Consider the following 57,671-nt stretch of genomic DNA (forward strand, 5'->3'; position numbering starts at 1 on the left):
AGATCGGTCAAAATGAAGGTCGGGCAGATTGTGTTGACACGAATTTTCTCCGGGCCGAATTCCAGAGCCATGGCTTTGGTGAAGCCTTCGACAGCAAACTTCGAGGCGCAATAGACCGCACGCTCGCGCCCGCCGACATGGCCCATCTGGCTGGAGATATTGATCAGCGATCCTGACCGCCCGGCCTCCAACAACCCCCTTGCCACGGCCTGAGTCAGAAAATACGCACCCCGGACATTCACATCCATGACGGCATCAAAATCCTCTGGGCGCGTGTCCACAGCCTTGCTGTGACGCGCCAACCCGGCTGAGTTCAAAAGAACATCAAACGGGCCGCTTTGTGCCACTGCCTGCGCCGTCGCCTCGATATCCGACACATCCAACTCCAGCACATTGGCCTGCCAGCCACGCGCCCGCATTTCAGCGGCTATGTCTTGCAGCGCGCCGGTCCGGCGCGCTGCTAATGTCACCTCTGCCCCGTGTTCCGCCAGCGCCACGGCACAGGCCATGCCGATGCCAGAGGATGCCCCCGCAACCAAAGCGCGCTTGCCGCTTAAACTGAAACTGGGGGTGCTGGGGAATTGGGGCATATCAAACCTCGCCGACCGGGAATGGAATCTCGCCCTGTACGCGTACCTTGTTGAATTCACGCAGCCGGGCAAAGACATCTACGCCCAGTTGCCGGTAGGCGTCCAGCAGGTCGACCAAAACCCAGTTTTCACGGATCAGACCATTCTCCAAGCGCCAGAAATCAAGGCTGCGCATGGTGATCCGCTTGCCAGATGGCGCAATGCCCATCCAACCGTCATGGGTCACCGTCTGGATCATGTTCGGCCAGCCGGTCACGGCGGCGTATTCAGCATCCCCGAAGAAATGATAGGTGATGTCGTCCACATATTTGCCGCGATCCGGCATCCCGTTCAGGAATGGGATCTGATGCCAATTGCGGAACCCTGCAATGCCGCGCCCGGTGCCGATCCCTGCGGGGCCATACCAGTTCATGCGAGGATGCCAGAATTTTGGCATCTCCATCACCTCAGGGCCACCCTGGCTTGGGTGTTTCTTGAGGTGTTCCAGCATTTCAACGATATGGGCGCAGGACGCCTGAGATTTGGCCTCATCCCACGGGCCCGGCACAATTCCGTCTAAGGTGGCAGGGCCTGGAATACAGAACTCCAGACCCAAGGACGGCGCCATGGGCCAGGCTTTGGCCTGCATCATCACTTCGGGGATATCCCAGAGCGTCTGAATCTCGACCACTTGCCCATCCACGACGCGATAGAATTCGTGATACCGCATATGGGTCAGGTGCCCGGTTGGCGGAATGTCCAGCCACGGGGCGACCAAGGTGCCGTAGTAATGACCGCCGCACCCGATCCAGTCATCGCCATGTTCGGTTGTGCCGCCCATCACGATCCAATCCCGTCGTTCAAGGTCGGGCATGGCTTTCAGCAGGGGCGCATAGCAGGTGTCATAGAGTTCCTGCGGACCGGTCAGATCACCGAAGGGATGCGGCATATGGATGACGGCGTCGGCGGCGATCACGCCCTTCAGCGCCGCCTGAACACGGACGTCGTCAAAGTCATACATCGCGGCCCGAAGCGGCGCGATCAGTGCCTTGTTCGCCGAATGGATATCGCTCATTCCGCCGCCTCTCGATAAGGCGCACCTTCGCCATAGGGAACATTGATGCCGCCATAGCGACGCACCCGGATATTGCACTGCTCAGCATGGCCAACGAAACCTTCGAGCATACACAGGCGCGACCCGAACTCGCCGATCATCGTTGCGGCTTCATCCGTCAGAACCTTTTGATAACTGTGCGTTTTCAGGAATTTACCGACCCAAAGACCACCAGTATAACGCCCGGCTTTCTTGGTGGGCAGCGTGTGGTTGGTGCCGATCACCTTGTCACCATTGGCCACATTCGTTCGCGGCCCCAGGAACAGCGCGCCATAGCAGGTCATGTTCTCAAGGAACCAATCGTCGCGGTCGGTCATGATCTGCACATGCTCGGACGCGATGTCATCGGCCACTTTCAACATCTCTTCATACGTGTCGCAGACAATCACCTCACCATATTCATCCCAACTGACGCGGGCCGTGTCCGAGGTTGGCAGGATGCCCAGAATACGGTCGATCTCGGCCAAGGTGTCCTCGGCCAGTTTGCGCGAGTTGGTTAGCAGAACACAGGGGCTGTTATACCCATGCTCGGCCTGACCCAGCAGATCGGTGGCACAAAGCTCGGCATCTGCGGCAGTTTCATCTGCGATCACCATGGTCTCGGTCGGGCCCGCGAACAGGTCGATGCCGACACGGCCAAAGAGTTGCCGCTTGGCTTCCGCAACAAAAGCGTTGCCGGGACCGACCAGCATGTGCACGGGCTCGATCGTTTCCGTTCCGATGGCCATGGCGCCCACAGCCTGAATGCCGCCCATCACGTAGATCTCATGCGCGCCGCCCAAATGCATCGCCGCGATGACAGCGGCATTGGGCTTGCCCTGAAACGGCGGGGTGCAGGAGATGATGCGTGGGACACCGGCAACCTTGGCCGTCGCGACGGACATATGCGCCGACGCCACCATCGGGAACTTGCCGCCAGGAACGTAGCAGCCCACAGACTGAACCGGGATGTTCTTATGCCCCAGGATCACTCCGGGCAAAGTCTCCACTTCGATGTCCAGCATTGAATCGCGCTGAGACTGGGCGAAATTCATCACCTGCGCTTGCGCGAACTTGATATCCTCCAGTTCCCGTTCAGACAGTGATGCGATCAGATCGTCGATCTGTTGCTGGCTCAGGCGATAGCTTTCGGGTGAGTAGTTGTCGAATTTCTCCGACAATTCGCGCACAGCCGTATCCCCACGCGCTTCGATGTCTTTCAGGGTCGCCTCGACGACAGCGCGGGTCTTGGCATCATCTTCGGCCCTGTCGGCCTCGGGTTTGCCGCGTTTCAGATATTCGATTGCCATTATCCTGATCCTCAGTTTGCGGGCCGGGGCGGCGTTTTCTCGCCCCGGTCAAATGCTTCCCAGCCTTCGCCGTTGAAGACGTCCACGCCCAGCTGTGCGGCGACATGAGCGAAATCGACATTCACCCAATTGTCGACGATCTTGCCGTCGACAACTTTCCAGAAGTCCATGTAGCGGATTTCGACCCGCTTGCCGGTTGGGGCGATCCCCAGAAATTCGCCTGAATGGGTGGCTTCCTGGCGACCGAATGCGGCGGCCCATTCGCCCATGTAAAGGCGGGCCTCATCAATGCAGGTCTTGTCCGAAAACGCCGCCTGAAACGGGCGTTGCCAGTTGTCCTGAAACTGTTGCAGGCCGGTTTTGGTGCCACATCCCTGATTGCCCATCCAGCGGAAGCCCTGCGAGAAGAACTCGCCAATGTCGTCGATGCGATGATCGTTCAGCCCATCGACCATCCCTTCGATAACAGCGCGCGTTTCTTCGGTTTTGCTCATATCCGTGTCTTTGGTCAGCACGGCCTGTTCGGGGCGGGAGCCCTTCATGTGTCTCGTCCTTTTGTTGGTGCGTAAGGAATTTCCGTTTTTTCAGAGAGTGTTAATGCTCTGACAGAAAATCCCTCGGCATCCGGTTGAGCGCAGGGTGACGCGCAATGGCCTTATGTCGTGCAGACGCGCTCATCAGCCTTTTACCGCCCCGGCAGTCAGACCGCTGACAATCTGGCGCTGGAAGAACAGGATCAGCACAAACAACGGAGCCGTGGCCGATACCACAGCCGCAACCGCATACATCACCTTGCCCTCGACCTGGGTGGTGCCCATGAAGCTGTTGATGGCCGGAATGATGGTTTCATTCTCTTCGCTCAGCAGCATCACCGCGACGGTAAAGTCGTTATAGGCCAGCAGGAAACTGAACAGACCCGTGGTGATCACGCCGGGCCACATGACCGGAACGATCACATGCCGGAAGGCCTGGAACCGGGTGCAGCCATCGACCATGGCACTTTCGTCCATGTCTTTCGGGATGTTCTTGAAGAATGAATGCAGCATCCACAGCGTGAAAGGCTGATTGATCGCCACAAGCACAATGATGGTCGTTGGCAGAATGCCCCAGACGTTCCATTCGAAGAACCACAGCAGATAGCCTGAAACCAGCGTGATATGCGGCATGGCGCGGAATACCAACGCCGCCATCAGGATCCAGAACGCATAGCGGAAACCGGACCGGGCCAATGCGTAGCCGCCCAATGTTCCGAAGGTCAGCGAGATGACCACAGTGAAGAAGACAACGATGCCGGTGTTCTTGAAGTTGAACCAGAAATCTTCCTCGATCCACGCGCCGTAATAGCCTGCACCGGTAAAGGCGCTTCCGGTTTGCTCGATAGTGTTTGTGCCGCGCAGCGCGTTCATCCAGTCGGCTTTCGACAGGAAGTCAGCCTGAACCTTGAAACTGCCCCAGAAGGTCCAGAAGAAAGGGAACGCTGCGATGATCAGCCAGAACGCGACAAAGGTGTATGAGAACAGCTTTAGCGGGGTCATGCGGGATTGTGCTTTGGTCGCCATGTCGTGTCCTCAGTGAGATTTACGGGTGAAGTCGCGCCATGTGCGCACCAGCACCGGCATCATCAGAATGACCACGATGATGATGGTGATCAGCGAGGTCGCGCCAGCCGAGGCATAAAGCGGATTGCCGCTTTCGCGCAGGTCGTTGAAAATGATCCAGCTCAGCGAGCGCGCATGGGCCTCGGCCTTGAAGCTGACGATGGGTTCAAAGACACGCAGGTTGTCCATGATCATCATCAGGGTCACAAACGAAACCAGCGGCATCAGATGCGGCACAACCACATGGATCATGCTTTGCCATTTGCTGGCACCGTCGATCTGCGCCGCTTCCATCGTGTCTTCGGGCACCGTCTGAAGCCCGGCGTAGAAGGTGATGAAGCTGAATGGCAGGGTGTGCCAGACTCCATACACCATCAACATGATCCACATCAGCGGCGTGGATGCCTTCAGGCTGAGGGTTGGATCATTGAAAAGCCGTTGAATTGTTGCCCCGATCACCCCGTCACCGTCGACCATCCAGAACAGGATCAAGGAACCAACCAGTGGGGTTACGAGGAATGGCAAAAGGGAAATGAAGATCGCAAGGCCCTTCAACGCGCGTGGCAGGTTGTTGACCCCAACCGCAATTGCCAGACCCAGAACCAAGACCAGAGGCGTCACAATGAAAGTATAGGCCAGCGTAAAGGTCAGAGCGTTGTAAAATGGCAGGTTGTAGACCTTCGACCAGAACTCACCCAGGCTTTCAGAAGTTGCCCAGGCCTCCCCAATGTCGGCGAGTGCAAGATGTGACCGGTCGAAATACGTGCCCAGACCGTTGAAACGGCCCAGCGGTTGTTCTTCCCGCAGCTTCTCGGTCGCTTCCGTATCGACTGTTGTTGTCGGGTTACATCCAAACGGACCGCAACTTTCCGAGACGACCAGAACCTGCTCGTGTTCGACAAAAAGCGACTGGATAAACACCGACACGATCGGCAACGCGATGAACAAGATCATCGCTGACAGTGTCGGCAGAACAAACCAGAAGAAGGTGCGGTGTTTCATAACATGCGTCCCGATCTAAATTCGAGAAAGAGAGGGGGCCGTGACAGCCCCCTCAAGTCGGGGAGATTTACTGGAGGAAGCCAGCCTCTTTGGCCGACGTCCGGTAGGACGCTTCGACATCCGAAAGCGCTTGCTCAGCAGACTCGTCACCCTTCAGGAAGTCTGACAATTCCTTGCCAAGCGCGGCATGCAGAATGCCGATCTGCGGGATCATCGGATACGGTTTTGCACCGCCTTGCGCCGTCGCCGAAACACCAGCTGCGGCTGGTCCAGGCTGATAGCCATTCAGCAGCCAGACGGCATCATCGTTGTTTGCCGCCACCATCTCCGGTGTCAGCGCGCTGACCAATGCCGCAAAGGTTGCCTCGGCCTCTTCATCCGACACGTTCGAGGCAATCGAAATGCCATCCCACCACAGGGTCGCAGCAGGGATCGAACCGCCGCCAACAGTCGGTGCTGCAGACAGTACCGTGTTCGACGTCACCTCTTCCGAGGATCCTTCGTCGTCCAGAATTGGCGCACCGCGCGAGCCCCACATGACGCCCAAAGCTGCCTGACCGGCTTCCCACAGGCCTTGCGTCTCGTTGGACGCATGCGTCAGGTGATCGGGGTGCGCGTATTCTGCCAGCGCCTTCATGGTTGCCAGCGTGGCCAGACCTTGTTCGTTGTTGATTGCTGGCTCGGCTGTGCCCGGCTCAAAGAACTCGCCGCCATGCCCGAGGTAGATCATGTTGAACACCTCAGCGAGGTTCCAGCCGCCGTCACCGGCGCTCAGGTTCATCACGATCGGATGTTCCATGATACCGGCGGCGCGGATCATTTCGGCGGCTTCAAGGACTTCTTCGTAGGTTGCGGGAATACCGTCAAAACCTGCCTGCTCCAGAATGTCCGTACGCGAGAACAGGTGCTGCGAGTTGGCCATGAAGGCCACAGCCATGACGTTGCCATCGATGGTGATCAGAAGGTTGGGCGAGATATTTTCGCCATACTTTTCAACCAAATCGTTCAGCGGACGCACCAGACCGTCATTCATCAGCTGGGTCAGTGTCGAATTGGCCAGAATGACCGAGGTGTATTCAGACGGGTTCGGCGTCAGGGCCGCGTTCATGATTTGGCGCGCTTCGGTTGTGTGGTTGGTCGAAAACTCGGACGCCCCACCTGCACAGTTTTCCTCGGCTGTGCCTGCAACGGCATGGATGGCCGGAAAATCACTGGCCAGAATTCGGATGGATTGGCCTTCGGGACCGCAGTTCGCCGCATATGCAGCCGAACCCATCAATCCGACGAAAGTGGTTACGGTAGCTAGCTTTTTCAGAAACATCTCATCTCCCTGTTTCTCTGAAGTGTCGTGCGCGCCCCTGTCACGCACAAAGTTCTGGTCCCGAGGCTGATCCCCGGTGATTTACGGGGCTACTTTCAGATCCGTTCGCCGGTTTGGCCGTCAAACAGATGGCAAATCTCGACCGGCACCGAGATCGACACCATGTCGTCAATTTCAGCCCGGAAATTCTTGTCGGCCTTCACGGAAACCAGCGCGCCACCAACGCGAACCGAGATCATCGTCGCGTCGCCCAGCAGCTCTTGGGTATAGATCGGAGCATTGATTTGCCCCTGCCCGTTTTCCGCAAGCGTGGCATCTTCTGCGCGGAACCCCAGTGTCAGCGGGCCCTCGGGCGCTTGCACGCCGGGAATCTCCACGTTCTTCGTGACAAAAACTCCGTCGCGAACCTCGCCTTCCATCAGGTTCATCGCCGGGTTGCCGATGAAGCTGGCGACAAATGTGTTGGCAGGCGTGTCGTAAATCTCGGTCGGGCTGCCCACTTGCTGCACGACGCCCTTCTTCATAACGACCACACGATCAGCAAGCGTCATCGCCTCGATCTGGTCATGCGTTACGTATATTGTTGTCACGGCAAGCTCGTGGCTCAGGTTCTTGATCTGAGCGCGCGTGGAAACCCGCAGCTTGGCGTCGAGGTTCGACAGCGGCTCGTCCATCAGGAATACATTCGGCTCGCGCACGATTGCGCGCGCGAGGGCGACGCGCTGACGCTGACCACCGGACAGTTCCGCCGGTTTACGATGCAGAAAGTCATCCAGTTCAACCATAGCCGACGCGCGGCGCACCTTGTCGTCATGGGTCGACGGGTCAATGCCGCGTACTTTCAGCGGAAATCGGATGTTTTCGTAGACGTTCATATTCGGGTAGAGCGCGTAGGACTGGAACACCATCGCTACGTCGCGGTCCTTGGGCTCCATATCGTTGACGCGCACCCCGTCGACCAGAATGTCGCCTTCGCTGGCATCTTCCAAACCTGCGATCATCCGCATGGTCGTGGTCTTGCCGCAGCCCGAGGGCCCCAACAATACAAGGAATTCCTTGTCAGCTATGGTCAGATCGAAATTGTCGACGCCGACAAACGAACCCCATCGCTTGCCAACATTCCGCAATTGAATCTCGGCCATCAGCCCCTCCCGTCAGATTTTTTTGCATACGCTTGCAATTACGGTAGACTTAACTGCGGCATTTTGGCAAGATTTTTTTGCAATCGTATGCAGGGAGCGCCTTCACATGCCAGATTTTTCGGCGGAAAAACAAGTCATAAGAAACTTCTACGCCAAGCTGGACACTGCCGAACCGGGGACTGAAAGCAGCGTTTTGGCCGAGTTCTACGGCTCGAATCGCATATGGCGAGGCTTTCATCCCTTCGACGAAATTCACAACGCAGCAGAGGTCGCGCGCACCTTCTGGACCCCTTTGAAGGCCGCCCTTAAAAACCTGCAAAGACGGCAGGATATCTTTATGGCCGGGGCCAACGAGATTGATGAATTCTCATCGGTCTGGGTTGTCTCGATGGGGCATTTGATGGGGTTGTTCGACGCGCCCTGGCTGGGCATCCCACCGACCGGCAAACTGGCGTTTCTGCGGTATTGCGAATTCAACAGGGTCGAAAACGGGCAGATCACCGAGACAGCCATGTATTTCGACATACCGCATCTGATGCTGCAAGCTGGTTTGCGGCCCTTTCCACCGCAAACGGCAGCGCAGCTTGTTCAGCCCGGCCCCATGACCCATGACGGGTTGATTTTCGAACCGCAGCCTCCTGAAGAAGGGCAAAAGACCCTTGCCGCAATCAACGCGATGATCGCAGATCTCGGCCAATGGAACAGCGGTCTGAGCCTTGAGGATGAACTGCGGCGCACATGGCACGAAGACATGCTGTGGTGGGGACCGACCGGCATCGGCGCGACCTACACGATCAAGCGATATGCCAAGCAGCATGCCGGGCCATTCCGGGCCGGGTTCACGGACCGGTCAAAGACCAAACATATCTGCCGCATGGCCGAGGGGCATTACGGGGGGTTCTTCGGATGGCCCAATTTCACCGCACGGCCCACCGGCGGTTTCATGGGCATGCCCGCCACAGACAAGGCGGGTGAGTTCCGCGTCATCGACATCTACCGCCGCGCCGGGGACAAGCTGGCCGAAAACTGGATCTTCATCGATCTGCTGCATTTCTGGAAGCAGCAAGGCATCGATATTCTTGAACGCATGCAAGAGGTGCCGCGCACATGACCGGATGGATCGACGCCCATCACCATCTTTGGGATCTCGGGGCGGTTCACTACCCCTGGCTGATGGCCCGCGGGGTAAAGCGCTTTTTCGGGGATCCGACGCCAATTCAAAGAAACTACTTACTGGATGAATTCCGGTCCGACGCAAAAGCCAACGGCATTCGCGCCTCGGTTCACATTCAGGTCGGCGCTGAAGACGGCCTGGCCGAGGCCCGCTGGGTTCAATCTGTTGCCGATGCCAATCCCGATTGGCCAATGGCGCAGGTCGTTTTCTGTGATCTCACCGCACCGGATCTGCCCGACCAACTCGACGCGTTCCAACACCTAAACACAGTGCGCGGCGTGCGCCAGATCGTCGGGCGTGCACCGGGCGAGGATGCCCGGACCGGCACTAATGCCCTGTTGGACGACCCCCGCTTTCTCGTAGGATTGCAGGAGGCAGGGCGCCGCGGGCTGAGCTTTGATTTGCAACTCATCCCCGAGCTTTACGCAAAAACCGCCCACATCCTTGCGCAAGCCCCGGACACGCAGATAGCGCTATGCCACGCGGGCTCCCCTCATGACCGGAGCGCTGACGGTTTGGACCAATGGGCTGATGATCTGCGGGCATTGTCAGAGCTGCCCCACATAACATGCAAGTTGTCCGGTCTGGGCATGTTTGATCACAGTTGGTCAGTCCAGAGCATTCGTCCGATCATTGATATTTGCCTCGCGCAGTTCGGAATGAACCGAGTGATGTTCGGGTCGAACTTTCCGGTCGACAGCCTTTACAGTGACTATGCAACACTGATGAAAGCCTTCCGCGATCTGATCCCAGATCAGGCCAAGTCAGCAGTATTTCGCGAAACCGCGGAACGGTTTTATCGATTTGGTACTTCTTAGAGCGGTTAGCGGGTGCGTTGAAGATCTGGAAGCAGGTCAGAGCCAGCAGGCTTTGCGGCGGACATATTTCAAGTCTGTTCAGGTCAATCCCAACGACTAGGCTCAGCACCCAAACTACTGGATGCTGCAAAATGCAACAGAATCCAGCAGTGTCCGACCCTGTCAATCGAGGGCGATCCTTTGCGCTCGACTACAGCTGGGCGCGCGAGATTCTGTGTTACACTCAGGTCTTCAAGGCTTCGAAAATACAGATCACTTTCGAGCTTTGATCGTGCAGTATCGTGCCGGTCACCTACGGCTATTCGCCCCAAGCCGGACAAGCCGATACCCCAACGTTGTCGCTATTTTTTTAATTTCCAAACAACACGTTACCCGGAAATCAATGAATTAGTGACTCAAGAGTGTCTATTAGCTTAAACTTTATCCATTAACGGGTCGAGGTATTTCAATGAAATTGAATTCCAAAGAGCCTAGCTCTGAGAGTGGGTATCCTGAAACCAATATCATCATAATTTGTGCGCGCCTTCTTCAGGATCGATCTGAAAGAGGATCGCGCGATTTCTTACAATCAATGAGCGCGCTTCACTTGGGATCATTGATTGATCGGAAAAAATATAATCTGAAAATTCATTTGGAAGATTGGCATGGCCCATACAATTGCGCCGAGACTACTGGTGTGGATATCTGCGTTCTGACCGGACTCCAAACGGATTTTGACCGCATGCGGCAACTTGCATATTCCTTTCGAAGCGCCGGTGCAAAGGTGGTCGCCGGGGGTAGTTTGTGCACGCTGTTTCCAAGATTCGCCAGTCAATTTTTTGACACCGTCTGTGCAGGCGGGGTGGAAGCGTTCCGGGATTTTCTAACCGACTACGAAATCGGCGAAACGAATGAGATCTATTATTCGTCGTCGCATCAGATTCGAGATTATGAGATTGATCACGGTTTGCTTTCAGAGAATGGAATCGACCTGCCGCTTCATTTAATCGAGGCGTCACGTGGATGCAGCTTTCGTTGTGATTTCTGTGTTCTTCCGGCAGAAAATGCCCTGCACGCTAAATACAAATTGGAGCGGGTGGCCGCAACGATCGACGACGCAATCAAAAAAAGCCCGTCGGGCAGCGCTCGCGCCAAATACCCAATTATCTGGTTCATCGACAACAACTTTATCGACAACCGCGCCCACATGAAGGCAGTAGTCAACCTTCTTGCCCGCAACCCAAAAGTCAAAGCGTGGGGCGCAATGCTCACGCAAGATGCTTTGCGGGACCGGGATTTGATCAATCTTCTTGTTCAATCAAAATGCAAATACGTCTTTGTTGGAATTGAGTCGCTTGATGAGAATTTTCTGAAGAGCCACAGAAAAAAGCAAAACCTGTCACGCAGATCGAATGTCATCGACGACGTTATTTATGCCGAAAAGCAGGGTTTGTGTGTCGGATACGGGTATCTCTTTGACCCTGAGACAACATCTGTCGAGACAATGCGCCGACAATTGCGCCACATTGGCGATAGGCGCGATTTTCCGCTACCCTGTTATTGCAGTTTTGTGACGCCCTTACTCGGAACCGGATTTTTTTGGAAGTGCGCCCGCGAGAGGCGCCTTATGCCCAATGTCCGTCTGCGAGATCTGGATTGCGAGACTATCGTGGTAAACAACACGATTAGCTCCCATGATGAAATTACGGTTTTCGCTCGAGAACTGCTTGAGAGCCCCGGACGTCTGTTTGGCTGGGCAAATGTTGTTTCATCAACACTGTACCGGCTTTTCCGGACTCGCAGTCTTAATCCATATTTTTGGTTTATTGCTGTACGTTCCAACCTGCGCATGATGTCTTTTGCCTCTCGATATTCAGATGTGGCAGAGCGCAGTTTCATTGCCGGCCAAGATCGTCTGGATCCTCAATATGCCAATATACCGGACGGCATTACCGAGGCGGATCGAAGAAAGTATTTCGAGCCAATTATGATAACCGGCAACGACGGACAACTGGCAAGTTGGCTGATGGATGCTGCGCCCAAAGATGTATTGGAAACCGACGAGATGCACTTGATGGAGGCGCATTCATGCTGAAGGGTCAAAACTCGCAATCGTCAGGCGGCGAAAGACGTCAGATTACAGCTTTGTTTTGTGATCTCGTTGATTCCACCCAGTTGTCACAACATATCGACCCCGAGGACTTGCACAGCATTCTAGAAGGGTTTCGCGAGGAATGTATGAATGCGGCCCGGGCGGCGAACGGGAAAATCGGCGGCTTTTCCGGGGACGGTGTTCTTGTTTACTTCGGTTACCCAACCGCTCACGAGGATGCCCCTCGATTTGCAATTTCGACCGGGCTGGAGATTGTGCAACGCATATCAAAACTCAACGAACGGTTCTCTCTCGCGCTCGACAAACAGCTGCAGATACGTATCGGTATTCACACCGGAATAATGTTTGCGAACGATACGGGGGCTGACGAAGGGCCGGAGGCTGCAGAGATCGTTGGCGACGTTCCCAACGTAGCCTATCGCGTCCAAGGAATGGCAGAACCCAATTCGATTGTTATCAGCGCAAATACCCAACCACTGATCTCTGGTTATTTTGACCTTGAAACGATGGGGTCGGTCGAGCTTAAGGGTGTTTCTGTTCCGATAGAGCTGTTCCGCGTCGTTTCCAGCCGCGATGTGCCCAACAAGCTCTCCATCCGGCTTCATAAAGTTGTCAGCCCTCTTGTGAATCGTACAAGCGAGCTAAGAATTCTCGAGGAGACGTGGAAGAGTACGACCGAAGGTCAGGGTCGCTGTATTGTCCTGATAGGGGAAGGTGGGATAGGAAAATCCCGCCTGATCAGGGTGCTGCGCAAAAAGCTTTCAGCTCAGGGTAATGCCAATATTCTATCTCTTTATGGCTCAGCAGAACATAAGAATGAGGGGTTCTTTCCCATCTTCGATGGTATAGCGCGGCTATCGGCATTGAACATGCCGGACGCGACCCACAACACCCCTGCTCAACTACACGAATTACTAAGTGAGGCAGAATTCGATGGCTCAGATCTCGCGAATTCCCTATCGCAGTTCTTAACCAAAGAACCCAAGCAAACGAGCGAAACGAGAGATTCCTGGGAGCTTCGCCAAAAGCTGGTTTCTGATCTGATCCAGTTTATTCTGTCACTTGCGGAACAGAAGCCGTTGCTTGTCATTCTCGAAGACGCGCACTGGGTCGATCCTTCAACGATGGAACTGTTCGGCCGTTTGATCGCGGAGATTTCATCACGGCAAATTATGATAGCAATAAGTTCGCGTGAACCGATCGCTATGCTAGCCGGAACCCTCGCAGTTGAAGTCGCGTTGGACCCGCTTTCTCGCGATGATAGCAGAAGATTATGCCTGCAAGTGGCTGATGAAGAAACTTTGGTAACCGACGCGGTTGACGCGATTGTCGCTCGGGCCGATGGAAATCCATTGTTTATTGAAGAGGTCACTCGCGTATTTCTCGATGCCGCCGACAAGGAAAGTCATTACGATTCAGGTACCAGCGGATTCCGTGTTCCCGCGACACTGCGGGATTCTTTGATGGCCCGATTGGACAAGCTGGGTCCGGAAAAGGAGCTTGCGCAAGTTGCCGCCGTTTTTGGCCGCAGTTTCGACAGGGCGGGTCTGAGTGCAATACTCGGATGGGATGAACTTGAAATCGACCAGGCACTGGAATCCTTGCTTGCGGCGGGACTGATCTTCAGGGTTATTCGAGACCCGTCCTCTGATTATCGCTTCAAACATGCGTTGGTGCGAGATGTGGCCTATCTGTCCCTTCCGAAACCGCGGCGACGGGAATTGCACAAGGTTGCGCTGGACTTTCTCAGAAAGATGCCTTCCGACCGCAGTTCCTGTTCGCCGCTTGTACTTGCACAACACGCGTCCCGGGCGGGGCTTGCCAAGATCGCGGCGACCTACTGGCTGCAGGCGGCGCAGCTTTCGTTGAATGGATCATCCAATCTGGAGGCAATCGCAAACCTTCGTCATGCGCTGGAAGAAGCAGAAAAACTGCCTGAAGGGCAAGAACGGGATCAGTTGGAGTTGGCGGCGCAAACCGCGTTGCTAGGACCATTGTTCGCAACCAAGGGTTTTGTTGCGAGCGAGGTTGAAACCGCAAGTGATCGCGCGCTTGAACTGTGCCACAAACTTAACGACACACAGCGTTTGTTTCCGCTGCTATACGCGCGTTGGGTTTCACGGCAAACTGCCGGAGATGTCTATTCCGCACTGTCGCTGGCCCAAGAGTTTCTGTCGCGGGCCCGGCGCGAGTCGCACGACGACGCAATTCTCGTAGGGCTGCGCCTAAGCGGGTTCTCACTCTTCTTGTCAGGCCGCCCCGCCGAAGCGCGCGAGCACCTGGAAGCGGCCTTGCATCAATACCAAACTGAACGGCATCGTGATCTCGTCTACTTCTATGGCACCGATGTACGTGTGATGGCACTGTGCAGCCTGGCGCTGGTCTGTTGCGCCGAGTGCCGCGGTGGTGAAGCCAGCAGGCTGATCGAGCGTGCGTTAGTTGAAGCGAAGGAATTGAACCATGCGCACACGCTGGGCTATGCGTTGTCATTCGCGCATTTTGTAAAGCTGAACACCGCGCAGTTCGACGAAGCTGAAACGATCTCGGAAACGATCTTTGACTTTGCAAAAGAGCGCAACATGCCATTCTGGGAGGTGCTCGCTGACGAATGCCTAGGCATTGTCGGGATCATGCAAGGGTATGCTGCAGAAGCAGTCAACCGCTTGGAAAGAGGTTTGGCGATACATGCCGAGACCGGGGACAACTTCGCTGAGCCGTTCAAGCTGGTTTTCCTTGCGAAAGCGTATGCGATGCTGGGAAGGCAGGATGAGGCGCTAACGGCCTTGCAGAGCGCCGAAGAGGCAGTCGAAACCGGAGGAGAACTTTGGGCCCAACCAGAGGTCATTCGAGCCAAAGCCGATCTGCTCGCCGCAGGGCGGGCTGCTGATCCGGCTGCCATTGAGGCCTTGTATTGTTCATGCATAGAGCAAGCCCGCGAACAAGGGTTCAAGTCACATGAGTTACGCGGCGCCCTGTCGTTCGCGGAATTCTTGGGCGCAACCGGGCGGCCTCGTGAAGCCGCCCAGGCGCTTTTGCAAGCGGTAGAGGGGTTGGACCCAGCCGCTGACAGCAAGGAAGCCGAAATGGCGCGCGCGATTATCGAGGGCCTGTCGAGCTGATCATCCCTCGAATTTGGAGCAAGGGCCAACAAAGCAGCATTCCTTCTTGCTGCAACCAGCAGGACAACGGTGCCGAGGGGCCAAAAACTCCCGGCGGGACAAGACCGGAGTAAAAGATGGCCGACCAAACCAAGAAACTCTCACCAGGGACCGGTCGCAGGCTGTTCATGAAGGGCGTCGCAGCGCAACTTTTGCTCAGCGGTTGCACGGTCTGGCCGCCACGCGCTTCCACTAGGCAACTGCCGATTCGAGCAATCGACCCCCACTGCCATGTTTGGAACGCGTCCGACATGCCGGCTTGGGGTTTCGTCTACTATGTGCTGCTAGGTCACGATGAAGAATTCGGGCACCCCGTAGGGGTGAAGAAAAAGATTTATGACCCATTGGTGGCTTTCTACGTAAACCTCATTTTTGGAAAGGCCACCACTGCCAGAGAAGAGCTAGAATTGCTCAGCGATGAAGGGTTAGAGGCAACAGCAAGGGCTAAGTCGGACGAGGAGTTTGAAGATGATTTGGCAAAAACATTGGATTTCTTTCTCAACCGACCAACCGTGGCATCGCAGTTATATGGCGTCGACGCCCAACCCTTGCGCGATATGATCGTCAAGGATCTCAAACTGACGCCTGACGGTTCCGAGTATAACTCGAGGACAGCTGCGCGCCGCGCGATGCGAAGCCGTTCCGTTCTCTTTGCACCTTTAGTGTTTGTGCGACACATGCGCCAAAACCGGTCGTTTCTGATAAAAGAAATGAACCGGATCTATGGTGGCGAAGCACGTGTAGGATTGTTCACTCCGGCGCTTATCGACATGAAGGCCTGGCTGGCTGGGGAGCCAGGACAGGAGTGCAATCTACCTGTGCGCAGAAACACCTACAGGGGCGATGTGCGTGACGACCAGCGTTCAAAACTGATCGATCAGCTTATTCTTATGGATAAGTTGCAGCAAAAGCGATTTGACACGCCGTTTCACTGTATGGTCCCTTTTGATCCTTGGCGTCAGGCACGGGATAGACAAAAAGGACGCTCAGAACATTCGAAAGGGGATAATCACACTCGGGAAAGCGCGCAGCAGCTTTCTGCGTTGGGCATGGTGCAATGGGCTATTGATTGTCTCGGTTTTGTCGGCGTGAAGATTTATCCGGCAATGGGGTTCAAGCCATTGGAAAACGGTAAATTTGATCTATACCCGTGCCGCGCGATCAAAGAATTTCGACAGTTTCACAAAGAGTTAGATAAATCGCTCGAGGAGCTCTACAGGTGGTGCGTCAATGACGAAAATGACGTACCAATCTTGACCCATGCATGGAACAGTCAGGCTCCGGCCGATGGGCTGGGCAAACGGGCTAATCCAAAATACTGGCGGCCAGTACTCAAAAAGCATGAGTTTTCGAAACTTCGAATTTGTCTTGCGCACAATGTTGGACTTAAGCCGAATAAAAAAGGGGAGCTTCCAAAATGGACACATGAGTTTGGGAAGACAATGAATCTTCCTGATCGAGCTGTTTATGCCGATATCTCTGATTTAGGGGACATCCTGCTTTGGAAGAACAACTTAAGTAAATATGCCAGAGGTTTACGCGATTTCGTCGATGACTATGACGAAGACTGTAACCGGTTAATGTATGGCAGTGACTTCGCTGCTCTAAGCCGAACGCCACGCTACGCGCGGTATCCGGACAGAATGAACGCATTACTTGATGCCGCCGGATTTGACGAAGCGCAAAAGCACCGTTTCTTCCAGAAAAATGCGTTGGATTTTTTGGGTTTGCGCCCAGGCAGGAAAGCCTACGAACGCCTGCGTGAATACTATGCGCGACATGGCCTGAGCTTCGAGCGAATATCGAGCTTTAGTCAGTCAACTAAAACTTGACTGTCCAGCCGTGGATCTTTGTCGATGTCGAAAATGATTGGTCAAGCCTGTTTCCACAGTGTTTTCGTCGCGGCGTTTTGCCAGTTCGCTGGGATCTGGACCCATTGATTTGGTTGCCCTCGACGCGCCGAGATTATCAAAACTCTGAACTTCAGGAGGCGAGATGAGCAACTTGCTTTGGTTGACCGACGAGCAGATGGCTAGATTGAGTCTATACTTCCCAAGGGTCATGGCAAGCCATGCATGGATGAAAGGCACATGGTGCGGGGGTTATCTTCTTCAGTCGCAACGGCAGGAGATGGTCGGACGCTCCGCCCGCCACATACACTTCACGACCGCTGTGAGCGTTGAAAGTAAGTGGCAAACGCCATTGGTCAGAGCGCCGCTGAAAACAGGGTGTGTTTGCCCGGATCATGGAAGGGCTGACCGCCGAGCTTTCCGATCACAAGGCTATCATGATCGATGCAACCTATCTGAAGGCACATCGCACGGCTTCAAGCCTGCGGCAGGAATCCCGACAGGTCGGTGTCACCCTGATGGCGGTAAAGGCTGCACTCCGGACCAATTTCCGCCGATAGGAAAGGAAAGATACAGCGAACGGCGGCAATACGGACTGCAAACGCGGCATTTGGAGTGCAAGCCTAGGGTCCGAAATAGGCCACCAATTGCAAAATGGACTTGCCTCTACTCCCAGCGACAATCGACCCGGGTATTCACCTAGCTCGGCAGGTATTCCTCACTCCAAGACTCGGCGACATCGCGGGATTTGATCATCACTTCGATGGCCTCGCTCGAATAGCCAATTTCACCGAGGATCGTGCGGGTTGAAGTACCGAACTTCTCGGATGGCTCGACGGCAAAAACCTTTGCACGGGTTGGGCGCACCGCGTAGGGATCAAGCTGTGTGACTTCATGCCCGCTGGGGTGATCGGGATAAATCGAGAAAGAGTAGCTGCCGTTTTCGGTGCCCGGTGTGCCATCCGCCACGCGTGAATTCCTCGCCCGCAAGGCGTCAAGGTTTTCGCAGATTGCCACGCCGATATCGGCGGCGCGCAGCTTTTCCACCCAATCCGACGCAGGCAGGGATTGGAAAGCCGTCGCCAGATAGGCGGCGCGGTCTTCTTCTGGCAGATCAGGCAAATCCTCCAAGCCTTCGACTTTGCGGAACCTCGGTAGGTCGGCTTCGTAGGCGCTGAGCAGGACGTAGCGACCTGATGCGGTGCTATAGAACCGGGTCAATGCATCATAGCCATTTGCCTCGGGGCCTGATGGCTCGTCAAATAGCCCACGGCCCTTGTAATCAAAAGCAAAGGGGATCTGCAAAAGGCCGCTATTGGAACTGAGCGAGGTGCGCCCGCGCCCAATCCGACCGAAGCGGTATTTTTGATAAAGGGCTGCCGCTACGCCAAGCGCGCCACCAAATCCGCACATAACGTCGATCGTGCCCACATGGGCGTGCTCCTCTGGTCGGTCCATGGCACCACCAAAGCGCAGCATGATGCCGGTTGTCGCCTGAACCAGATCGTCATAGCCGATGTAATCGGTCCGCGTGCCCCGGCGGACACCGCTGAAACAATCGAGCTTGCAGAACAGCGCATCCGGGTTGAGCTTGCGCAGGCTGTCAGCATCAAGACCCATTTTCCTGATCTGATTGTCGGGTGCGTTCCAAACGATGACATCGACAGACTTCACAAGGTCTTCGAATACCCGGCGTCCGTGATGTGAGGTGATATCGGCCAGAACAGAGCGTTTGCCGCGCATCTGCGACATGCCATAGATGACGGTGTTCCAACTGTCATACATCGGCACCGATGGGTCGAGCTTGATCACCTCGGCCCCGAAGCGTGCCAGATAGCTGGCCGAATGCGGGCCCGCGATCACATTGCACAGGTCCAGAACACGCACGCCGGACAGCCAGCCTTCCCTGGCGGCTGTGTCAGAAGGGGCTGGGATCTCGGTGCGGTGTTTCTGCAATAGTTTCAGCGCTTCGTCGAAGTCGACCCATCGGCGGGGCTCGGGCTGCAATGCCTCTTCACCGCTTTCTTCCATCCAAACCACCGGGCCAGGTTGCGTCATGTCCCCGTAGATCGGGTCGTGAACGTCGATCATCAGCCCCGAGGTCTCGGCATATTCGTCGTGAATCCATTCCTGCAGCCAGCGCTGCGGCGCGCCGGGGATCAGCCCACGGCCGAACATTTTCTTCCACTCGTGCGATGTGCGGGTCATGAAGACCTCTTTCATCCGCGCGGCGATCTTGTCGGCCCAGAACTTCGGCATCGGATAGACACCCAGCGAGGTGTCGTGTTCCCATTCCGACCATGGTTTGTAGGTGTCTTCTTCTGACGTCAGCCCGTCCGCGACCAACTCGTCATAAATGCCGAGCACTTCCAGACAGCGGCGGGCGTGGTTCTTATGGCTGGGGCAGACCACATAGAACATGCGCCCGTCCTTGCACATGTAGCTTCGGAAGAACGGGTCCAGCAACTCCTGCAGATCTTCATATGTAACATTCATCGGCAGGCCTTCGATGCGCCGGCGTTCAATCTCGACCTCGCGCTGGGTCAGATAGCGCTCGGGCATGTTTTCAACCTTGATCGAGTTGTAACAGAGCCCCTCCATCACGGCGGCTGCCAAGGGAACTTCGATCTGGTCGCCAAGGCCAGTCACCTGACGGGACTGCAATGCCAATACCGTGGCAGATGCCGCGATCTGCGAGGCGTAAGCCGAGGCAAGCGGCAGCGGAGAAAATGACGGGTTCAGGCCCATCAGAACCCGCTTCAGCCCCATGTCAGTAAACACGCCCGAACTTGCCGCGACGATGCTTTCATAGGCACGCAACTCGCGCCGTTCTTCGTCGTTCGAGGCAAAACCGGGGATTGAGATCGTGATCAGCTCGGGCCTTTCGTCACGCATTGCCGCAAAGTCTATTCCAAGCGCGGCCAGTTTCCCGGGGCGGAAGTTCTCGACGATGATATCGGCCTCGGCGCAGAGCGTCTTGGCCCTGTCCAACCCCTCTGGTGTCTTGAGGTCCAGATTTACGATCACCTTGTTTCGGTTCAGAGCAGCATTAGCCGGGCTGTCCCACATCGGGCCGTCAGGTGGGTCGATATGAACCACGGTTGCGCCCAGATCGCCCAGCAACATCGCAACAGCAGGGCCCGCGATGTACTGACCGAAATCGACGACCTTCACGCCGGTTAGCGGAAGATTGGAAAACGAATTGCGCATGGTTCCTCCCGGAAACTCTTAATTCGCATATCGACAGGTCTTATTGGCCCGCCAGCATCCAGCCAGCGGCCTTTTCTGCGATCATGATCGTGGGTGAGTTGGTGTTGCCACTTGTGATCTCTGGCATGACAGAGGCATCGACCACGCGCAGGCCGGCCACGCCCTTCATGCGCAGATGCGGATCGAGAACGGCGGTTTCATCGTCCTCGCGGCCCATCTTGATCGTACCAACTGGGTGAAAGATCGTGCTGGCAATGTCGCCTGCCAACCGGGCCAGTTCCTCATCGGTTTGATATTGGATGCCCGGTTTGAATTCTTCTGGCTCGTAAGCTTCCATAGCGGGCTGAGCCATGATTTCGCGCACCTGCCGCAGGCTTTGGGCGGCCACTTTCCGATCTTCGTCTGTGTCCAGATAATTGGGCGTGATCTGGGGCGGCTGACGGAAATCCGAAGACGCGATGCGGACATGCCCACGGCTGGTCGGGTTCAGGTTGCAAACACTGACGGTGATAGCGGGGAAATCATGCAGGTCTTCACCAAACGCCTCAAGGCTCAGCGGTTGGACGTGGTATTCGAGGTTGGCGTGCGGGCGTGCCGGATCCGATCTGGTGAAAGCACCCAACTGGCTGGGCGACATGCTCATCGGGCCCGAGCGTTTCAGCACATATTCCAGACCGATCTTGGCCTTACCTACAAGGGAATTGGCCAAGGTGTTCAGCGTCTTGGTGCCCTTGACCTTGTAAACCGCACGGATTTGCAGGTGATCCTGCAGGTTTTCGCCCACATAGGGCGCATCCATCACCACATCTATCCCATGCTCTTTCAAAAGGGCCGCCGGACCAATCCCCGACAGTTGCAGGATCTGCGGTGAGTTCACGGCACCTGCCGACAGGACCACCTCTTTTGAGGTCGCGACCGCAATGGTTTGCCCTTTGTGGTGAACGACCGCTCCGGTGCAATGCAATCGACCGTCTTCGCCTTTTTCAAAGGTCAGCTTCTCGACCTGCGCCTCGGTCCATATTTTCAGGTTCTGACGCGACTTGGCGGGGCGCAGAAACGCCTTGGAGGTATTCCATCGCCACCCCGCGCGCTGGTTGACGTCGAAATAGCCCACCCCGGCATTGTCGCCTGCGTTGAAATCATCGGTCTTTGGAATGCCGTTTTCGACCGCAGCATCGGCAAAACTGTCCAGAACATCCCAGCGCAGACGCTGTTTTTCGACCCGCCATTCACCGCCATGTCCATGCAGGTCGGAAAACCGGCTGTTGTCGCCGGTGTGCGGGTCGGCGCCATCGTCCAGCTTGTAGTGGTTCTCATGAGCCTTAAAGTCGGCCAGCGAGTTTTCCCAACTCCAGGCATCTTCACCGGTAAGCTTGGCCCAATTGTCATAGTCGCGGGCCTGACCCCGCATATAGATCATCCCGTTGATCGACGAGCACCCGCCGAGCGTCTTGCCGCGCGGATAAAGCAGGCTACGTCCGTTCAAACCTTTGGCTGGCTGGGTCTTGTACATCCAGTCTGCGCGCGGGTTGCCAATGCAGTAGAGATAGCCAACCGGGATGTGTATCCACGGATAGGTATCGGGCTTGCCCGCCTCAAGCAGCAATACCCGGTTCTTCGGGTTAGCACTTAGCCTGTTGGCCATCAGGCACCCGGCCGATCCGCCACCAATCACGATATAGTCGAACCTGTTTGCGCCGTCAGACATGTTCGTCTTCCACCTGTTCTGTCGTTTCGTTGCCAACTGTGCCGCGGGCGGAGCGATGAACCGTCTTGGTTCGTGCTGACCTCAGGCAAGCCGGTTTTGATGATCTCTGAAGCGCGCTTACAGAAAAAGCTAATGACAATTCGCACAATGCCATATTAGTAAATTTTATATGGACCGGTTTTCGAATATTAACACCATTCTGGCCTTTGTGACGGTGGCCCGTGAAGGCAGCGTTTCACGCGCAGCCGAGGTGTTGAACCTGACCCAACCGGCCATCAGCCATCAGATCAAGCGTCTTGGTGAAGAAACGGGGCTTACGCTGTTTAACCGAACGCCAACCGGGTTGCAGATTACCCATGACGGGGCAGCGGTGTTAGCGAAGGCGCAAAAAGTCCTCGATGCAGTCAGTGACTTCCACCGCAGCGCCCGCCAGCGCGTCGGTCGCCTGAGTGGAAAACTGACAATCGGCACGATCGTCGACCCGGAGTTCATTCGGTTGGGCCGTCTGTTGGCACATCTGCGCGCCGAGCATCCGGGCATCGAAACCGAACTGGTACATGGGGTCAGCGGAGACATCCTGACATGGCTTAGACGGGGTCGGGTCGATGCCGGGTTCTACCTGTGTGGGCCCGATGACCTTTCCAGCATCGGGTCGGACGGAGGCGATCCGGTGCACGCCCTAAAGCTGGCCGATTTCACCTATCGCGTGATCGGGCCTGCTGGTTGGCAGAAGCAGGTGGAAAGCTCCGACTGGTCTTCGCTTGCAGCCCTGCCTTGGATTGGCACCCCCGAAGCCTCTGTCCACCATCGCCTTCTGGCCAAAGTATTCGAAAGTCAGGACAGCCGCCCGAACGTGGTCGCCTTGGTGGATCAAGAAGCTTCGATGCTTGAAATGGTAAGATCCGGCATTGGCCTGAGCCTCTGCCGCGACTCCATCGCGCTCCATCAAAAACAATCCTTCGGACTTGCTGTCTGCAATTCGGTCTCAGTTCCTGCTTGCCTGTGTTTCGTGGCGTTGGAACGGCACAAGGATAGCCCGATGATAGCTGAGACATTCGACCTGCTGCACCGGTCCTGGTGAACTGGTTTTCAGAAGCGGCACAATGACTGACGTTGAAGCTGTGGCGGTTATCGAACCGCCCTGATCAGATGAAAGACCTTTTAGTCGCAAAAAAGGCAACACCTCGCCAATTTCGCCTCACTTCCCATATCCAGTACATAGGCTGACTTTCTGTTCAGACGGCGAAGCCACCTGTTCTCGGTAGGCTACCGCGTAGCGAACGTGGGGAGGGGCGAGGCAGCGCTATTCTAGAATGGTGGTGTGGCAAGCAGGCGCAGCTTAGGACAAGGCGCAGTTTATTAGGGTCGCTCGAAAGGGAAGTCAGCGCCTTAACCACAAACAGAAGAACGTGGTACTGTTACACGCTGGGTCAGTCGCCCAGCGGCTGCGGGCCTGTCCGCCCATGATAGGCGGTGAGGGATGCCCGGATCCGCCGCAGGTTCTCTTTGGTCTCGTCCGTCATCTCTTGCGCCACGGTCATTGCCAGTGCATCGACGATGGCAAGATGGGCGTATCGGGACGCGGTTGGTTTGTAGATGTCGCTGTCTTCCGGCAGGTCGGTCAGCAGGGCGATTTTTGAGGCATTGGCCAGTCGCGTATTTGGCCGGGTGATGCAGATCGTTGTTGCCCCATAACCGTTGGCGACCTCGGCGGCGGCGACGATTGCGTCCGCTTCGCCGCTGGCTGAGACCAGAAAAAGCACATCCTCGGCCCGCAGAGACGCGGCGCGCATTTGCAGAACATAGCTGTCATTGGTGAAAAAGGACGGGATACCCAGCCGGAAAAACCGGTTGGACGCTTCCTGCGCGACGAAGGACGAACCGCCGCCAATTCCGGAAAACAGGATCTGGCGCTTGTCCAGACAGGCATCTCGGGCCGCTTCCAATGCGTTTGTATCGACCTGACGGCGCATGGTCTCCATGGTTGTGAACATGGCGCCAAGCACCTGATCGATGGCGGTATCCGCGTCCGATCCTGCGTTACCGGGGTTGCCAAACAGGTATTGCGCGCTGACGGCGATGTTCTGCGCCAGACGCAGCTTGAAATCCCTGAACCCCTCGCAGCCAAGGCTGCGGCAGAACCGGACGACCGTTGGCTTGCTGACCGCGCATTGCTCGGCCAGATCGCCAATCGCCATGGCGCTGATGTCGTTCAGGTGCTCTTTGACATAGTCCGCGACCTTCTGTTCCTGAACGGCCAGCTTGATCTGACCGCTGTGCAGGGCCGAAATCAGATCCACAGCGCCCGAGCGCCCTTTGTGGGGCGGGAATTCGTTCTGGCCGGAGAGTTGGTCGTCGTTCGGCACGGTTTGGCCTTTCTGCATTTTCATGAAACTTAGTTACACAATTTCTTGTGAGCAAACAAGAAATGCCGGAAGATCAGGGCGGATACGCCGATTATTCGTAACTAAGTAACATTTTCTCGTTGATTTGGCGTCGATTCCCACGCAAACTGAAACTCAGTTACAGATTCGCGATCTTGGGAGGGATGCGAATGTCCAACTGGTTTACCTACGCAAGCGCGCGGATAAACTCTGTCATCGAGGGGATCGTTGCAGCGCTGATGCTGGCCCTGGTTCTGGATGTCTGGCTGGGTGTCATCGACCGCTATTACTTTCACTGGCAATTGCCGTGGCCCGAGGTGTTGGCGCGGTACCTGATGATCTGGGCGGCGCTGCTGGCGGTGTCCTCGGGGATTGCGCGGCGCGATCACATCGGGCTTACGGCGTTTGTCATGGTGCTGCCGCGCCCGGTTCGGCGTGTCCTTCTGATCGTGATGGACATTCTGGCGCTGGCCCTGTTCCTGTATGTCGCCTGGTTCGGCATCAGCTTTGCCCAAAGCGGAGCGCCGAGGCAGGCCATGATCTTCGGCGCAAGCCTTGCCCCGTTCTATGCAGCCATTCCTGCGTCAGCGGCCCTGTCGGCGGTGCAACTGGTGCTGGTCCTGTTTCGGGATCTGGGCACTCAGATCGACGAACCACCTTTTCCCCATGAGGTGGAGGATATGTCGTGATCGTCGCCGTCACATTTGTCGCCCTAATCCTGTTTGGAATGCCCATCGGGTTCGCCATTGGCCTGGCCGGGGTCGTGGGCCTGATCGACATGGGCGGCACCCAGTTTCTGGCCATCGGGCCCAGCAAGGTCTTCAACGGGCTCAACATCTTTCCCTTTCTCGCCATGCCCTTTTTCATTCTGGCGGGCGAGATCATGAACGACATCGGGATCACCAGCCGCCTTGTGAAGCTGGCGCAGGTTCTAGTGGGTCGGTTTCGCGGCGGGCTGGCCCATACGAACATGCTGGCATCGGTGTTCTTCGCGGGTCTGACAGGTTCGGCCACGGCGGATGCGGCGGCCTTTGGCCGGACGCTGGTGCCTGCCATGGTGAAAGAGGGCTACAGGCGCGACTATGCCTGCGCCGTCACGGCAGCGGGGTCGATCATCGGCCCGACCATTCCGCCCTCGGGGCTGATGGTGGTCTATGGCTCGCTTATGGGTGTGTCGATTGCCGGTCTATTCGCTGCCGGGGTCTTGCCGGGTCTGGTCATCTGCCTTGTGTGCATGGCAGTTATCGCCATTGGCGGCAAGCGCGAGAACCTGCCCAAAGCCCTGCGCGGTGCCACCCCGCGCGAGGTCTGGGAGACGTTCGTATCTTCGCTGACCGCTCTGGCGATGCCGGTGATCATTCTGGGCGGCATATTGGGCGGTATTGTTACTCCAACCGAAGCTGCCTCGATCGCCGTCGCCTACGCGCTGTTCATCGGTATCTTTGTTTACCGGACGCTGACGTTCAAAGGCTTCTACCGGATGCTGGTGCGCACGGCGCGTATCACCGGTGTGATCTTTGTCATTATCGCCTTCGCGGGCATTCTGGGCTGGTGGTTGAGCTTTGAGCGCATCCCGCAACTGATCGCCGAAACCGTTCTGGGCCTGTCCGACAACCGGTATGCCGTCATCGCCATCATCATCGGGCTGTTGCTGATCGTCGGCATGGTGATGGATATCACCGCGATCCTGATCATCCTCGCCCCGGTTCTGGTGCCGCTGACACAGCAGGTCGGGCTCGAGCCGATCCATGCCGGGATCATTTTCGTGCTGGCCCTGAATATCTCGCTGATGACGCCACCTGTGGGGGCCTGCCTGTTCGTGTTGTCCTCGGTCACGGGTGAACGGCTGGAACGGATATCGCTGAAACTCTTCCCGTTTCTGATCGCGGAAATTGGCATCCTCTTTGTCTTTGCCTTCTGGGAAGACGCGGCCCTGTGGCTGCCCCGGATGTTGGGCTTTGCCCAGTGACGAACTCATCAAAACCAAACCAACAGGAGAAGTAACATGAAGAAACTGCTCACAACCGTCGCGATGACAGCGACCATGATGGCCAGCACGGCGCTGGCCGAAGGTGGTGTCATCAAGTTCGGCCATGACAACAAGACCGACCCGTTTGAAAACCCGGCACATGCCTGTACGGCGGTGTTTTCGAACCTCGTGACCTCGGGCACCAATGGCAGCGTGTCGGTTGAGGTGTTTGGGTCGAACCAGCTGGGATCGGCAGCCGAGCATGTGCAGCAGGTGCGCGACGGGATCATTCAGGCGACGCTGACCTCGACCGGTGCGTTGGCCAGTTACTACCCGCGCATCGATGTGCTGAACCTGCCGTTTGCCTTCAACGGCAATGCCGCGACTTATGAGGTGTTCGATGGCGAATTCGGCGAAGCTCTGGCCGCCGATATCGAGGCCGAACTGGGCGATGTTGTCGTGCTGGGTTTCCCGGATACCGGAGGTTTCTTTGCCGTCACCAACTCGCAACGGCCGATCGCGGACCTGAAGGATTTCGACGGCATCCGTATCCGCACCATGACCCTGCCGTCACACCAGAAGATCGTGCAGGCGCTGGGGGCCGAGGCTTATCCGCTGTCCTGGGGCGAGGTCTATTCCGGGCTTCAGACCGGCGTGATCGACGGACAAATGAACCCGGTTCCGATCATCTCTTTCGCCAACTTCGCCGAGGTGCAGCAATACCTGACACTGACCAACCACCTGTTCTCGCCCTATACTTTCATGATCAACCGCGCGTTCTTTGAAAGCCTGTCCGAGGCTGAACAGGCCACGATCCGCACCGCCGCCGAAAACTGCGTCACCGCCAGCCGTGGCCTGTCGCGCATCATCGAAGCGTCGGACCGCGGGCTTGCGGGGCTGATGGACCAGATTCAGGTGACCGCGCTGAATGACGAACAGCGCGCCGCGATGGCCGCAGCAACGCAGCCCGCGTTCGAGGCGCATGTTCAGGAAAATCTCGACGACAAGGCCAATGAACTGCTGACCAGCTTCAAGGCTGCGGTCGATGGCGCCAACAGCGCCTCGTATCTCGACTGATCCTCCCAGACTGCCGGAGACAACCGGCAGCACCTTATGTCGGGGGCCGCGATACGGCCTCCGACCTCACCAGCGAATTGGAATGAACATGCGCGTCTTTTGTGCGTCCGTTGCGACCGAAACAAATACGTTTTCTCCCCTGCGCACGGATTTCTCGGATTTTGAGCAGAGCTTTTACGCACCACCCGGCCAACACCCCGAGACGCCAACCCTGTGCAGTGCCGTGTTCCCGGCATTGCGGAAACGGGCGCAATCCGGTGGGCTGGAGCTGATCGAAGGCACCGCCAGCTGGGCCGAGCCCGGCGGTTTGCTGAACAAGGAAACATGGCAGCGGCTAAAGCAGGAAGTGCTGGATCAGGTCAAAGCCGCGCTGCCCTTGGACGGGGTCGTTCTGGGGCTGCATGGCGCGATGATCGCCGAAGGGTGTCTGGATTGCGAAGGTGTGCTGATCGAAGCCATTCGGGATATTGTCGGGCCGGATACGGTCATCGGAGCCAGTTTCGACCCGCACAGCCATCTCAGCCGGAAACGGGTCGACAATGCGGATGTCATCACCGTGTTCAAGGAATTTCCCCACACCGATTTTGTCGAAGCGGGCGAAACCTGCGTCGACCTGACCCTGCGCGCGATCAAGAGCGATATCCGGCCCGTCATTTCGGTTTACGATGTCCGGATGCTGGATGTCCTGCCGACCAGTCAGGAACCCATGCGCAGTTTCGTGGACCGGATCAAGCAGATGGAGACCGAAGGCGAGGTTCTGTCGGCCTCGGTCATTCATGGCTTCATGGCCGGGGACTCGCCGGATTTGGGGGCCAAGATCATCGTGCTGACCGACAATGACCCGTCCAAGGCAGATCGCATCGCCCGTAATCTGGGGGCAGAGCTGTTTTCCTTTCGGGGCCAGACCAAGCCAGACTACCTAACCCCTGCCGAGGCCTTGTCCAAAGCGGCACAGGCCCCACGCGGGCCCGTTGTTGTGGCCGATGTCTGGGACAACCCCGGCGGCGGCGTGGCAGGCGATTCAACCCTGATCCTCGAACAGGCCATCGCGCGCAATATGACCTCGATTGCATTTGGCACGATCTGGGACCCGATGGCCGTACGCCTGTGTCACGCTGCCGGGGAAGGCGCGGAATTTGACCTGCGCTTTGGCGGCAAAACCTCCGCTCTAGCGGGCAACCCAATCGACGCCACGGTCAAGGTCCTGCGCAACCAGCGTAACGCAGTGCAAAGCTTTGGCGCATCCGTTGTTCCGATGGGCGATTGTTCAGTCATTCAACTGGGCGGGATTCAGGTGGTTCTGAATTCGAACCGCAGTCAGGCATTTTCGCCCGATCTGTTCACCAATCTGGGTATCGACATCTCGCAAAAGAAGGTGCTGGTGGTGAAATCGACAAACCATTTCCGCGGCGCGTTTTCCGACGTCGCAAGTGAAATCATCTATGCCGCCGTCGAAGGCCCCTATCCGAACGATCCGACCAAGACGCCCTACAAAAATCTGACACGCGCGATCTGGCCGATTGTCGAAGACCCCCACAAGGAGGCCGCAGAATGATCTTTCCCGAAATCGACACTCCGGCGGTTCTGATCGATCTGGACATCGCCGAGGCCAATATCGACCGCTTTCAGGCCCATTGCGCGAAATACGGGCTGGCCGTGCGGCCCCATATCAAAACGCATAAGCTTCCCTTGCTGGCCAATCGGCAAATGCAGGCCGGGGCCATTGGCATCACCTGCCAGAAGGTCACCGAGGCCGAAGCGATGATTAGTGAGGGTGGCATTGACGACGTGCTGATCACCTACAACATCCTCGGTGACACGAAACTGTCCCGCCTGCGCGCGCTGGCTGAGAAGACGCGCCTAACCGTTGTGGCCGACAACACGGAAACGGTAGACGGGCTGTCGCGGTTTTTCGCGGATACCTCCAAGCCATTGGGCGTGCTGGTGGAATGCGACACGGGTGCCGCACGCTGCGGCGTGACCTCGCCCGCGCAGGCGTGTGAACTGGCGCGATACATCGGGGACAAGCCCGGCCTGAAGTTCCGAGGTCTCATGACCTATCCGCCGGTTGGGCAGGAAGGTGCGGTTCAGGACTGGCTCAGCACCGCAAAAACCCGGATCAAAGAGGCCGGGCTGACGGTCAGTGTGATCTCGAACGGCGGCTCTCCGGGCATGTGGCAGGCGCAGGATGTACCGATTGCGACCGAGTACCGGATCGGCACCTATGTCTACAATGACCGCTCGTTGCAGGCGCGGGGTATCTGCACATGGGATGAATGCGCCCTGAGCGTTCTGACCACGGTGATCTCGGTTCCTGCGCCTGACCGCGCCGTGATCGATGCCGGGTCCAAAGTTCTGACATCCGATCTGCTGGGGTTGGAGGGGCACGGATATGTTTTGGGCCGACCAGACATTCTGGTTCAGGGCCTGTCGGAAGAGCACGGCGTTTTGAAGGCCGACAAGATCAACCTCAAGGTCGGTGACCGGCTTCGGATCATCCCGAACCACGCCTGCGTGGTCACCAATATGGTGGATCAGGTCGAAACCGTTCGCGGCAACCGTGCACTTGGCCCTTTGCCGGTCGTCGCACGGGGGAAAGTGCAGTGATGCGTTGGGGACGGCGCGATGCGTGACCTGATCTGTCTGGGCGAGCCCCTGTTTGAACTGAACGCCCAACCGGACGGCACGTTCCAAAGCGGCTTTGGTGGCGATGTCTCGAACGTGGCGGTGGCAGCAGCCCGGCAGGGTACTAAAAGCGCACTCATCTCGCGGGTTGGGGCTGATCACTTTGGCGAGCAACTGAGGGGCTTATGGTCGCGCGAGGGGGTGGATCATACCCATGTGGCGCAGGTCCCCGATGGTGAGACCGGCATGTACTTTGTCTTCCATGACGAAGGCGGGCACCAGTTCGTCTATCGCCGAAAGGGTTCTGCCGCGAGCCGGATGACTCCGCGCGATGTGCCCAATGAAGCCATCGCAAATGCCGGGATGTTCTACACCTCCGGCATCAGTCTCGGGGTGAGCGACGACCTGCGCGCGACAACGCAGCACGCCATCCGCACCGCGCGCGCTGCTGGTGTACCGGTTGCCATCGATCCCAATCTGCGCACCGCCCTGTGGTCGCTGGAACAGGCCCGCGCGGTCACACATGACGCAATGCGAAACTGCCGGATCGCGTTACCCGGACTGGACGACGCACGACAATTGACGGGTCTTCACAGCCCTGCGGACATCATCGGCTTCTACCATGATCTGGGGGCTGAAATCGTGGCCCTCACGCTGGGGTCGGACGGCGTCGCACTGTCACAAGGCGACGGTATCCACAGCTTGCCCGGATTAAAGGTCGATGCCGTAGACGCCACCGGTGCTGGCGACTGTTTCAACGGCATTTTCCTGTCCTCCTACCTGCGCACTAGGAACGCACTGACATCCGCCGAGCTTGCCAACCGCGGGGCCGCACTGTCGACCACGGGCTTTGGCGCCGTCGCCCCCATCCCCTACCCAGATGAGTTAACAGAAGGAATAACCTGAATGTCTGAGAAAACAATCCAACGCTTGGGCGATGACAAAACCGGAGCAGGCGGCCAGCCACTACCCTTTGCGCCCGCAGTGCGTGCCGGAGATTTCGTGTTCATCTCGGGCCAGGTCGCGATGAAGGAAAACGGTGAAATCGAACCCGGAGGCATCGAGGCGCAAACCCGAAGAACCATGGAAAACCTGATCGCCGCGTTGGCACTTGCGGATTGTACGCTGGACGATATCGCCAAGGTCGGCGTCTGGCTGGACGATCCACGTGACTTCTGGACCTTCAACAAGGTCTACGCGAGCTATTTCCCCAATGGCGGCCCCGCCCGATCCACTGTCCGCTCGCAAATCATGGTCGACGCCAAAGTCGAGATCGACGCGGTTGTTTATAAGCCGGTTGGGTGAACTGTAGACGGGCCAGATTGCAGGAAGCCGACGTTCACAATACCTTCGCTACTTTGGCGTCAAACTTGAAGATGCACTTGCAATCGCAAAAGCGATTAAAATTTCGCCAAACATGGATGAGCATTGGCACAAGAAACTGGGCGCGTCTGACGCGCCCGGTTTCGTCACGTCGCGACGTGCGACACATCCTTGTCAGGCGAGTATATGTCCAAGATGTTCCAGTGCCCGGTCGTTGGCGTCGGGTTGTTGATCATTGGCACGTCGAGCACGGTTGGCTTGCCGCTGGCGATTGCTGCTTCCAACGCGGGCAACAACTCATCAGCGGCGCTCAGCCTATGCCCTTCCGCACCATAGGCCCTCGCAATCTCGGCATAGCCCGGTCCGTTGGCGGGTGCGGCAGCTGATCCGGGGAAGGTTGTGCCATAGGTCAGACCGTAATGCGCCTTTTGCAGACCTGCGATGGTGCCGAAGGCGTTGTTGTTCATCACCAGCCAGATGATGCCCAGATCAAGTTCGACCGCCGTCGCCAGCATCGAGGGGTTTTGGCCGAAACCACCATCGCCCACCAGGCTGATCACCACGCGATCGGGTGCTGCCAGTTTCGCGCCGATCGCGCCCGGAGGGCCGAAACCCATCGTTGCGAATCCGCCCGGTGTCAGGATCGAACCGGGGGTCAGGATATCGAATTGCTGGCCAACTCCGTTTTTGTTCCAGCCAACGTCCGTGGTGATGATGGCGTCCTCGGGCAGGGCCTTGCGCGTATCCGCCAGAATGCGCTCGGGCATCATCGGAAAGGCTGCTGAGGTCGCCATGTCCACGTTGCGCGCTTTGAACTCCGTTCGGAAGTCAGCGATCTTCTGTTCCAGCACGGGACGGTTGAAGCCGTCGGGATACATCTCGCGGGCAACGCGGGTCAGAACGCGCAGCGCGGCTTTGGCATCTGCGACCACGCCGATCTCGGTGGGATAATTCCGGCCGATCTCCTGCGGTTCGATGTCGATATGAATGACCTTTGAGCCGGGAATGTTGAACGTATAGCCGGGATACCAGCTGGAACAATCAGCCTCTTTGAACCTTGTTCCTACGGCAAAGATGTAATCCGCATTCAGGCAGGACTGGTTCACCAACTCGGTGCCCCAAAACCCGGTCATACCCAGCACCAGCGGATGGTCGTCCCGCAATGCGCCCTTGCCCATCAGGGAATGCGCGACGGGCAGGCCCATATGTTCAACAAACTCGCGCAACTCCTCGCTAGCCTGTGCCAACAGGATACCGCCGCCGACATAAGCGACTGGGTTTTCGGCCTTCGCCAGTGCTTCGACAGTCTCTCGCGCTGTTTCATCGTCAATCGACGGTTTCTTGAGCGCGCGCGTGTTATTAAGGATACGGTCGAAACTGTCCGAGGGGATCACTTCAGAGAAGATGTCCATCGGCACATTGACCAGCACCGGCCCGGGCTGGCCGCTTTCGGCCAGATGGAACGCCTTTTCCAAGATTTCGGCCATCAGGTCCGCGCGATCCACCCGCCAGGCACGTTTGACAAAGGGGCGATAGATCTCCCACTGGGCCGCATCTGCGTGCAGGTTCACCTCCTGATGCGGGTGTTTACCATAGTAATGCGTTGGAATGTCGCCTGCGATCACGACCATAGGGATACAGTCCAAGGCCGCGTTGGCGACCCCGGTGGCACAGTTTGTCAAACCTGGGGAGAGGTGTGACAACACCACCGAGGCCTTGCCCGTCACGCGGGCATAAGCGTCTGCCGCGTGGCTGGCGATTTGTTCGTGCCGCACCGTGACGAAATCAATCGGGCTTTCGGCCAAAGCGGCCAGAACCGCGATATTCGTATGTCCGCACAGGCCGAATACATGTTTGACCTCACGGCGTTCGAGAAAGTCAACGATATGTTCGGCAACGGTTTTGCCTTCCAGTTTCGCTCCGTCCATCATGCGACCTCCTGCCCGTAGAACTCACCGAACAGGTCCGGTTCCGAGGGGCGATCCTCGGGGATCGGACGGCTGACCCAGGTGTAGTTCATCATGTGTTTCATGGTGACGTTTTCATTGGTGATGTTGCCGCCCCAGATGCCGCAGCCCAGGCTGCTGGTCATGGGCATACCGTTGGTCCATGCACCTGCGTTGGCCTTGGATTGCGGCTGCCGCACCATTATGCGGCTGACCGGAGCCAGACGCGCCAACCGGTCAATGTGATCGTCATTGTGGCTATAGATGCCGCAGGAATGTCCCTTGCCCCCGGTGTTGTAGATCTGGCTGACCGCTTCCAGCGCGTCATCGAAGGTGTCGAAATGATAAAGCGCCATCAGAGTGGTCAGTTTTTCCCTGGAGAACTTGTGCTGCGGCCCGATTTGCCCTTGATTTTCGACCATCAGAAACTTGCGATCTTCGGGGATCGAGAACCCGGCAACTTTGGCCGTTTGCTGCGGCGGACAGGCGATGGTCGGGAACGTGCGGTTGCCCTTTTCGTCCCACATGGCTGCTTCGAGCATGGCCTTCTCTTCGTCCGAACACAGGTAGCCACCTTCGGCTTCAAGCGCTTTGACCATATCGTCGTAGACCGAGCGCTGGATGATGATGTTGCCGTCGGCTGAACAACCGGACCCAAAATCAGAGGTCTTTGATATACGCGTGTTCTGCGCCGCGATATCCAGATCGGCTGTCTCATCGATGACGATGGAGGAATTGCCCGCGCCGACGCCATAGGCCGGACGTCCGGAACTGTAGGCCGCTTTGACCATGGGCTTACCGCCCGTTGCCAGAGTCAGGTCGCAAATCTCCATCAGATGTTGCGTCAATGGGATCGACGGTTTGCGAATGGATTGAAACAGGTCTTCGGGCGCGCCTGCTGCTCGACAGGCTGCGCGCATGACCTCGACCATTTCAAAGGTGGTGTGGGCGGTTCGTGGGTGTGGGCTGAAGATGACCGCATTCCGGGCATTCGCGGCGGACACGCCAGTCACCGGCGGTGTCATCGCCGGGTTGGTCATGGGGATCAGGGATGCGATCACACCGGCGGGTTTGGCGTATTTCACCAGCCCTTTTTCTTCGTCGACTTCGACGATCCCGGTCGACGGCGTGCGCAAGACATCACGCAGTACCATATGGATTTTGAACCGTTTCGCAGGGCGTCCTTCACGATCTCCGATACCGCTTTCGTCCACGCCCTGCTGGGCCAGACGGGTAAAGGTCTTCTCGTTCCCCGCATACCACGCAATGGCCTGAGACAGGCGGTCCAGCCTGTCCTGATCCCAATCCTCGATCTCGGCCATGGCAGCGCGGGCGCGTGCCAGCATGTCGCCCGCCATGTTGCGGTCGTTTTCAGTGAGCTCTTTGCCCATGGTGATCCTCTTGGTGTTTTAGAATGGCTGCATCGGGCATACGGCGCTGTGACCGCGCTGCACCGAATGTTCGCTTGGCGTGGCTGAGACAGCGACGCGCGTGTTCCTCATATCCCAACTCGGCAACGCGGCTTTGGTTGGGCAGTTCGATGGAATAATCGACGGGTGGCATCCGTTCGATGATGCCGGTGAAATCGATCCAGCCTTCGCCGGGATAAAGCCGCGCATCACGGGCCAGTTGGATCATGCCCTCGCGCGTATCGGCGATGCCGGGCAGGCAATCAGAGATATGCAGGAAGTGAAACAGGTCCGAGGGGACATGCAGAAGTTCACCCAAATCCACACGACTGAGGTGCAGATAGAGTGTATCGACCAGAATACCGCCATTGGGCTGATCGGAGGCGCGGACGATATCAAGTGCCTCGTCCAGAGTGCGCAAGCGGGAGAAGCTTGGGAATTCCAAGTCCACAGTTAGTCCATAGGGCGCGGCCAGTTCGCAGGTTTCGGAATAGACGTCGATCAGAAAGTCACGATCATCGCGGGTGTTGGTCCACGCGCTCATGATCATGCGCTTGGCGCCCAGCTCCCCGCCGATCTCCAGAGAAGGTTCAAAACTGCGCGGGTCAACATCTTCGGTGATGCGCGCAATCTCGATATCCAGAACCTTCAGGCCGGTGGTAGAAAGAGCAGTTTTGGTGGCCTGCACCTGCGCCTTGTCGATCGGGGATTGAGTGAATTCACCGGGCACATGCATCGGAATGAACCGGGGGCTGACGGCATCGTACCCGGCCCGCGCAGCGATATAGACCAGCTCGGGCGGCGTACAGCCAATCAGCGTCAGATGCGCCAAGGAATAGAGAGAGGGGCTTGCGCCAGCCTCTTCGGGTTTCACCATGAACGACAGCTCCACGTGTCTGCGAATCTCAAATTCATCACACGTAGTAAAAAATATATGATATTTTTAAAAATATCAACTTTTAATGCTGAGCAGAAAATGAAAACGCCCGAGCAATAGCCCGGGCGTGTTTTACATTCGTGTTGGCAAAGCCTTAGAGAGTGACCCAGTCACCTCCGGACTGGTGAGAGCGCACGGAGGCATCAATGAATCGGACACCGTCTACCCCTTGATTGACACTGGGATAGGTCAGCCAGTCGGCCGGAATCGCGACGCCATCCCGGCGCGCGGCCACTGCCATTGCGAACTCAGTATAAAGATTAGCCCAGGCTTCGATAATCCCCTCGGGGAAGCCGCGCGCGGTCCGGACCAGACGTTCCGCACCGGGGCCGATGCCGTGCCCGTGACCTCGGCTGATGATACGGTCCGGCTCTCCGAACCGATTGAACTTCAGCTGTTCCGAGTTCTCAAGATCCCACTCCAAGCCCCCTTCGCTGCCGAAGACCCGCAACCGCAACCCGCCCCGGTTTCCGGGGGCGAGGCGCGTTGCCATGAGTGTGCCCGGAACCTCATTTTGATAGCGGGTGAACATGAATACCGTGTCTTCCAGAGGCTTTGGCGCGCCGCAGACATGGAACTCGGCCCTCAGATCGGTCATGGGCAGGCCCGAGACAAAACTGGCAAGATGCGCGGCGTGGGTGCCGATATCGCCGACACAACTGGTCGGGCCAGAAATCTTTGGGTCCAGCCGCCATTTCACATGGGGCGCATCGGCCACATCTTCGGGCGTCATCCAGTCTTGCATGAACTCGACGTGGATTTGGTTGATCTTACCGATGCCGCCTTCTGCAACGATCTGCTTGGCCTGACGGATCACAGGAAAACACGACATTGCATAGCCGACGGCAAAGACGTGCCCCGTGCGCGCGGTGATCCCCTCAAGCCCTTCTGCCTCGGCGACTTCGTTGGTCAGGGGCTTGTCGCACAGCACGTCAATGCCCGCCTCCAGAAAGGCTTTGGCCGCGTCGAAATGAACGTGGTTCGGGGTGGTGATCATCACCGCGTCCACACCATCCGGACGTGCCGCCTCGGCCTGTGCCATCTCGTCGAATGACGCATAGCACCTGTCTGCTGGCAGATACCACTCAGCCCCGCGCGCCTTGCTGCGCACAGCGTCAGAACTGAGCGCGCCTGCGGCGACCTCCCACCGGTCGGTCATCCGGGCCGCCGTTGCTTGCGTTACCGAGATACGCCCACCGCCAACAACGCCCAACCGCAAACGGCGAGATAAGCGGGGAAAAGGACCGTCAAAATTCAGGGTTCCGGGTAGAAGCCGCTCAGCCATTCTGAACCTCCATGTCCGGGACCCGTGCGCCTTCGGGCAGGATTTCAACCGCCATGAAGATGCTGGGGGTGATCGTCTCGTACTGATGCCAGGGATAGTTGCCTTCGGCGTCATACATCGGCTTGTGCGTCGTGCCGGGGGCCATGAATTCTTCGAGATAAAGGGTTTCAACGTCCCGTTCGCGGCATTGCTGCATTTTGCCAAAGCCTACGATTTGCGTATGCACTTCGCGAAACCCCGGAACCGGGCAGAACGGATGATCCTTATGCAATCCGACATTCAGTGGAACTGAGCCCGAGTGGTACATGGTCAGTCCAACGTTACCCACGAAGACCTTTGGCGACATGTAGTGGCTGACACCGCGCAGACGCTCTTCCTGGCGAACATCAAAGGCTGAAGGCCATGTATCCTTCACCCATGCGAACAGCGTATTGTCATCGGCGTGGGCGTCGAAACCATGAACAATGACCGCACGTTCCACGTTTTGGACGGTGCTGTTCTGCACGATCACCGACGAAAGCGGCGCAACGGTCTGATCCTCGACCGCGAGGTCCCTTCCCCCGAGGTTCAGAACAATGGCACGACCCTCGACAGATACTCTGTCTTCATCAGTGATGTGCTGGACGCGAAAGAATGGCTGTGCAAAGTCGAGTGTCTCAATCGGCATGGACCAGCTCCTTCCTCTCATCGTTCAGGAAATCGAACGGCAGAGGTGCAGGCGCTTCGCATCGGCTTTCTATTGTCTGGTAGGCACCGAATTTCGGTGCCCGTTCAATCGCGTCCATGACCTCGAACACGTGATAGGCCAGCGCACCACTTGCACGGGGTTGGCGTCCTTCTTGTGCCGCCAGGGCAAGATCCAACAGGCCGAGGCCACGGCTGTCTTCGTTAAACCCGTGTTTGTTTTCGACCACCTGCCAGTCTTCGCGACCGGTTGGACGAGGCTGATGAGACCAGCGCGAGGTCTCCCGCGTTTTCAGCCAGACATCCCCTTGAAAGATATTGGCACCATGAACCGGGTCAGGGTCGGGGATGCTGATGGTCCCGTCTTCACCATAAATCTCGAACCGGGGCGCTTCGCTGTCCCAGATGTCGAAGCTCATGGTCATCGACCCGATTGCGCCGGATGAGAACTGCAGCAGGCTCAGGGAGTGTGTGTCGACCTCGACATCCATCCATTCGCCGTTGCGCGGGCCATTTTCGATCATCCTTTTGTCGAACGTGCGTCGCGCCATTCCTGCGACGCGGTCAACGGGACCAAGGCAACAGATCATGGCAGTCAGGTAGTATGGCCCAAGGTCCAGCAAGGGCCCGCCACCCGCCTTGTAGTAGAAATCCGGGTTGGGATGGTGGCGTTCTGTCCCGTGGGTACCGACATGGGCGAAAACCCCTGTTGGATTCCCAATCGCGCCTTCATCGATCAACCGGCGAACGGTCTGCCAACGACCGCCCAGAAACGTGTCGGGCGCGCAGCCGACCAGCAGCCCCTTTTGTGAGGCCATGTGCAGGATCGCCTTGCCATCCGTTCGATTCATAACCAGCGGCTTCTCGGAATAGACGTGCTTGCCCGCCTCCAACGCACGCAGGCTGATTTCGGCATGGGCGGCTGGTATTGTCAGGTTCAGAACGCAGTCAATCGTTGGATCATCGAACACGTCATCCGGCGTGCAGGCCCTGGAGATGCCGTATTGATCCGCCTTGGCGCGGCTTTCCGAAGGATTGAGGCTTGCACATGCCACGACCTCGACGTTCGAAAATTTTGATAGTGTTTTTAGATAGATATCGCTGATACGACCACAGCCGATAAGGCCGACCCGGAAGGATTTCGATGTCTCAATTGTCATCATTCCTGTCTTCGTAGAGGGGTAAGTAATTCGGGGGCATGGGCCCTTTGTTGCGCCCGCCCTGCCCCATCTGTTCCCAGGCGTGGGCGAGTATTCCAACCGAGCGGGACAGGCAGAACAGCCCCCGCGACAGGGGCGCGGGAAAGCCAAGTTCGCAAAAGATCACCGCCGTTGCACCGTCGATATTCATGGCGATGGGCCGACCGCCGCGTTGGCGGCCAAGCTCGGCCTGCACCTCTTCTCCGATATCGGCAAAGCGGCCGGATACTGTGCCTTCTGCCGCCGCGTCACGAACAAGCTGCATCAGCCGGGGGGCGCGTGGATCGACGGGTTTGTGAAATCTGTGGCCAAAGCCCGATACGATCTTGCCGTAGGTCTCGCGCCAGCTGTCCAGACCGTCCCGAACCGCGTCATTCAACGCAGCCCCCGCATCCATGCGGGCGGCGATATCATAATACAGCTCGGCGCATTGCTCCCCTGCCCCGCCATGTACATCGCCCAGCATGTTCACCGCAGTCGCCATCGCGTTGTTGAGACCAACCCCGCAGGTCGCAGCCATACGCGCCGCCGCGATCGAGGGGGCCTGTGGGCCGTGATCCACACCTGCGACCAAAGCGGCCTCGAACAAACGCGCCCGCGCGTCGCTTGGCAGATCGCCCCGTACCATCAGCCAGATCATCTGCGGGAACGAGACGTTCCCAATCAGGTCTTCGATAGGATGGCCACGAAAAGCAATCTGGCCGGGTTTCATGTCGATGATGGACGTTCGCCACCATTGGCGAACCGCGCGCTCATCACTTGTCATCTGTGTGGTCATTGCGTCTGCACCTCTTTCACCGCTTGGGTTTTGCGTTGTGCAGCAAGGCGAATGGGTGCATTGCGCGCGCCATACCCGGCATAGCCCGCGCGGCGTTCAACAATTTCAAAGAAGAAGCCGTTAAAGATGGGGCGGCTGTAGATCTGAAAATACTCGGCACCCGTTGCCCGGTCGTAAAGGATGTTGCCCCGACGCATTTGGGCGATAAGATCGTCATCCAACCCGAAAGTCGCTTGCAGATCGGCGTAGTAGTTTTCCGGAATCGTCAGGCTGGGAAAGCCGGACTTGCGCAATTGTGCCGAGGTTTCAAATATGTCGTCCGATTGAAAGGCGATGTGCTGAACGCCTGCTCCGAAACCGTCTTCCAGGAATGACGCCGCCAAAGTCCGACGACCAACGGCCCCGTTCAGGTTTAGACGCACTTCGCCCTCAGGGCTTTCGATGGCCTGGCTTTGCACAACACCCGACGGGTCGGCGACGTTCACGATGGGCGACTTTGCCATCTCAAAGGTCGAAATGTAGTAGAGCAGCCAGCTTTGCATCTCATCGTGGCGCATGGTCTGGGCCAGATGGTCGATGCGACGCAGACCGGCGGGTTGGGTCGCCTTTGTTTTCGCAACCGGCTCGAATTCGATATCCCACACCCGATGCAGATCGGATTTCTCATCGATAAAATGAACGACGTTACCACCGACACCCCGAATGGCCGGGATATCCAGCTCTCCGGTTCCTACCGGCTGCGAAAAATCCGGGGCCCCCAGCGCGGTAGCCCGCTGAACCGTCTGATCCGCATCCTTGACGCGCAATCCCATGTCACAGACCGATGGGCCGTGGCCCAGCAAGGCTGAATGGGCGAAACCTTCCTTTTCGGTATTCACCACGATGTTGATCGCGCCTTGCCGCCACAGCTCGACGGATTTGCTGACGTGTTTTCGCTCCATTCGAAAACACATGGCTGACAGCATATCTGCCAGTTGCGCACCGCTTACCTCGTCGGCTGTGAATTCGACGAACTCAAAGCCCGACGCATAGACGCGTTCGGGCAGGTTCGGGATGCCATAATCTGCGCGCGGCTCGGTCCGCGACACCTCATCCAGAAGGTTCACCAGCGACCTGTAGCTGTCGCGGGCCAGTGTGCGACCTCCGGGTTGGGGGGCCGCCTCGTTGACGCGGGCGATGGACCAGGGCCCCTTGTACCCGGCGCGGGACAACACCCGAACGAAGCCCGCAAGGTTGAGCGCGCCGAGCCCCGGCAAAAGCCCGAAATGCCGTTTGAGCCTGCGAATATCCATCTCAAGCCGGGGCGCGTCGGACAGTTGCACATGGAACAGCCGCTCTCCGGGGATGTCCCGAAGGCGGGCTGGTTTGGACCCGTCGGCGAGCGAGAAAAATGAGTTCAGGGCCAACCCGAAATGAGGGCTGTCAATCGCCTCGACAATGCGCAGCGCCTGTTCGTCCGAGTGGATAAGATCGGACCATGGCAAGCCCATATAGGCCAGACGCAGCCCCATCTGTTTGGCGATCTCGGTCGCCTCGCCAAGGTCCGCGATCACCTGTTCTTCGGTGGCATCAGTGCCCACTTCGAACGCGGACCCCACAAGCAAAAGATCTGTGCCCAACGCATCCATCAGATCGAATTTACGCCTTAGCCGGTCAAAGGCGCGTTCCCGCCCCGGGCCGGTCTGACCTTCGAGGTTATGGAACGGCTGCAGCAGGCAAATCTTCAGGCCGAGGTCCGACGCAATATCGCGGATGTGCGAAGGCGGCCCGTCAAACGCGGTCAGGTCAGGTTCGTGCAACTCGACGCCGTCAAATCCAGCCCCGGCGATGGCGTGCAGCTTCTCTGCCAGATCGCCGGGTATGGAGGTTGTCGAAACCGACAGGCACATTACCCCTGATACCCGAACAGACGCGGCAACCACAGGACCAGATCGGGCATCAACATCATGATCATCAGTGCGAAGATGAGCACCGCCAGAAAGGCCCAGATTTCCGAGATGATTTCACGCAGCGGAATGTCCGTCACGGCGTTGATCACAAAGAGCAGGATGCCATAGGGCGGCGTGATCAGACCGATCATCGAGTTCACGACGACCAGCACTCCGAAATGCACCAGATCAATCCCAAGCGCTTCGCAGGTTGGAATGAACAGGGGCACAATCACCAGAATGATCGTCGTCGCGTCCAGCACGCACCCCAAGGCAAGGATCAGCAGGTTGACGAGGATCAGGAAGACAATCGGGCTGACATCCGAACCCTCCAGCAGGGCCGAGATCGACTGCGGGATTTGCTCCTGAATGACGATGAAGTTCAGAATGAACGCGCCACCAATGACCACCCCGACGGCGGCAGAAGAGCGCGCGCTGTCGACGAACACCTGATAAAGGCCACGGAAGGTCAGCGCGCGGTAGAACAACGCTGCCAGCAGCAGGGCGTAGAAGGCAGCCACGGCGGCGGCCTCGGTCGGCGTGGTGACGCCACCGTAGATGCCGTACAGCAGGATCGCAGGCATAAGCAGCGCCGGAAACGCGTTGGCGGTTTTTGCGGGCAACTCGCGCAGCGGAACAGGTTCTTCCAGTGCAAAGTTCCGCTTTCCAGCCAGATAGTAGTTCATCGCCATCAGGACGACGCCCATGATCAGGCCCGGCAGAATACCTGCCAGGAACAGCGAGCCGATAGAGGCCTTGGAAACGAGCGCATACAGAACCATCGGGATCGAGGGCGGAATGATCGGGCCGATCGTCGCCGAGGCCGCCGTGATTGCGGCTGCGTAACCTCGGCTGTAGCGGCCATCCTTGGTCATCATCTCAATGATGATCTTGCCGATCCCCGCCGCATCCGCGACGGCAGAACCGGACATGCCGGAAAAGATCAAAGACGCCACAACGTTGACGTGCCCAAGACCGCCCTTGAACCGCCCGACCGCAGCGACGCAGAAATTCAGCAGACGGTCCGTGATCGAGCCCGCATTCATGATATTGGCGGCGACGATGAACAAAGGCACGGCAAGCAGGATCGTGCTTTTGTAGAAGCCTTGCAGGATCTTCTCACCCGCAAGCGCGACGTCCAGACCAGCGACACCCAGATACATCAGTGACGCCAACAGGATGGAATAGCCGATAGGTGTCCCGATGCCTGCCAGAACAAAAAGGGTCAGCAGGCAGGAAAGAAGTTCAAAGCTCATTTGCTTGCGTCCTCGTCGTCTTCCACGTCAACGCGGGGATGATCGTCGACCACGTTAAATCCCACGACCATTTCAAGTTCAGTTTTTGGTGGGCCGTTGCGCATGATGTCGAAGAACAGCCATGCATAGCGTGCGGCTACGACCAGCATGAACACGGCATAGATCGAAAACACCGTGCGCAGCGGTACCTTCTCGCCCGAGAACGGGTTGCGAACCGTCGCGGTCTTGCGGATTTTCATCCAGTCGATGTAGTCCCAGGTCGGCAGAAAGCTGTAGAGCATCCCAATGACGATGGCGGCGGCTGCGAGCATCGCAAAGACCTGACGGACACGTCGGGGCACCGACAGGTAGATGATGTCGAACTTCACATGATCCCGTTCACGTACGATGAAGGCGCAGCTGAAAAAGATCACCCAGACCCAGAGGATGCCGATCAGTTCAAGCGTCCATCCGGCGGGGGTAAAGAAGTACCGCAACAGAATTTGCAGAAGGAAGATCAGGAAGATTGCCGCCAGCATCCCGCCGGCAATCGCTTCGGTCAGTCGGGAGAACCCCTTTATGAAGCCTTTCATGGTGGTTCTCCCTTCCGTGATTGGTCTTAGTTGCCCAGCGCGTTGATCTGTTCCAGAACGCCGTCCGGCCACGACCCGGCAAACTCGCTTTCAAGATACATGGACTGTACCTGATCGCGGAACGCGGCCAGATCGGGCTCATAGACTTCCATGCCCTGCTCTTTCAGGAAGCTGACCAGATCCTCTTCCTTCTGAAGCTGCTTCTGGCGACCCGATTCCGCTGCTGCGTCCGCAGCTTCCTGAACCTTGGCCTGTTGTTCCGGCGTCAATCCGTCCCAGACCTCTTTGCCGATGGCGATGTAGTTCAGGTCAACCAGGTGGGACGTCAGGATTATCTGATTGGTCACTTCGTAGAACTTGGCATCCACCACGGTCGGCAGCGGGTTGTCCTGGCCGTCAACAGCGCCGGTGGACAGCGCAGTATAGACCTCAGAGAAGGCCATCGGAGTTGGGGCAGCACCCAGCGCCTTGCCAAGGAACTGCCACGCATCAGTGCCCGGCATCCGCAAGTTCACGCCTTCCAGATCGGCCGGAGTTGTGACCGTCAATTCATCCTTGGGTTGGCGCAAGTTCACCTGACGACGGCCCAGATACATGACCGACAGCAGTTTAACGCCCAGTTCATCCTCGGCTTTTTGCTTGAAGGCATCCATCAGGGGATCGTTGAAGACGGCAACCTGATGCGCCGCGTCCTGATGGACATAGCCGGCGGTAAAGATCGAAAACTCGGGGAAGAACTGTGCCAGTTCCTGCGCCGAGGTGATCGACATTTCCAGATTGCCCCGGCTGATGGCGTCCAGCTCGGTGCCTTGCGCGAAGATGGTGCCGTTATAGCTGGGCTCGTAGCTTGCGAAATCGGCGACCATGGGCGCAAAAACTTCGGCCATGGCGACCGAACGCTGGTCGGTCTCCGAGCCGGAGGTTGCGAGGCGCAGTTGCACTTTGTCTTCTGCCAGCACACCATTTGTTGCACTGAACAGAACACCGGTTGCGACCAGGGCTGATACAGCAGCCCGGCGGGTAAGTTTGGTAATCACTTTGCTCCTCCCTGAGACATCATGATGTTTTTTTGACGATTCCGAGTTTTGACCTATTTTGGACATTTTGCAAGATTTTTTACAAAATATCTGATATTTTAGATTACTGAGACCTGAGCCTGCGGTGACTGCTGATAGCTTTCTATCCTAACGGTTTCCCCCGTCCGGCAGGAATTTTGTATTGCTTCAATGACTTGAAGCGTCCTCAGCCCCTCCCACCCGGAGACAATCGGCTCTGCCTTGTGGCGCGCCACGTCAACAAAATGCCTGAGCTGATTGACCAAAGGGTCCGAAGCCCCCTTTTTCAGAGCCGTTGACGAGATCGGAGTCCACCAATCCCGTTGCCCGCCCGGATAATTCCAGAGCCGAAGGTCAGGGACGGATAAGGACCCATGAGATCCCCCGATCATATAACTGCTTTCCGTGGTTGATGGGTAAATCGGATATTCCTGGGACGTCATCTCCCAACTCCACGGGGCAACGATGCTGTCGGACACGGTTATTGTCCCGATCGCGCCGCCTTCGAATGTCAGCAACGCCCCAGCCACATCTTCGTTGTCATATCCGCGTTGCGATGCGGCGGACTGCGCCTGTACGGTCACGACCTCTCCGGCCAGATAGCGCAGAAGATCGACGTCATGGACCAGATTGACCGAGATGGGCCCCGCTCCGGGTTTCTTGCGCCAGGGCGCGGACTCAAAATACGCGTCTGGCTTGTAAAACCAGCAATTCGCATGAACCGCGCGAACATCGCCGATCTTCCCGTCTGCAATCGCTTCCTTGGCGGACTTGATCAAAGGGTTGTACCGTCGATGATGCCCGACCATGAGCGGCACATCTGCCTTCGCGGCCTCTTGTACCAGCGCAAGCGCTGCATTGGCTTCGACAGCAATCGGTTTTTCGACCAGAACAGGGCACCCGTGTCGGACGCATGTCAGCCCCTGTTCAACATGCAACGTCGTCGGGGTCGCAAGCACAGCGCCGTCCGGTGATTGGTGGGCAAACATATCCTCAAGGGTCTTGTAACACGCGACACCATGCTCGGCGGCATATGCACGGCCCTCGTCGCTGGGATCGACGACCGCCACAAGATCGACATGACGCAACGCCCGGATCGCGTCCGCGTGGCGGCGTCCAACAAGGCCAATGCCGATGATGGCAATGCGAAAGTTCTGAGACACTGTGTTTCCTTCCGGAGGGTTCGGACATCTCCGAAACCTGAATGTTCGACCGAGCAGCGTTGCCCAACTTGACCGCGACCGTATTGGGGTTTTTGCGATTCCGCAATAATGTATGATATTTTTATTTTTACCATACATCGGTTTGGATTGCTGATACCCCTGAAAAATGCTAATTGAGCGAAGAAACCAAGAATATCGGGTGAAACGCATGGCGAAGCAGCCGTCTACGATAGGTGCAAGCACCTATCAGCGCATCAAGCGGGATATCATCTTCGGAGAGCTGCAGCCCGGCTCCAAACTGAAGCTGGACGCCTTGAAGGAACGCTATTCGGCAAGCCTGTCGACACTTCGCGAGACCTTGAACAGGCTTGCCAGCGACGGATTTGTCGAAGCCCCCGAACAACGGGGTTTCCTGGTCACGCCGGTCTCCCGCGAAGACCTGACCGAGATTTCAGAGCTTCGGGTCCTGTTGGAATGCCACGCTTTGGAGTTGTCCATTGCGAACGGTGATACGGATTGGGAAGGCAACCTGGTTGCCGCACACCACAAACTGCACCTGATGGAACAGCAGCTTTTAAAGGGCGACGAGTCCGAGAAAGAAACCTGGAAACGATATGACTGGGAGTTTCACCAGGCGATGATCGCGGCCTGCAACTCGAGGAACCTACTGTCTCTGCACTCGATCATCTACGACAAGTATTTGCGATATCAGATGCTTGTGCTGACCTATCGCGGCGAAGAGGCCGTCAAAGAGCACAAGGGCATGTTCGATGCGGCATTGGCCCGAGACGCTGGTGCCGCCAAGAAGCTGTTGGAAGATCACATCCGAAACGGTCTCGCACACACGCTGGAGGCTATGTAGGGCGGCATACGGATAGCGTGCTTTGACCTCTTCAGGTCGATTTGGCAGAGACTACCTCAAAATTCCACAGCTACATCGAGAAATTTGTGAAGGTCCCAAAGCGGCCGTTCGATCTTGCTCGCTAACGTTGCCCGCGCAATCCGCAACAAGGGCATTTGCTGTGCTTGATCGATTTAGGTTGTGGAAGAGGTCAGGACGGCGAGACGGAACGACCGTTCGCTTGGTGACAGCGAACGGTCAGGCTGAAGCGAGATGAACGCTGAATCGCTAGAGCCCCGTGTCGTAGCTGGTCAGTCGAAAGCTGTTTGGTTTGACCAGTTCGCCCATGGCCGCAAACTCGTCCGCCCAGCTTTGTGCTTGCGCGTTCAGGGTCTCCATATCTGGGCGATTGGTCCAATAGTTTACGCAAAGCCAAATACCGTTTTCACCTTGGCCCACGGTACGGTATAGGAGCGTGTCGTTCTGGTTCATTTTTTGCGTGATGGTCTCAAAAAACGATCGAACATCCGTGGGGTCTGCGCCGTCGGCTTGTTCAAACAAGACGATCTCAACATGTTTCGGCACACGCAGATCATCCGCGCCTACTTTCTGGGTCTTTCCTCCCTTCAATCGCCTGAGTGGCATCTGCAAGGCTGTCGGACGGTCGTCGGGTTGGGCCAGTGGCATGCCGTCAACAGGCCGCGCGCCAAAGTAGAGATGGCCGGCTGAGACATAGAGCACCTCATATTCTGTGGTAGGCGCGTTCGCCGCTATCCCCATGACTGAGCATCCGGTTTCAAACACGTCCTGCTCATTGCCGACGGACCACTCTTCAGGTCCACAAGCGCCCGTCTCGGCTGAGTTCAGAATCCCCGCGAAGCCTTCCAACTGCGGCGTGATGGTCAGATAGTCGTTGACGGTCAGATCAACGTTACGTGCGCCCTGCGCCACTTCGGATGCCCCGAGGATGTTGACGTCACCGCCAAACTTCAACTCCAGAAGCGGTGCGGAACAGTTGGCATCGGAATAAGTGGTGAAATGCGCATCGATGCGGCCGGGTGCAAACGTGATCGAACGCTTAAGGTACCAAGGTGCGACGCCATCCTGCCCGACCTGTGGGCGCAGTTCGCAAGCAATGCTTTCCCAAGTCCCGTTAAGATCAAACGCGCTACCCTGTGCCAGGGCAGGTGTGGCCAGTACACTGGCAGCAAGGAGGCAAAGTGTTTTCGAGGCCAGTTTCACAGTCATATCCCCTCTCGGCTCATGATACTGCAACGCTGACAGAGCAGATGACATGAATCAAATCGATGAATACAATGCTTGCATGAGCAAGGTTAATGGAAGCCTCGCAGCCCTCGACTTGAACCTGATCACCGCATTGGATGCGCTTCTGGACCGACGATCCGTTTCGGACGCAGCTTACGCCGTAGGTCGCACACAGTCTGCAATGTCGCACAGCCTTGCGAGATTGCGCGACCATTTTCGCGATCCGATTCTTGTTCGTGACGGATGGGCGATGCGGCTCACTCCATTCGCCGAAGAGTTGCATCCCCGTGTAACAGCCGCGGCCGAAGCCGCAAAACTGATGTTCACAACCGATTTCGAGTTTGACCCTGCTACGACCACACGCCGCATTCGTGTTGCGACGCCGGATCTTTGCACGTCGCTGTTCACGGATTTCATCGGCGACATCGCGAACGCGGCTCCGCTCGCTTCCGTTGAGTTCCTTGAAGGGAACATGGCGCGGCAGGCCGTTTTAAGCTCCAAGGCAGACATTGGTTTGGGCTTTGGCCGCCAAAAATCGGACACGAACCTGGTTCTGCACAGAATTGCGCCACTCGAGTGGTGCACGTTCACGCCCGAAACGCATGAATACAGCCGGAATCCGACAACAAAGGTTTGGAGCGCATCTCGACATGTCCTTGTTGGATTAGGTGGTGTGCAAGAAGGGCCGGTCGAAAAGATTCTTCGAAAACACGGCATCGATCGCCATGTCGTTTGCTACGCATCAAACTTTTCTGCTGCGCTAAACCTTGCTTCGGAGACAGATGCACTCATAACGACATTGCGCGCGCCGTTCGAGAAAACAGCACGGCTTTTGGGGATGTTGGCCCAACCAACTCCGTTTGCGATGCCTCAAGCGACGGCCACGCTGATGTTCCGTGCCGATCACGGGAATCCGTTTTCAATCTGGTTGAAGAAGCTCTGCCTGGGCGCTGTTTAGACGGTGTTCGCACACGGCCAACATTTGGTGCATTGGGGTCAACCGGAGTGGGCGCATCAATGAAGTTAAAGCAACCGCTCTCCAACTGCGAAATGGTGGGTAGGCCAGCTCCAATTGTGCGAATTTCCATTGAGGTCGCTTCGCACGAGGCACTGTAAACTTCCTGTGGATTTTACCTGGGGGCAGTTGAAGATCCTCGAACGACGACAGAACCTTCAATCATAAGATCTTCATCGAAAACGTTCTTTCCATCCAGCAGGCGGGTTACCGCTGCGTGGCAAAGTTCCATTGCAGGTTGTGAAACGGTCGTCAGGCGGGGGATTACATGCAGTGCAAGGTCAATGTCGTCAAACCCGACCACTGACAGGTCATCGGGCACTCGTAATCCAAGATCGTTTGCTGTTCGCAATGCACCAATTGCCATCTGATCATTTCCGGTTGCTATCGCACTTGGTCTGGGCGTTTCAGATTGGGTGAGAACCTGCCGCGCAAGTGCCTCGCCGCTGTCATAGTCAAACGTGCCTTCCAGTACATTAAGTGCCACATCGTCAGCACTCGATGCGAACCGTTCGACGGCTTCGACAAAACCCTGTTTTCTAAGCCTGCCAACTTCGGTGTCTTGTGGACCGGCCAGGTAGGCTATCCGTCTATGGCCAAGATCAAGCAGATACTCGGCCGCTTTTGCGGCCGATGCGGAATGATCGATACTCACAAGTCCCGCGGTGCCGAAGCGACGGTCCAGAGACACGATCGGGATGTCAGAGTTCCCCAGTGTGGCGTTGCTGGAATCGTTTGTTGCGACAATGACAAGCCCGTGCAGCGACTGTTCGAGCAATGCCGAGATCTGACGTGCTTCTGTTTCCGGATCGTCCATGGTTGTTGTCAGCATCACGGTGTAGCCGCGCGCTGACGCCTCTTTTTCGATCCTCATCGCCAGCTTTGCAAAGAACGGATTGGTGATATCCGGAACAACAAGTCCAATCACATTCACCTTCTTCGTGCGCAATGCGCGCGCGGCCTGATTTGGCTTGTAGCCAAGATCCTCGACCGCCTTAAGAACCTTTTCCCGTCGCGCTGGTTTTACCGTGCTGTCATGCGACAGAACTTTCGACACCGTCCCGACCGAGACCCCCGCAAGCCTGGCCACATCTTTTACTGTTGCCATATCCGAACCCGATTTAGCCTGGCCGAGTAGTTTACGGCCACAGTTGGTATTCTCAACCATTTGCCAAACAGTGGGAATATGACCTTTTCCTGAAACTTTCCAGTTGGTGTTTGAAGGGCGCGGATGTTGACGCCCCGCGCTGCGTGGTTGCAAACGCCGCTGCATCCATTGCGGTTACTATGGCCTGATCGATGGTCTCTTTGGCGGCCAATCCGTGTGCAAGGGCACCGTTAAAGCAATCACCAGCTGCAACAGTGTCGATTGCGGGAACATTCGGCGCGGTCATCTGACCGTCCTCGCCATCAATGCACCAGGCGACACCCAGCCTGCCCATTGTAACTATCGCGCCCCGCCGCACCGAAGAACACAGCGCGCGCGCGGCGATGCGTGCCTCATCCAGTGTGGTTGGCAACGTTCCGAGAATGAGGTGCGTTTCATGCGTGTTGGGTGTGATGATGTCGAAGGCATTCAGGATCGATTCACTCCAGAACGGAACGGGCGCGGGCGCGGGATCCATGATGACCAATCCTCCGGCTTCATGCGCAATGCGCGCGGCGGCCAGAGATGCAGAGATCGGAACCTCGTTTTGAAGCAGCACAACAGTACTTTGCCGCAGGGCATCCGCGTGGCGTTCAACCATCTTCGCGTCCATGACAGCATTCGCCCCTTGCGAAAGACGAATGATATTCCCTCCATCGGGTCCAACATCGATAAATGCCATGCCCGAGGATCGATCCGGCAACTCGGCAACCCGCAATTCGACGCCCGCTGCCCGAATGTCGGCAACGGCGTCGTGGCCAAAACTGTCTTTGCCGACGGCGCCGATCATCGTCACCTGACTGCCCAGCCTTGCAGCGGCCACTGCCTGATTGGCACCCTTGCCGCCAAGTGTGATCTGGGTGCTGCCCGCCGCGACCGTCTCGCCCACTCCGGGCCAGCGCTCGAGATACGATGTCAGATCGACATTGATGCTTCCTACAACAGAAATACGGGTCAAAACGCCACCCCGCACACCAGAATGACATTTGCGAAAGGTGTCGTTTCACCTGTGCGAATGATTGCCTTTGCCTGTGATGTTCGCGCCTTGAACTCTGCATGGGGCAGGACGGATTGTCCTACCGCCGCCCCATGATTGGCGGGCCAGACGGTCAGCAGGTCAGTGATCTTGCCGGTGACTATCGTGCTGGCTTCGGTCGTAAGTATCGCGTGTTCCACAATCAACTCACTTCCCAGTGCTGTCAGGACCTGCTGCAGATCGGGCACGCCGGCCGTCACAGCAAGGTCGATTATGGGTACGGCCCTAGGGTGTGGCAGCCCTGCATCTGCCACCACAACTTCATCGAGGTGGCCAAGCTCGGCGACGAGGGCACTCAGGTGCCGGTTCAGGAGGACGCCGCGTTTCACGCCGCCGAATACTTTGCGCGATAATGATCAAGAATGACCGCTACCACGATGACAACACCGGTGATCATCTGCCGCATGAAGTCACTCAGGCCGATCAGGATCAGACCATTGGCCAAAACGCCGATGATGATGGCCCCCAAAAGCGTTCCGATGACTGATCCACGACCACCGCTTAGGCTGGTGCCACCAATGATGACGGCCGCAATTGCGTTCAGTTCGAACCCAATTCCTGCAATCGGAGAGGAGATGTTCAGACGTGCCATATATATGATCGCTGCTATCCCGGCGGTCATGCCACAAATCGAAAAGGCTGCGACCTTATACCAGAACACGGGATGACCGGCCAGGCGCACGGCCTCTTCATTGTTGCCGATCCCATAGATCAGACGCCCGAAAACGGTGCGGTTCAGCACGAACCATGCAACTGCGACCAACCCAAGCGCAACCAGAAAGACCACCGGCACGCCATAGATCAGTTTTGAGCCAAACTCTTCGAAGGCAAACGGAAAAGAGTAGATCGTTTGCGCGTCTGAGATCTGAAGCGCTGCGCCCCGGGCAATGTTCAGCATACCCAAAGTGATGATGAAAGAGGGCAAAGCCCAATAGGCACTGATGGCCCCATTCAAAACCCCACACAAGGTTCCCGCCAGAACACCGGCCAATACGGCCAGAATGATCAGCTCTGTTTCGCCAATTCCGGGCAGTGTGATGGCTTTGCCTGCCACAATGGCGGCGAAGGCCATGACGGACCCGACGGACAGATCGATGCCGCCGATCAGGATCACAAAGGTCATTCCAACGGCCAGGATCAGATTGATCGTAATCTGCGTCAGGATGTTGGTGATGTTATTGGCGGACAGAAAATGTTCGCTGGCAATCGAAAAGAAAACCACGATCACAAGCAGGGCCAATCCGATACCTGCATTGTTGACGATAGATCGTAAAGACACAGCGTTCTCCCTTGATGCAGGCGGAATTGATTCAATCGTGCTCATGCCGTTTTCCTTTCAGTGTCGCTCTGCTGCCCGTAGGCGAGATGCAGAATTCGTTCCTGTGAAAATTCCGTCCGTTCCAGGCTGCCCTGAATGCGGTGATTGGCCATGACGAGAATACGGTCCGCCAGTGTAATCAGTTCGGGCAGTTCCGAAGAGACAACGATCATGGACATACCTTCGGACACCAGATCGCGCAGGATCGAGTAGATTTCTGCCTTGGCACCAACATCGACGCCGCGTGTCGGCTCATCCAGCAATAGAATGTCGGGATTCCGTGCAAGCCATTTTGCCAAAACGACTTTCTGTTGGTTGCCGCCGGACAGGCTGGAGGCCGCATCCGACAGTTTCCCGTATTTCAAATGCAGTCTGGCACCGCTTTGGGTCGCCAGTCGTCTTTCTTCGGCAAAATCCAGAAGCCCGCGCTTTGTTACCGAGGCCAGATCAACCAGCGTCGTGTTTGCCGCTATCGGCATATCGAGGATCAGACCTTCTTCTTTACGGTCTTCCGTCACGAAACAGATCCCTGCCGAGATTCCATCCCTTGGGCCTTTGATTTTCAACGGCGCACCTTCGCGGAACACTTGTCCCGACACAGTTGGATCGGCCCCGAATATGGCCCTCAGAACTTCGGTGCGTCCGGCACCCACCAATCCGGCAATCCCAAGAATCTCGCCCTTGTGCAGATCAAAAGAAACGCCGTCGGGCCCGGGATTGGCCATGGTGCGCAGGTTTTGAACCGAAAGGGCGATGTCGCTGCTTTGTTTGACCTCGCGCGCATGCGAGGCGTCGACCTCCAACTCGCGCCCGACCATATACCGGACAACGTCCGCCGATGTTACGTCTGATATGTCTTTGGTCACGACCGTCTGACCATTGCGGAACACCGTGACACGCTCGCAAATGGCAAAGACCTCTTCCAGATGATGCGATACGAACACGACGGTTACGCCCTTCGCCCTGATCCCGGCCACGATCTCGAACAACCGCTCGGTTTCGCGCTCGGTGAGCGTGGCTGTCGGCTCGTCCAGAATAAGGATGCGGCTTTCGCTTTGCAGGGCGCGGGCGATTTCAACCAACTGCCGATGCGCAATCCCAAGTGTTCTTACGGGGGTCGAAACGTCGATGTCACTTAGCCCGATTGCATCCAGTGCCAGCCGAGCCCGGCGCTTCATTTCGCCCCGGTCCAGAATGCCAAACCGTTTGCGCGGCAGATGTTCGATCGAGATGTTTTCTGCGACGCTGAGATCGTTGAGCAGATTGAACTCCTGATGAACCACCTGAATTCCGGCTGCTTTTGCGTCATGCGGGTTTGACGGCTTATACGGTTGCCCGTCCAGTTCCACCGTGCCTTCGTCAAAGGGGTGGACGCCGGAAAGCACCTTGATGAGGGTCGATTTTCCGGCGCCATTCTCGCCGACAAGTGCGTGGACCTCGCCCGCGATCAGGTCAAAACTTACCCCGTCAAGAGCATGCACGCCGCCAAAGGATTTTCTCAGGTTTTTGACAGTCAGAAGTGAGGTATCAGCGCGCATTGGATCGACCTTGTTCAGCCAGAGTGATGGATGCCCGATTGGAGGGGTAACGGGCATCCGCGAGAGTTCCACCTTATTTGGTAACCAGCTCGATAGGTGTCTTGACCCACCCTTCCAGTTGCGGCCCACCGGCGATGACTTCGAGGGCCAGATCGATCGAGTTCGCGGCCATATCGGCACCAAACTGATCCACCGACGCAAGCAAGCGACCATCCTCGATCATCGGAAGAACCGCCGGGATCGCGTCAAATCCGACCACCAGAATGTCGTCACGCCCCGCAGATTCCAGCGCCTTGACCACACCGATGGCCATCGAGTCATTGGCTGCCATCACGCCCTGAATATCGGGGTTTGCCGTCAGCATGGTCGAAAAAACCTGGTTGGCTTCTTCGGTTTCCCAATGCGCAGTGCGGCTGTCGAGCAGGTCAAGCTTGTATTCCGCAACCGAGTCTTCGAAGCCCATGCGCCGCTGATTGGCATTGTCTGCACCGGGGTTGCCTTCGATGATAACGACCTTGCCACCCTCGCCCAGAGCTTTGCCCAACGCATCACCCGCCAGTTTCGCCCCGCCGCGATTGTCCGGGCCGACAAAAGCCAGTTCCACGCCCTGCTGTTCCTTTGCGCCTTCGTCCAGTGCGACGTCAAAATTGACCACAATGATTCCCGCTTCCATCGCGCGTTTCAGCGGGCGGACCATCGCCTTGGAATCTGCCGGGGCAACGACGATTGCATCGACGCCCTGCGTGATAAAGTTCTCGACCGCATTGATCTGGGATTCAAAATCCGTCTCGTTCTGCATCCCGACGGCAATCAGTTCATAGTCGCCACGCTCGACAGCGTGCGCCTCTGCCCCAACCAGCATGTTTTGAAAAAACTCATTGGCCAGCGACTTCATGATCAGGCCAACAACCGGTTTATCGTCAGCCGCCGCCATACCTGCGGACAATAGAATTCCGGTCGCTGCCGCAGCAGCGAATTTCATGAGCTTCATAAGAGCCTCCCTAGGTTTTCAGCTTGTTCGGAAAGGCAATCTTTCACGCCGATCCACCGTCTTTATACGAAGCCATCGAATCGCTTTTCTGTCAATATGAAACGTTTCATAATTGAATATTCAGGACCCGCCGAAAACACTTACCGCGCGTTTTGGAAAATTTACCTTATTATTTTCAAATGCTTATCGACTTTTCGCCACGCAGAGGATTTATGGCGACTAAAAACGATGGAACCAGAGACCCACGCTGAAGCGCAACGATGATTTTCGCAGCCGAAAGGCAACGGAAGCGTTTTCCGAACATTTCGTGAAAGCAATGATTCGCCATCGAAACCGTCGCTAAACAAGTGCTGAAACAACTTTGTTTTCTGGCGCCCGGAATCGCAGGTTTTGATACCGTTGCCCCGCGGTTGTGAACCGCCAAGCCGATCCAAGCAACGTTGATGATGCCTCGCTTTACAGTACGGGTGTGCACACTGTTTCAGCGCGACGCCCGGCAATTGTTTGAGAACGGAGGATCTCAAATTTCGAGGCCTGCATTTCGCCGGCCTGCAGTATTGAAAAAATGTATTCGTTTACATTTTTATGTAATCGTATACATTTTGAACAAAGAATCATCGAAACTGGGAGGAAAAACATGAAAAGGTTTGTCACAGCCAGTGCGATCGCAACTGCGATTTCTTTAGTGCCAATAATGACATACGCACAGTCGGAAGTGGTTGTTTGGGTTGCCGGGGAACCCGGGCAAACAAATGTCTACGATGATCTCGCCGAAGCCTATAATGCGCAGAATTCGGATGTTACGGTGACAATCGTCAAGAACTCTTCCGACCTGTTTAACCCCGCTTTGATTCCCGCCCTTTCGGCTGGCGAAGGGCCTGATCTTTTCTCGTTTGGAACCGGCCCGGGTCAACCGGCGGCCCTTATTGCGGGCGGCCTCGTCGCCGATCTGACAGATGCCTATTTCGCAAATGACTGGAGCAGCACAATCCCCGAAGGCATCGTGGTGCAGACATCAAGCGACGGTAAGCTTTGGGCCTTTGGGAACGAGGTCGAGACGACCGGTATGTTCTACAACAGGGCAATCTTTGACGAACACGGAATTTCCGTGCCCACCACATGGGCTGACATGGAAGCCGCCGTGGCGAAACTGCAAGAGGCGGGCTTTGATACACCCATTGGTCTCGGCGCTGCCGACAAATGGCCCGTGTCGCATTGGCAGTCCATGATGTTTGGTCGCTATGCAGGTCCCGAAGGTATCGAGGACGTTCTATTTGGCGACGGCGCATGGACTGACGAGCCCTTTGTGGCTGCCTCGGCAAAACTGCAAGAGATGGGCAAAGCGGGCTGGTTCGGACCGACACCGGTTGCAATCGGATATGGTGAACTGATGGACCGGTTTTGGGCCGGTGAAGTGCCGATGACCTTCACCGGACCTTGGGTGATCGGAGGCGGAACCGAGGCTGCAGGTGATCGCATCGACGACTTTAGCGTCTTCGCCGTGCCGCCACTTGAAGATGGCCAGAAAATCCACCCCACCAACTCTATCGGCAGTGGCTGGTACATTCGCGAAAGCTCTGACAACAAGGACGCGGCGATTGACTTCATGAACTACATGTTCGCGTCGCAAGAAGGCCGCGTCGCGCTGCTGAACGCCGGCACAGTTCCTGTCGGCCCACTTGATCAGGCGCTGAGCGAGGCCCAGATGCCCGCGTTGGCTGTAGACATCTGGAAAGCATCGGACGATCACGCAGCAAACGGATCCGTTCCGGCGTTTCTGGACACCATCACACCGGGAAGCCTGACCACGGTTTCTTATGATGGGCTGCAGGCCCTGCTTCTGGATGTCATGACGCCCGAAGAATTCACTGCGGAAATGCAATCCGCATGGGCCGCCGCGAAGGAAGCCGGTGAAATCATGCTGCCGGGTGGCATCGCCGAACGGTAAGGCCTTTCGGCAAAACGCCGGTCCATGGGCGCCGTGCCTGTGGACCGACGCACTCCCTAAGAACCACTCGCATAAGTTGAAGGTGGAGCCATGTTTCTCGACCCGGATTCCAAATTAGCGCAGCGCCTGAACCCTGTTCTGTTTCTGCTACCCGCACTGACGATCTACATCGTCTTTGCGATCTACCCGACCTATTCGGTGCTAGAATATTCCTTTACCAATTGGGACGGTATCAGCCCCGAACGGAATTTTGTCGGCTTGGAGAACTATCAAAAACTGTTCTCTGACAAGATCTTCTGGAAGGCCTTTCGGAATACATTTGTCTGGTCCGGCGTGATCATCGTTATCAATGTCGGTCTTGGCCTGGTGATTGCCGCTATGCTCGCGCGGGTTTGGAAAGCGCGATTGCTGATCCAGACATGCATCGTTCTTCCGGTCGTGATCTCTCCGATGGCGGTGGCCACGATCTGGCGGTGGATGTATCAGCCGACAGGTGTCATCAATCAGGTGCTTGAGAGTATCGGGTTGGGGGCTCTCGCCACCCCCTGGCTGGGTAGCCCCGATTTGGTGTTATACGCTCTGGCCTTGGCACATAGTTGGTCGACAATCGGGTTGAGCGTCATCATCTTCCTTGCCGGGCTTCAGGCCGTTGACGAGGACCTGTACGAGGCCGCGCGGGTCGATGGTGCAAATCCGCTGCAATCCTTCCGCTATGTCACCCTGCCCGCCCTGAGGCCTGTCACGGCTGTGGTCTTCATTCTGACACTTACGCAATCGTTCAAGGTCTTCGACATCGTCTGGGCCACAACTCAGGGCGGCCCGATCCGGTTCAGCGAAATTCTATCGACCTACATGTACAAACGCGGGGCGCTGGAAAACCAGTATGGCTATGGGTCGGCCATTGGCGTCGCGCTGCTGGTGATCGTCAGTATTGCA

At 57.0% G+C, this 57,671-nt stretch carries 48 protein-coding genes and 2 pseudogenes (3 of these 50 only partly in view); 20 read left to right on the forward strand and 30 right to left on the reverse strand.

The annotated features are described in order from the left end of the window. From ACR0KJ_RS08275 to ACR0KJ_RS08310, 8 genes are all read right to left on the reverse strand, one after another. Positions 1 to 590, reverse strand: the 5' portion of a protein-coding gene (locus ACR0KJ_RS08275) for an SDR family NAD(P)-dependent oxidoreductase (RefSeq protein ID WP_480626409.1). It extends 178 nt beyond the left edge of the window; only the first 590 of its 768 coding nucleotides appear in the window; it begins with the start codon at positions 588 to 590; the stop codon falls past the left edge of the window. Between the two features lies 1 nt (position 591). After that, a complete protein-coding gene (locus tag ACR0KJ_RS08280) occupies positions 592 to 1,644 on the reverse strand; it encodes an ester cyclase (RefSeq protein ID WP_170452922.1) in 1,053 nt (350 codons plus the stop codon). Next, positions 1,641 to 2,972, reverse strand: coding sequence for a histidinol dehydrogenase (hisD, locus tag ACR0KJ_RS08285; RefSeq protein WP_170452925.1), 1,332 nt, complete (start codon positions 2,970 to 2,972; stop codon positions 1,641 to 1,643). The genes ACR0KJ_RS08280 and hisD overlap by 4 nt, the downstream gene beginning before the upstream one ends. Positions 2,973 to 2,983: 11 nt before the next feature. Then, positions 2,984 to 3,514, reverse strand: coding sequence for an ester cyclase (locus ACR0KJ_RS08290; protein ID WP_170521521.1), 531 nt, complete (start codon positions 3,512 to 3,514; stop codon positions 2,984 to 2,986). A 135-nt stretch (positions 3,515 to 3,649) separates the two neighbouring features. Next, positions 3,650 to 4,531, reverse strand: coding sequence for a carbohydrate ABC transporter permease (locus tag ACR0KJ_RS08295; RefSeq protein ID WP_170452930.1), 882 nt, complete (start codon positions 4,529 to 4,531; stop codon positions 3,650 to 3,652). 9 nt (positions 4,532 to 4,540) lie between these two features. Next, positions 4,541 to 5,572, reverse strand: a complete 1,032-nt coding sequence (locus ACR0KJ_RS08300; RefSeq protein ID WP_480626410.1) for a carbohydrate ABC transporter permease — start codon at positions 5,570 to 5,572, stop codon at positions 4,541 to 4,543. 67 nt (positions 5,573 to 5,639) lie between these two features. Then, positions 5,640 to 6,893, reverse strand: a complete 1,254-nt coding sequence (locus ACR0KJ_RS08305; protein WP_170452936.1) for an extracellular solute-binding protein — start codon at positions 6,891 to 6,893, stop codon at positions 5,640 to 5,642. Positions 6,894 to 6,988: 95 nt separating this feature from the next. Continuing rightward, positions 6,989 to 8,035, reverse strand: a complete 1,047-nt coding sequence (locus tag ACR0KJ_RS08310; RefSeq protein WP_170521510.1) for an ABC transporter ATP-binding protein — start codon at positions 8,033 to 8,035, stop codon at positions 6,989 to 6,991. Between the two features lie 106 nt (positions 8,036 to 8,141). On the opposite strand from ACR0KJ_RS08310, the gene ACR0KJ_RS08315 reads away from it, so the two are divergent. The 7 genes and pseudogenes from ACR0KJ_RS08315 to ACR0KJ_RS08345 form a co-directional block, all read left to right on the forward strand. Further along, the gene (locus ACR0KJ_RS08315) at positions 8,142 to 9,146 is read left to right on the forward strand and encodes an ester cyclase (protein ID WP_170622734.1); all 1,005 of its coding nucleotides are present in this window, start codon (positions 8,142 to 8,144) and stop codon (positions 9,144 to 9,146) included. Next, the gene (locus ACR0KJ_RS08320; RefSeq protein WP_170622733.1) at positions 9,143 to 10,027 is read left to right on the forward strand and encodes an amidohydrolase family protein; all 885 of its coding nucleotides are present in this window, start codon (positions 9,143 to 9,145) and stop codon (positions 10,025 to 10,027) included. Before ACR0KJ_RS08315 ends, ACR0KJ_RS08320 begins: the two co-directional genes overlap by 4 nt. Positions 10,028 to 10,158: 131 nt before the next feature. Beyond that, positions 10,159 to 10,296 carry a hypothetical protein gene (locus ACR0KJ_RS08325; protein ID WP_170452947.1) on the forward strand — a complete coding sequence of 46 codons (138 nt, stop codon included), beginning with the start codon at positions 10,159 to 10,161 and terminating at the stop codon, positions 10,294 to 10,296. A gap of 179 nt (positions 10,297 to 10,475) precedes the next feature. After that, positions 10,476 to 12,101, forward strand: a complete 1,626-nt coding sequence (locus tag ACR0KJ_RS08330; protein ID WP_170622730.1) for a radical SAM protein — start codon at positions 10,476 to 10,478, stop codon at positions 12,099 to 12,101. After that, the gene (locus ACR0KJ_RS08335; protein WP_480626411.1) at positions 12,095 to 15,238 is read left to right on the forward strand and encodes an ATP-binding protein; all 3,144 of its coding nucleotides are present in this window, start codon (positions 12,095 to 12,097) and stop codon (positions 15,236 to 15,238) included. The genes ACR0KJ_RS08330 and ACR0KJ_RS08335 overlap by 7 nt, the downstream gene beginning before the upstream one ends. Before the next feature lie 116 nt (positions 15,239 to 15,354). Next, positions 15,355 to 17,109, forward strand: coding sequence for an amidohydrolase family protein (locus tag ACR0KJ_RS08340; RefSeq protein ID WP_170452953.1), 1,755 nt, complete (start codon positions 15,355 to 15,357; stop codon positions 17,107 to 17,109). Positions 17,110 to 17,504: 395 nt separating this feature from the next. Further along, positions 17,505 to 17,642 (forward strand): annotated as a pseudogene (locus ACR0KJ_RS08345) (IS5/IS1182 family transposase); the annotation flags it as partial. Positions 17,643 to 17,826: 184 nt separating this feature from the next. Here ACR0KJ_RS08345 and ACR0KJ_RS08350 read toward each other — a convergent pair. Together ACR0KJ_RS08350 and ACR0KJ_RS08355 are read right to left on the reverse strand one after the other, a co-directional pair. After that, on the reverse strand, positions 17,827 to 20,337 hold the full coding sequence (locus ACR0KJ_RS08350) for a CoA transferase (RefSeq protein WP_480626412.1): 2,511 nt from the start codon (positions 20,335 to 20,337) through the stop codon (positions 17,827 to 17,829). A gap of 40 nt (positions 20,338 to 20,377) precedes the next feature. Continuing rightward, a complete protein-coding gene (locus ACR0KJ_RS08355; protein ID WP_480626413.1) occupies positions 20,378 to 22,045 on the reverse strand; it encodes a GMC family oxidoreductase in 1,668 nt (555 codons plus the stop codon). Positions 22,046 to 22,214: 169 nt separating this feature from the next. On the opposite strand from ACR0KJ_RS08355, the gene ACR0KJ_RS08360 reads away from it, so the two are divergent. Further along, entirely contained in the window at positions 22,215 to 23,126 is a 912-nt protein-coding gene (locus tag ACR0KJ_RS08360; protein ID WP_480626414.1) for a LysR family transcriptional regulator, read from the forward strand. Positions 23,127 to 23,475: 349 nt separating this feature from the next. Here the strand turns inward: ACR0KJ_RS08360 and ACR0KJ_RS08365 are convergent, their stop codons facing one another. Beyond that, positions 23,476 to 24,435, reverse strand: coding sequence for a MurR/RpiR family transcriptional regulator (locus tag ACR0KJ_RS08365; RefSeq protein WP_480582850.1), 960 nt, complete (start codon positions 24,433 to 24,435; stop codon positions 23,476 to 23,478). A 164-nt stretch (positions 24,436 to 24,599) separates the two neighbouring features. Between ACR0KJ_RS08365 and ACR0KJ_RS08370 the strand changes: the two genes are divergently transcribed. From ACR0KJ_RS08370 to ACR0KJ_RS08400, 7 genes are all read left to right on the forward strand, one after another. Beyond that, a complete protein-coding gene (locus tag ACR0KJ_RS08370) occupies positions 24,600 to 25,118 on the forward strand; it encodes a TRAP transporter small permease (RefSeq protein WP_480626415.1) in 519 nt (172 codons plus the stop codon). Further along, complete coding sequence (locus tag ACR0KJ_RS08375; protein WP_480626416.1) at positions 25,115 to 26,398, forward strand: TRAP transporter large permease; 1,284 nt, start codon at positions 25,115 to 25,117, stop codon at positions 26,396 to 26,398. Before ACR0KJ_RS08370 ends, ACR0KJ_RS08375 begins: the two co-directional genes overlap by 4 nt. 36 nt (positions 26,399 to 26,434) lie before the next feature. After that, positions 26,435 to 27,475, forward strand: a complete 1,041-nt coding sequence (locus ACR0KJ_RS08380) for a TRAP transporter substrate-binding protein (RefSeq protein WP_170452967.1) — start codon at positions 26,435 to 26,437, stop codon at positions 27,473 to 27,475. Between the two features lie 88 nt (positions 27,476 to 27,563). Further along, the gene (locus ACR0KJ_RS08385) at positions 27,564 to 29,030 is read left to right on the forward strand and encodes a M81 family metallopeptidase (RefSeq protein ID WP_480626417.1); all 1,467 of its coding nucleotides are present in this window, start codon (positions 27,564 to 27,566) and stop codon (positions 29,028 to 29,030) included. Next, entirely contained in the window at positions 29,027 to 30,082 is a 1,056-nt protein-coding gene (locus ACR0KJ_RS08390) for a D-TA family PLP-dependent enzyme (protein WP_480626418.1), read from the forward strand. Before ACR0KJ_RS08385 ends, ACR0KJ_RS08390 begins: the two co-directional genes overlap by 4 nt. Positions 30,083 to 30,100: 18 nt before the next feature. Continuing rightward, positions 30,101 to 31,006 carry a sugar kinase gene (locus tag ACR0KJ_RS08395; RefSeq protein WP_480626419.1) on the forward strand — a complete coding sequence of 302 codons (906 nt, stop codon included), beginning with the start codon at positions 30,101 to 30,103 and terminating at the stop codon, positions 31,004 to 31,006. Then, a complete protein-coding gene (locus ACR0KJ_RS08400) occupies positions 31,007 to 31,405 on the forward strand; it encodes a RidA family protein (RefSeq protein WP_480626420.1) in 399 nt (132 codons plus the stop codon). 164 nt (positions 31,406 to 31,569) lie between these two features. Here the strand turns inward: ACR0KJ_RS08400 and ACR0KJ_RS08405 are convergent, their stop codons facing one another. The 12 genes from ACR0KJ_RS08405 to ACR0KJ_RS08460 all read right to left on the reverse strand — a co-directional run bounded on the left by ACR0KJ_RS08405 (position 31,570) and on the right by ACR0KJ_RS08460 (position 45,635). Beyond that, on the reverse strand, positions 31,570 to 33,354 hold the full coding sequence (locus ACR0KJ_RS08405; RefSeq protein ID WP_480626421.1) for a thiamine pyrophosphate-binding protein: 1,785 nt from the start codon (positions 33,352 to 33,354) through the stop codon (positions 31,570 to 31,572). Further along, positions 33,351 to 34,760 carry an aldehyde dehydrogenase family protein gene (locus tag ACR0KJ_RS08410; RefSeq protein ID WP_480626422.1) on the reverse strand — a complete coding sequence of 470 codons (1,410 nt, stop codon included), beginning with the start codon at positions 34,758 to 34,760 and terminating at the stop codon, positions 33,351 to 33,353. The genes ACR0KJ_RS08405 and ACR0KJ_RS08410 overlap by 4 nt, the downstream gene beginning before the upstream one ends. After that, positions 34,741 to 35,655 (reverse strand): sugar phosphate isomerase/epimerase family protein, encoded by a 915-nt coding sequence (locus tag ACR0KJ_RS08415; protein ID WP_170521475.1) that lies wholly within the window; start codon positions 35,653 to 35,655, stop codon positions 34,741 to 34,743. Before ACR0KJ_RS08415 ends, ACR0KJ_RS08410 begins: the two co-directional genes overlap by 20 nt. 154 nt (positions 35,656 to 35,809) lie before the next feature. Next, positions 35,810 to 37,000, reverse strand: coding sequence for a Gfo/Idh/MocA family protein (locus tag ACR0KJ_RS08420; RefSeq protein ID WP_480626423.1), 1,191 nt, complete (start codon positions 36,998 to 37,000; stop codon positions 35,810 to 35,812). Beyond that, positions 36,993 to 37,667, reverse strand: coding sequence for a hypothetical protein (locus ACR0KJ_RS08425; RefSeq protein ID WP_480626424.1), 675 nt, complete (start codon positions 37,665 to 37,667; stop codon positions 36,993 to 36,995). Before ACR0KJ_RS08425 ends, ACR0KJ_RS08420 begins: the two co-directional genes overlap by 8 nt. Next, positions 37,657 to 38,844 (reverse strand): Gfo/Idh/MocA family protein, encoded by a 1,188-nt coding sequence (locus ACR0KJ_RS08430; protein WP_480626425.1) that lies wholly within the window; start codon positions 38,842 to 38,844, stop codon positions 37,657 to 37,659. The genes ACR0KJ_RS08425 and ACR0KJ_RS08430 overlap by 11 nt, the downstream gene beginning before the upstream one ends. After that, entirely contained in the window at positions 38,834 to 39,649 is an 816-nt protein-coding gene (locus ACR0KJ_RS08435; RefSeq protein WP_480626448.1) for a citryl-CoA lyase, read from the reverse strand. The genes ACR0KJ_RS08430 and ACR0KJ_RS08435 overlap by 11 nt, the downstream gene beginning before the upstream one ends. Before the next feature lie 8 nt (positions 39,650 to 39,657). Beyond that, a complete protein-coding gene (locus ACR0KJ_RS08440; protein WP_480626426.1) occupies positions 39,658 to 41,550 on the reverse strand; it encodes a bifunctional sugar phosphate isomerase/epimerase/4-hydroxyphenylpyruvate dioxygenase family protein in 1,893 nt (630 codons plus the stop codon). After that, positions 41,550 to 42,845, reverse strand: coding sequence for a TRAP transporter large permease (locus ACR0KJ_RS08445; protein WP_008755425.1), 1,296 nt, complete (start codon positions 42,843 to 42,845; stop codon positions 41,550 to 41,552). Before ACR0KJ_RS08445 ends, ACR0KJ_RS08440 begins: the two co-directional genes overlap by 1 nt. After that, on the reverse strand, positions 42,842 to 43,417 hold the full coding sequence (locus ACR0KJ_RS08450) for a TRAP transporter small permease subunit (RefSeq protein ID WP_170521464.1): 576 nt from the start codon (positions 43,415 to 43,417) through the stop codon (positions 42,842 to 42,844). Before ACR0KJ_RS08450 ends, ACR0KJ_RS08445 begins: the two co-directional genes overlap by 4 nt. A 26-nt stretch (positions 43,418 to 43,443) precedes the next feature. Continuing rightward, positions 43,444 to 44,454: a TRAP transporter substrate-binding protein DctP gene (dctP, locus tag ACR0KJ_RS08455; protein WP_480626427.1), complete on the reverse strand. Its 1,011-nt coding sequence runs from the start codon at positions 44,452 to 44,454 to the stop codon at positions 43,444 to 43,446. A 98-nt stretch (positions 44,455 to 44,552) separates the two neighbouring features. Further along, positions 44,553 to 45,635: a Gfo/Idh/MocA family protein gene (locus tag ACR0KJ_RS08460; RefSeq protein ID WP_480626428.1), complete on the reverse strand. Its 1,083-nt coding sequence runs from the start codon at positions 45,633 to 45,635 to the stop codon at positions 44,553 to 44,555. Positions 45,636 to 45,843: 208 nt separating this feature from the next. On the opposite strand from ACR0KJ_RS08460, the gene ACR0KJ_RS08465 reads away from it, so the two are divergent. Then, on the forward strand, positions 45,844 to 46,497 hold the full coding sequence (locus tag ACR0KJ_RS08465; protein ID WP_170736644.1) for a GntR family transcriptional regulator: 654 nt from the start codon (positions 45,844 to 45,846) through the stop codon (positions 46,495 to 46,497). Positions 46,498 to 46,764: 267 nt separating this feature from the next. On the opposite strand, the gene ACR0KJ_RS08470 is transcribed toward ACR0KJ_RS08465, so the two are convergent. After that, on the reverse strand, positions 46,765 to 47,718 hold the full coding sequence (locus ACR0KJ_RS08470; RefSeq protein WP_480626429.1) for a hypothetical protein: 954 nt from the start codon (positions 47,716 to 47,718) through the stop codon (positions 46,765 to 46,767). A 52-nt stretch (positions 47,719 to 47,770) separates the two neighbouring features. Between ACR0KJ_RS08470 and ACR0KJ_RS08475 the strand changes: the two genes are divergently transcribed. After that, entirely contained in the window at positions 47,771 to 48,700 is a 930-nt protein-coding gene (locus ACR0KJ_RS08475) for a LysR family transcriptional regulator (protein ID WP_480582909.1), read from the forward strand. Positions 48,701 to 48,872: 172 nt separating this feature from the next. Here ACR0KJ_RS08475 and ACR0KJ_RS08480 read toward each other — a convergent pair whose 3' ends face one another. Genes ACR0KJ_RS08480 through ACR0KJ_RS08505 form a run of 6 tightly spaced genes read right to left on the reverse strand, consistent with a single transcriptional unit; the run spans position 48,873 to position 54,787 of the window. After that, on the reverse strand, positions 48,873 to 49,865 hold the full coding sequence (locus tag ACR0KJ_RS08480) for a LacI family DNA-binding transcriptional regulator (protein WP_170521965.1): 993 nt from the start codon (positions 49,863 to 49,865) through the stop codon (positions 48,873 to 48,875). 52 nt (positions 49,866 to 49,917) lie between these two features. Continuing rightward, positions 49,918 to 50,862: a ribokinase gene (locus tag ACR0KJ_RS08485; RefSeq protein ID WP_480626430.1), complete on the reverse strand. Its 945-nt coding sequence runs from the start codon at positions 50,860 to 50,862 to the stop codon at positions 49,918 to 49,920. Next, entirely contained in the window at positions 50,859 to 51,269 is a 411-nt protein-coding gene (gene rbsD / locus ACR0KJ_RS08490) for a D-ribose pyranase (protein WP_170456563.1), read from the reverse strand. The genes ACR0KJ_RS08485 and rbsD overlap by 4 nt, the downstream gene beginning before the upstream one ends. Then, positions 51,266 to 52,219, reverse strand: a complete 954-nt coding sequence (locus tag ACR0KJ_RS08495) for an ABC transporter permease (protein ID WP_480626431.1) — start codon at positions 52,217 to 52,219, stop codon at positions 51,266 to 51,268. The genes rbsD and ACR0KJ_RS08495 overlap by 4 nt, the downstream gene beginning before the upstream one ends. A gap of 41 nt (positions 52,220 to 52,260) precedes the next feature. After that, positions 52,261 to 53,853 carry a sugar ABC transporter ATP-binding protein gene (locus ACR0KJ_RS08500; protein ID WP_480626432.1) on the reverse strand — a complete coding sequence of 531 codons (1,593 nt, stop codon included), beginning with the start codon at positions 53,851 to 53,853 and terminating at the stop codon, positions 52,261 to 52,263. A 16-nt stretch (positions 53,854 to 53,869) separates the two neighbouring features. Continuing rightward, positions 53,870 to 54,787 (reverse strand): substrate-binding domain-containing protein, encoded by a 918-nt coding sequence (locus ACR0KJ_RS08505; protein ID WP_480626433.1) that lies wholly within the window; start codon positions 54,785 to 54,787, stop codon positions 53,870 to 53,872. Between the two features lie 694 nt (positions 54,788 to 55,481). Here ACR0KJ_RS08505 and ACR0KJ_RS08510 point away from each other — a divergent pair. Then, positions 55,482 to 56,735 (forward strand): extracellular solute-binding protein, encoded by a 1,254-nt coding sequence (locus tag ACR0KJ_RS08510; RefSeq protein WP_170521445.1) that lies wholly within the window; start codon positions 55,482 to 55,484, stop codon positions 56,733 to 56,735. A 90-nt stretch (positions 56,736 to 56,825) separates the two neighbouring features. Next, positions 56,826 to 57,671: pseudogene (locus ACR0KJ_RS08515) on the forward strand (carbohydrate ABC transporter permease) (its annotated part continues 15 nt past the right edge of the window); the annotation flags it as partial. After that, positions 57,578 to 57,671 carry the start of a carbohydrate ABC transporter permease gene (locus tag ACR0KJ_RS08520; protein WP_480626449.1) on the forward strand. The gene runs 851 nt beyond the window's last position, so the window shows 94 of its 945 coding nt (coding positions 1-94); the start codon lies at positions 57,578 to 57,580; its stop codon lies off the right edge, out of view. The pseudogene ACR0KJ_RS08515 and the gene ACR0KJ_RS08520, both read left to right, overlap by 109 nt.

It is taken from the genome of Ruegeria sp. AD6 (assembly GCF_056542325.1).

What these genes read in the sequence shown, in the direction of transcription:
- ACR0KJ_RS08400 (WP_480626420.1), top strand. Translation starts at nt 31,007, where the DNA reads ATGTCTGAGAAAACAATCCAACGCTTGGGCGATGACAAAACCGGAGCA.
- ACR0KJ_RS08280 (WP_170452922.1), bottom strand. Translation starts at nt 1,644, where the DNA reads ATGAGCGATATCCATTCGGCGAACAAGGCACTGATCGCGCCGCTTCGG.
- ACR0KJ_RS08365 (WP_480582850.1), bottom strand. Translation starts at nt 24,435, where the DNA reads ATGAAAATGCAGAAAGGCCAAACCGTGCCGAACGACGACCAACTCTCC.
- ACR0KJ_RS08435 (WP_480626448.1), bottom strand. Translation starts at nt 39,649, where the DNA reads ATGACAAGTGATGAGCGCGCGGTTCGCCAATGGTGGCGAACGTCCATC.
- ACR0KJ_RS08350 (WP_480626412.1), bottom strand. Translation starts at nt 20,337, where the DNA reads ATGCGCAATTCGTTTTCCAATCTTCCGCTAACCGGCGTGAAGGTCGTC.
- ACR0KJ_RS08500 (WP_480626432.1), bottom strand. Translation starts at nt 53,853, where the DNA reads ATGCCCGTTACCCCTCCAATCGGGCATCCATCACTCTGGCTGAACAAG.
- ACR0KJ_RS08340 (WP_170452953.1), top strand. Translation starts at nt 15,355, where the DNA reads ATGGCCGACCAAACCAAGAAACTCTCACCAGGGACCGGTCGCAGGCTG.
- ACR0KJ_RS08395 (WP_480626419.1), top strand. Translation starts at nt 30,101, where the DNA reads ATGCGTGACCTGATCTGTCTGGGCGAGCCCCTGTTTGAACTGAACGCC.
- ACR0KJ_RS08450 (WP_170521464.1), bottom strand. Translation starts at nt 43,417, where the DNA reads ATGAAAGGCTTCATAAAGGGGTTCTCCCGACTGACCGAAGCGATTGCC.
- ACR0KJ_RS08335 (WP_480626411.1), top strand. Translation starts at nt 12,095, where the DNA reads ATGCTGAAGGGTCAAAACTCGCAATCGTCAGGCGGCGAAAGACGTCAG.
- ACR0KJ_RS08415 (WP_170521475.1), bottom strand. Translation starts at nt 35,655, where the DNA reads ATGGTGAAACCCGAAGAGGCTGGCGCAAGCCCCTCTCTCTATTCCTTG.
- ACR0KJ_RS08290 (WP_170521521.1), bottom strand. Translation starts at nt 3,514, where the DNA reads ATGAAGGGCTCCCGCCCCGAACAGGCCGTGCTGACCAAAGACACGGAT.
- ACR0KJ_RS08420 (WP_480626423.1), bottom strand. Translation starts at nt 37,000, where the DNA reads ATGGCTGAGCGGCTTCTACCCGGAACCCTGAATTTTGACGGTCCTTTT.
- ACR0KJ_RS08300 (WP_480626410.1), bottom strand. Translation starts at nt 5,572, where the DNA reads ATGAAACACCGCACCTTCTTCTGGTTTGTTCTGCCGACACTGTCAGCG.
- ACR0KJ_RS08330 (WP_170622730.1), top strand. Translation starts at nt 10,476, where the DNA reads ATGAAATTGAATTCCAAAGAGCCTAGCTCTGAGAGTGGGTATCCTGAA.
- ACR0KJ_RS08440 (WP_480626426.1), bottom strand. Translation starts at nt 41,550, where the DNA reads ATGTGCCTGTCGGTTTCGACAACCTCCATACCCGGCGATCTGGCAGAG.
- ACR0KJ_RS08305 (WP_170452936.1), bottom strand. Translation starts at nt 6,893, where the DNA reads ATGTTTCTGAAAAAGCTAGCTACCGTAACCACTTTCGTCGGATTGATG.
- ACR0KJ_RS08425 (WP_480626424.1), bottom strand. Translation starts at nt 37,667, where the DNA reads ATGCCGATTGAGACACTCGACTTTGCACAGCCATTCTTTCGCGTCCAG.
- ACR0KJ_RS08355 (WP_480626413.1), bottom strand. Translation starts at nt 22,045, where the DNA reads ATGTCTGACGGCGCAAACAGGTTCGACTATATCGTGATTGGTGGCGGA.
- ACR0KJ_RS08445 (WP_008755425.1), bottom strand. Translation starts at nt 42,845, where the DNA reads ATGAGCTTTGAACTTCTTTCCTGCCTGCTGACCCTTTTTGTTCTGGCA.
- ACR0KJ_RS08480 (WP_170521965.1), bottom strand. Translation starts at nt 49,865, where the DNA reads ATGGCAACAGTAAAAGATGTGGCCAGGCTTGCGGGGGTCTCGGTCGGG.
- ACR0KJ_RS08430 (WP_480626425.1), bottom strand. Translation starts at nt 38,844, where the DNA reads ATGACAATTGAGACATCGAAATCCTTCCGGGTCGGCCTTATCGGCTGT.
- ACR0KJ_RS08370 (WP_480626415.1), top strand. Translation starts at nt 24,600, where the DNA reads ATGTCCAACTGGTTTACCTACGCAAGCGCGCGGATAAACTCTGTCATC.
- ACR0KJ_RS08405 (WP_480626421.1), bottom strand. Translation starts at nt 33,354, where the DNA reads ATGATGGACGGAGCGAAACTGGAAGGCAAAACCGTTGCCGAACATATC.
- ACR0KJ_RS08475 (WP_480582909.1), top strand. Translation starts at nt 47,771, where the DNA reads ATGAATCAAATCGATGAATACAATGCTTGCATGAGCAAGGTTAATGGA.
- ACR0KJ_RS08385 (WP_480626417.1), top strand. Translation starts at nt 27,564, where the DNA reads ATGCGCGTCTTTTGTGCGTCCGTTGCGACCGAAACAAATACGTTTTCT.
- ACR0KJ_RS08315 (WP_170622734.1), top strand. Translation starts at nt 8,142, where the DNA reads ATGCCAGATTTTTCGGCGGAAAAACAAGTCATAAGAAACTTCTACGCC.
- ACR0KJ_RS08325 (WP_170452947.1), top strand. Translation starts at nt 10,159, where the DNA reads ATGCAACAGAATCCAGCAGTGTCCGACCCTGTCAATCGAGGGCGATCC.
- ACR0KJ_RS08410 (WP_480626422.1), bottom strand. Translation starts at nt 34,760, where the DNA reads ATGGGCAAAGAGCTCACTGAAAACGACCGCAACATGGCGGGCGACATG.
- ACR0KJ_RS08505 (WP_480626433.1), bottom strand. Translation starts at nt 54,787, where the DNA reads ATGAAGCTCATGAAATTCGCTGCTGCGGCAGCGACCGGAATTCTATTG.
- ACR0KJ_RS08380 (WP_170452967.1), top strand. Translation starts at nt 26,435, where the DNA reads ATGAAGAAACTGCTCACAACCGTCGCGATGACAGCGACCATGATGGCC.
- ACR0KJ_RS08510 (WP_170521445.1), top strand. Translation starts at nt 55,482, where the DNA reads ATGACATACGCACAGTCGGAAGTGGTTGTTTGGGTTGCCGGGGAACCC.
- ACR0KJ_RS08360 (WP_480626414.1), top strand. Translation starts at nt 22,215, where the DNA reads ATGGACCGGTTTTCGAATATTAACACCATTCTGGCCTTTGTGACGGTG.
- ACR0KJ_RS08295 (WP_170452930.1), bottom strand. Translation starts at nt 4,531, where the DNA reads ATGGCGACCAAAGCACAATCCCGCATGACCCCGCTAAAGCTGTTCTCA.
- ACR0KJ_RS08320 (WP_170622733.1), top strand. Translation starts at nt 9,143, where the DNA reads ATGACCGGATGGATCGACGCCCATCACCATCTTTGGGATCTCGGGGCG.
- ACR0KJ_RS08390 (WP_480626418.1), top strand. Translation starts at nt 29,027, where the DNA reads ATGATCTTTCCCGAAATCGACACTCCGGCGGTTCTGATCGATCTGGAC.
- ACR0KJ_RS08310 (WP_170521510.1), bottom strand. Translation starts at nt 8,035, where the DNA reads ATGGCCGAGATTCAATTGCGGAATGTTGGCAAGCGATGGGGTTCGTTT.
- ACR0KJ_RS08465 (WP_170736644.1), top strand. Translation starts at nt 45,844, where the DNA reads ATGGCGAAGCAGCCGTCTACGATAGGTGCAAGCACCTATCAGCGCATC.
- hisD (WP_170452925.1), bottom strand. Translation starts at nt 2,972, where the DNA reads ATGGCAATCGAATATCTGAAACGCGGCAAACCCGAGGCCGACAGGGCC.